The sequence below is a fragment of the uncultured Neglectibacter sp. genome, assembly GCA_937958185.1.
In the GTDB taxonomy this organism is placed as follows: Bacteria; Bacillota; Clostridia; order Oscillospirales; family Acutalibacteraceae; genus Acutalibacter.
Genome location: CALFFN010000005.1, coordinates 115,344 through 164,764 on the forward strand (window position 1 = coordinate 115,344; position 49,421 = coordinate 164,764).

The following is a 49,421-nucleotide window of genomic DNA, read 5'->3' on the forward strand; positions in this document are numbered from 1 at the left end:
GCAGAATCTGGCGATGCTTATTTTAATGGTGTGATACAGGCTGAAGATTATTTGGATAAAAACGGGAAGAGCATGGTGAAAAAACTGGAAGACGAAGACCATTACAGGTTTCAGCCGGAATACTTGAACCTTAAGGGCCTTACCATCAAGGACAAGTCCGGAACCACTACCTTTCAAATCGATGAAAACGGTCACGTTACCATGCAGGGGGATATCACCATAAACAACGGCGCGCCCAACGGCACTTTCATCAGTGGCACCAGCATTTACGCTCCCACCATTGAGTCTCCAACTATCAAGTGGTATGACGATAAAGGAGAATTTTTAGGGTCGGTTGGACAAGGGGGCGGTAAAAATGACGGTTCTCCTACCGTCCTTTTGGAGATGAAGTCAATGCAAGGCATTAGTTTAAATGCAGAACATGGTGGAATCAGCTTTATTGCAAATAACGGCGGTGTTTGGTTTAATAGCCGGGCAGGGGCACTAAATGGACTAGACGTAAGAGAATCCTTCCGAATCGCAGCGAAATGTTATTCGCCAGAATATAAAGACGGATGGACAAATGTCATAGAGGCCTTTAAGGGTATAGAAAGCCGGTTGAACAAAGCGGAAAGCGATATAAAAGGTTTAGCTGCCCGGATATCTGTATTGGAGGTTTAATAGTACATATCTAGTCTTGATTTGAAGAAATTAAATCTCGCAGGCTCATAAATCTCAAATTCAGGTCTGCTAAACGGTGCAGTATATATTAAACGAATTTCTTCTCCTCCTAACCCGCTTACATAAAAAGTAAGGCTAAGGGTTTTATCAGTGTCTCCTATCAGCCCCAATTCCTTCATCATGGCTAACATATATTCGTCGAGCACGTCAAAGGGAATAAGGTCTACCGCCCGGACATAGACAGGATCATAGTCTATATTCCCGATGGCATGTATTTTTGTAATAACTCCTTTTATTTCTACTTTTCCGGAGAAAATCTCCCGGAACTCCCGGTAGGTGCAAGCCCCCTCGGGCAGATCGTCAGGGGTGGGGTCAACAAAGGTGGGGTCAAAATTGGGGTCGGCTTCCACGGTGGTGTTTTCCAGAACAGGGTCGGCGTTCACCGCTACCTGGGCTACCTCACAGCGCTGGGCGTTATTTTGGGGGTTCAGCTTCCCGTTGCTGCCGTTCACCACCTTGTGGGTCACCGCCCACTGCATGGCTTCCTTCGCCCAGCTGGAAACAGAGCCGCCATCGGGGAACTGGGAAAGGATATCGCTGTCAAAGCTGGCGTCGTTGCCCGTTTTCTTGGCGTAGTTGTACATGATAACCGCCATCTGCTCTCTTGTCACGTTCTTTTCCGGGGCGAATTTCCCATCGCCCACGCCGGAGATCAGCTCCGCCCGGTAAGCCCATTCCACGGCGGGGGCGTACCATTTATCTTTATTTACATCGGAAAAGCTGCTTTTCCCCGTCCAGGTGGATTTGTCAAAGTTGGAGGTTTTATTGGAAAGCACCTGCACGAACATGCCCCTTGTCATGGGCGCGTTGGGGGAAAAGGTGCTGCCGTCGCCGGTGCCGTTGAACAGGCCGTGCTCATATACATATGTCACCGCGTCCTGATACCAGATATTCTCCGGCACGTCGGTAAAAGGCAGCCCCGCCGCGGAAGCGGGCAAAGTCAAGGTTCCCAATAAAAGTACAGCGGCTAATAACAAAGAGATGAGCTTACGATGCAGTTTCATAGAGGCAGCCTCCTTCAATTTCATTTCTGTAACACCGATAAGTTCTGTTTCAATTATATAGGTCTCTATTGCCGAATGCAAGCCCTTTTTGTGATTTTCATCTGAGTTTTTCTCAGGTTTTATATAGATTTGCAGGTTAATTTTCAAATTTGCAGGGTAATTCTGCACAGGTTCGGAGAGCTTTTCTCCGGGAAAGGAGAGACATGACGAACAAAGAGATCAAAATCAGGCTGGTTCAGGTCCTGCAGGCGCTGAATACCATTCCGGTCAGCGGCAAGGTCAGCCTGACAAACCTTGCGGGAAGCATTGGGGTGCTGGAAGACATCGTTCAGCAGCTTCCCGATGAAGAAGAAAAAGAAGAATAGATCACAGAAGCATGAAAGGAAAGAAGGTGATGCAATGGCTTTTGAAGGCTGCGGCTTTGCGTTTGACGGCGTTCCCTCCTCGGAATTTGGGCTGGAAATCTATGAATTCGGCTCCAATACTCAGGAGGATTCCCCCATCGCCTCCACCGGGGAGGTCCTTTCCCAGCAGGTGGAGGGGAAGCCCCGCTCTTATTTATACGGGGTGGCGCAGAACAAGCCGCTGGAATTTAAGCTGGTGTTCGGCGTGAACCGAAAGTCCATTTCTGCCCACAAGCCGCTGGACAGGTGGGATATCCAGACGGTCACGGCATGGCTCACCGGGCATGACGACGGCAAGTGGAAGTGGCTGGAAATTGAGCAGGACGATATGGAAACAGTGCGTTACCGCTGCCTGATCTCCGAGCTTACCCCCATTTCCGAGGGGCTGGAAACCTGGGCGTTTTCCTGCCGGGTGACCTGCGATTCCCCCTTTGGGTACACCTACCCGGAGCGGTACGTTTACCGCCTGGCGGGGGCGCCGAAGCAGGTGCTGCTTTTTAACCGCAGCACCTTCCACGGACCGTACTATCCCCGGCTGGAGCTTTCCCTGAAAAGCGGGGACGGCGTTTCCATCGTCAACGAAAGCGACGGCGGCAGGAAATTCCAGTTCTCCGGGCTTGCGGGCTTTGTTCCCCTGATCCTCACGGTCGATAACGAGAACCAGGTGATCCGGGCGGACAAGCAGCTGCCGAAATCCGTTTATTCCTATTTCAATATGAATTTCTTCCGGCTGGTGCGGGGGGATAATTCGCTGGTGATAAACGGGCAGGGCACAGTCAAGTTCATTTGCGAGTATCCCATGAATGTTGGGGGGTGAGACAGATGATTAACGAAATCTACAGTATGCCGGAGGTGAAGTTTGTAGCCGGGGAAACGCAGACCTTTGTGTTCCACCTCTATTTTGAGGCGACCCGGGACGCGTTCAATGCCAACGGCTGCAAGGTGAACTTTGCCGTGATCGACTACACCAACAAAAGCGGGAAGCCCCTGCTTTGCAAAAAGTGTAAAATACGGCTGAACAGCGACGGCGTTCCCAATATCGCGGAAGCATACCTCACGCCGGAGGACACGGCGGGGCTGTACGGCAAGTACGTCTATCAGCTTCAGATCCGGGATATCGACGACGAAGTGGAAATCCCCGGGCAGGGGCTGCTTGTCATCAGCAAGAACATTCACAAAGGCTTTATCTATCACACAGGCACGGAAACCGTGTCTCAGTAACCACATTTTTGAAAGGATGATTTTTTTATGAACACTACTTACTTTTTGAACCAGATCATGGGCAACGTTTTCGGCTCCAGGAAAGACCCCGCCCTGCCTGCCAGGTATTACCTGGGTCTCAGCACCACCGCCCCCAATGTGGACGGCACCGGCGTGTCTGAGCCCAGCACCCCCGGCGACGCATACGCCCGCGTACTGATCGATTGCTTCTCCGAGCCGGTAAACGGCGTGATCAAGAATACGGCGTCTCTCACCTTCCCGGAAAGCATGTATCCCTGGAGCACAGCCGCCGCCCCCATCACCCATTATGTGATCTATGACGCCCCGGAGGGCGGAAATCTGCTGGTGTACGATGTGCTGTCCCTGAGCCGCATCGTGGAAACTAATACCGTGGTGGCGATCAAGCGGGAAAGCCTGACCATCACCCTGAGCAATCCCACAGAGCCGGCGGGGGAATGAAATACTCCGCCCCAAGGAAGGACGGTGGGGTAATTGAAGCACTTTGACGTTTTTCTGCGCCGGAAGGTCACAGAAACCGACCTGTATATTCAGGAGCTGGTGCAGCGAAAAGATTTGGCAGGCAAGGACTATCTGGTTCTTTTTTCGGAGGAGGCCCTTGCCCACCTGGAGAAATATATCGCACCGCAGGCGGTAATGGAGCTGGTGGAGCAGATTCTTCCCATGCTGAAAACAGCGTATACAACCGGGAAGGACAAGCTGCTCCTGACAGCGGCGGGCAAGCTCTTTTCCACGGCGTTCGCAGGGGAGATATCTGATGAACTGATTCTTGATACGACCAGCGCCGCTGCACGGGATATAAAATACGCAAATGCGGAGGATTCGGCACGCCTTTCCTCCGCTCCCGTAAGGGAAACGGATACGGTAAAGTACCTGTCTTCCGAAAGCGTTTCCGTCCTCACAGCCGCAATGGACTGCGCGCTGTGGCTGGTTCGCAGGTATGCTTCCGCGCAAAGCGCCAGCTTTTTGAGCAGCGGTCTGTCAGCGGGAAGTACGGCTTATTCCGGCGGTTTGGACAGAATGAAGCTGTTTACAGAAAATCCAACAAGCCGATTGGTGCGGTTCAGAAATCTGGGGGAAACCTTCCCCTTGACGCTGGAATCCATGCAGGACAGAACGCTGGAAGACCTGATTCTGGAAGTTATTGACTAAAGGGGGGACGGAGAAAATGAGCGAGCATTCGCCAAATTTGAATTTGAACCTGTACAGCGAAGCGGACGTAAAGGAAAAATTCCTCACGTTTTTGGAACAGCTGGCAGGCTCCGGAGCAGAATCCAACATGATGCTGCTGGATGCGGCAATCAAGGCCGTGCGGGACGCGCTGCCCCAAAAAGCCGATTTGGTTGATGGGAAAATCCCTGCCAGTCAGCTTCCGTCCTTTGTGGACGATGTGGTGGAATACAACACAAAGGCGTACTTTCCCATTTTGGGAGAAGCCGGGAAAATCTATGTGGACACCTCTACTAACCTGACGTACCGTTGGAGCGGTTCTACCTATGCGGAAATATCCCCCTCACTGGCTCTGGGGGAAACGCAGTCCACGGCTTTTCGAGGCGATTTGGGAAAAGAAGCCTTTGAACATTCTCAGGAAACGGGGAATCCACATGGCGCTACCGCCGCTGATATCGGCGCGCGGCCCAGCACATGGACACCAACCGCGGCAGAGGTGGGGGCGCGGCCGGATGACTGGATGCCAACCGCCTCAGATGTAGGCGCGGATCCTTATGGTTCCGCATCTGCCGTACAGAGTAATTTGAATAATCATACCGGCAATTCCGCAATCCATATCACAGCATCAGAACGAAGCAGCTGGAACGGGAAGCTGGATGCATCAAAAATTGTAGCCTCTACTACTGACTTAACGGCTGGCTCTTCAGCATTGGCCACCGGAACGCTCTATCTTGTCTATGAATGATGAGGAGGGCGATCTATGGCAACGAGATACAACTACACAGGAGCGGAGCAGACCTTTACAGTAACGCAATCAGGGTATTATACCATTGATGCAGTTGCCGCGGGAGGAAGCGGAGGCAACAAGTATGGGACATCTTATGCCGCTGCCGGTGGAAAAGGCGCTCGCCTGGTTGGCACCTATGCTCTGAGGAAAGGAGAAATCATCCACATTGTTGTAGGCGGTACAGGCACTTGCGTACAAGCCACTGCCACGGATGGTTCTTCTGGTGGCGGAGGAGGGTATACCATGGTGATTCGGGAGATTCCCGAAGTGGTTGACAGCCGTTTCCAGTTTACTAAAAACGGACAGGCCTTTGAGGTGCTGCTTCTTGTTGCAGGCGGAGGCGGCAGTCACGACTGTGCCTATCGAGGCAGTGCTGATACAGGAACAAACGGAAATGCCAGCGCATACTGGCATCCGGATAACTATATTGCGCCCTCTAACTCAACCTGTGCGGCGACTGGTCACACTTCGGAAGTGCTGTCGGTTCAGCAATATATTTCTCAAAACGCTGTTGGCGCAAAGTACACCAGAAACGGCGGGATTGCACAGGGCGGATATGGCGGTGGAGGAGCGGCAGACGATAACCGCTCTTTTGGTGGAGGTTGGGCTTCTTACACATCTTATACAGCGGGAAGCTGGTCGATAAACCCCTCTGCCACAGGAACTGACGGTTACAACTCTGGAAACGGGTACTGCACTTTTACCTTTTTGAGCGCCTTTCATGGAGCTGTTTACTACGGAATATCCTCAAAAGCTCAGAAGGTTAAAAAAGTGTATATCGGTGTTTCAGGGAAAGCAAGAAAAGTAAAAAAGGTCTACTACGGAGTAGACGGAATTGCACGATGCGTCTATCAAGATGAGTCGTGACGAAATAGGAAGGAGGTTATTGTGTGAGTGAAAAATCTCCGAATATAGATTTGACATTGTATACCAATGCGGACGCGCCAAAGAAATTCGGCGTATGGCTGGAAGAGATGGCAGGGGCGGCTCCCACTTCAAATATGATGAAAATTGACGCTGCTTTTTCCCAAATAGAATCTGATCTTTCTCTGAAAGCAGATCTTGAGGACGGGAAAATCCCGGCGGGGCAGCTTCCTGCTTTTGTGGATGATGTTTTGGAGTTTGATTCCGCCGCTCAATTTCCCAACAAGGGAGAATCCGGAAAGATCTATGTAGCCACTTCTACAAACCTGACTTATCGGTGGAGCGGAAGTTCCTATGTGGAGATCTCACCCTCGCTCGCGCTGGGAGAGACGTCTGCGACGGCTTATCGCGGCGACAGGGGAAAAATTGCCTATGCCCATTCGCAAACAAGTGGAAATCCCCACGGCACGACTGCCGCTCAGGTTGGCGCGCGCCCGGATACTTGGGTGCCAACGCCGGAAGAGGTAGGCGCTGATCCTGAGGGAAGCGCGGACGCAGTGCAAAGCAATCTGAACACGCACAAGGGAAATTCAACAATACATATCACTTCATCAGAACGCAATGCGTGGAATGGTAAGTTGAATGCTTCCGAGCGCGGTTTGTCCGGGGGAGTAGCGCCTCTCGATGAGAATGGAAAGGTGCCGAAGCAGTATCTGTACCAGCAGAGCGGCTTTGTGGCACAGGAGACAGAACCGGACAATACTGGGCTTCTCTGGATCGACACCTCGGTAGCGAACGGGGTGATCAAGTATTTTAACGGCACGGATTGGGTCGCGGTATCCGGTGTGTGGTCATAAGTGTAATTTTTTGACGCAGAAGCGATAGCTTTTCGATTTTGCGGGAAAGGAAAGAACCATGAAACAGATGACAGCAAAATTTACATTGGCAGACGGCTCTGTACTTGAGATTGGAAGCCAGAAGGTGGAAAACCTTCAGATAAACTACACTGAGGGGGAAGGAATGCAATCTCTCTCTTTGATGAATTACCCCAAAGACGGAAATGGTTTTGTATTGAAGGATATGGCGGGACGGCTGATTTTGGCAAATGAGCAGGTCCTCAGAGTTCAGCTTCTGCTGGAGGATTCCCTGGTGTCGGAAATCACTGAGCTCCCCCTCAGCGTTCAGTATAATGTAAACTATGGCCCTTCCTCCTTGATGGAAACGATCCGTGTCATGACGGTGGAGAAAGGCGATAGCGAATCATGAGCACAGAGAGAGAGCCATACAGGGCTTCCGACATAAACGGACTGTACAGTGAGCTGAACGAGGTGCGCTCCTCTCATGGCTTGGCGGTTTTTTCAGCTCTGACCGCAGCAGGAGAACTTGCCGCTTCTTCTACAGCACAGGAGTTGAAGTCTAAGCTGGAGCAAACCTCCTTGGAATCCAATTTTCTTTCCACATCTGACTTTCCGTTGGGAGAGATCGATCCTGGAGATGTTATGAAGCAGACGGTCGTGTCACTTGCCGCGCAAGCCATTGAAACGATGAAAGCGGCCTGTACGAACTATGCCAATAAAACTTCGGACCGCCTTTCTCACAACACGGATCGCAGCGGAAACAATGCAAATTATTCCACAAACAAGAGCAGTGTTTCCACCAGCTATGCCAATTACTCCGGAGATAATTCCAACTATGCCAATAAATCCTCCAACCGCACCTCCTACAACGGGAACAACTACAGTCCGGGCGGAAATTCGGGAGTAAACAGCAATTATGCCAACAATTCCGGTTCTGTTTGCGGTCATAATACCTGCAATGCCAACTATATGAACTATGCGGCCAACAAAAGCGGTAACAACGGCAATTATGCCAATTACAGCGACAAGACTTCTCACAATGGAAATCAGGTAAACTGCAGTGGAAATTGCTCCTCCAATTATTCCGGTAACCGGGGGAACAAGGCCAATTACACAGATTGCAGTAACTATACAAACAAATCGGACGTGCCAGGCGTTATAAAATAGAAAGGGGGTAACACCTTATGAAGTTAAACCACGGCTGCTCTGTCTGCAAGCCGCCGGACCAGCTGGAGCCGTTGCAGGAAATCACTCTTTTTACAACGGCGCTGTGCAACTTGAAATGCACCTATTGCTATATCTGCAAGGACAATTCCAATGCTCTGAAAAAAATTGACGAAGATATCCGGCAGGATTGGGAAGCACACAATTACGTTTCCCGGCTGAGAACAGAGATGCGCCAGGAGGATTTGGATTCCATTCGAAATATCAGCTTATGGGGAGGCGAGCCTCTGATTGGCATACGGAGGTTTTCCGGACAGTTTGAGGAGTTTTATAAACTGCTCCCCGCTCTGGAACGAATCGACTTCTCTACGAATCTCACACTGCCCAACGCCGTTCCCCTCATACAGGAGCTGGCAGATACCATCGGCGCGGTGAGCAAAAAGGAAAAATTTTACATCGATGTTCAGATTTCCATTGACGGTCCGGAAGAAATCAACGATCCGAACCGGGGCGAGGGAACTACCGGAAAAATTCTGGAAAATTATCAAAAGCTGTTGCGGGTAAAATTGCCTCGGAATGTCGGGATCAGAGTTACCACAAAGCCAACGCTTTCCGTAGATACCATGGATTGGTTTTTGGAGGAAAGCAATGTCAGAAGCTATTTTGCTTTCTTCGATGAAAGCTTTCGGCTGCCCTTTACAGAGGCTGATCCCGCGATCGAATCTGTCTTTTTGGGAATTCCCAATTATGCCGAACCCTACGGCTATACACAGGCTGACGGAAGGAAGTTCGCCGAGGTTTGCAGAGTTTTTCAGAAAGTGTCCCACGATCATGATTTTCCTGCCTTTCGCGGCAGGTCGCTGGTGCCTTATGTGGACCGTTACAGTATGGGGGGACAACAGGCGAATTTCCGTGAATTCTACTGCGGCGGCGGATGTGGTAAGCTGGTATACAGTGCGACATTGACGCCTCACGGGCGGTATTCTGTCTGCCACAGAACGCTTTTTGATTCTTACGTGGAATACCACAATTCCGCAAGGACGGAAAAGCTGAGCGCCAAGCAGGACTATGTGGATGACGGCTGTAATTTTGGTCTGGAGGACTTCCGCAGACACCGAAAATCCATGAATCTGATTTACTTCAATCCAAGCAAGTTGATTTATTCAGACGCAAAAACCATGATAAAGCTGGCTGCCAATTCTGGCGTTATCGCTTCAAAGTACGGAAACGAGGAGCAGGCTGCCGAAGTGATGGACTTTATGTGCAGACCCGGCATGTGCCTTGCGTCCAACATGGAGCTCTGCCATTCCCTCTTTGTGCAGCCCTATTGGTGGATCAGGCTGTTTTTGAACGGGGCAATGGACACCATGTTGGAGGAATTAAAGGAGTATGAACATGAATAGCACAGACCGGTTGGAGCGAAATCGAATGCTCTATACCTTGTTTGACCGGCAGTTTTTTCGTAAATGGAACCCGGAGAATAAGCTGGGAACGATAGAACTTATTGTCACGGCGGATTGCGATATGCAGTGCGAATACTGCTATATTCACCGTTATGGGGACAGGCTTTATCCCAGAGAACTCAGAAACAGCGAGACGATCCTCGATAATCTGGAAATTCTTTTGAACTGGATTGAAGACAAGCAATATTACATTGAAACACTGGACATTTTCTCGGGGGAATTCTTCGCGGGAGAGCTGGGCTTTCAGGTGTTGGAAAAAATCTATCAGCATGCGCTGCGCCGGCGGTTTTGCGGCGCCATTGTGATACCCTCAAATTTTTCGTTTGTTGGCAGCGAAAAACGAACAAGCAGGGTGGAGGAGTATTTCTCCAAATTTGAAAAAATCGGGATATCTATGTTTCTTTCCTGCTCTATTGACGGCAAGGGCGTGGACGACACTGCCAGACAAAGCCTGAAGGACTACCGTACCGACGAGTATTACGACAAGGTGTTTTCCTTTTCTAAAAAGCACCGGTGCGGTTTTCATCCTATGGTGAGTAAGGAATTTGTAGCAAACTACAAGGAAAGCTTCGACTGGTGGGTCGAAATGCTGCTGAAGCATTTTGGGGAAGAGGCAAAGTTTTATGTTCCCATGCTGCTGGAGGTACGCAACGATACGTGGGATACCGCTTCCCTAAGCGATTATTCCGATATGCTGTGGTATATTGCAGAAAGCTCGCTGAAGCATTTCCACAAGGGGGATGTCAAGGATTTTATTCATCGCATCTTTCATGTTCCCGGGAAATACGAACATGTGACTATGGGCGATATACTGAAGCTTCCGTTTACCAGTAACCGCTGCACCTGCTCGATCCAATCCGGCCCGGTAGTGAGGCTGGGCGATTTGGCATTGGTGCCCTGCCACCGAACCATGTACCCGGAATATCATTACGGTCGGCTGGCGGTAGAAAATGGTAAAATCGTGGGGGTAGAAGAAAAAAATGTCAGCTTGGCAGCCAAAATCTATGCCATGAATCCCAATGTCACACATCCGAAATGCTCTGGGTGCGCAATCAAGTCGATTTGCCTCAGGGGCTGTCTTGGTTCTCAGCTGGAGGTCAACCGGGAACTGTTCGCGCCTGTGGAAAGCGTGTGCGACCTGATGTATACCAAATTTAAGACGCTTCATGAAATCTACGGTTTTTACCATGCTTATCAGATGATTGAAGCGGACCCGGAAATCCCGGCAGAATATAAAAGGCAGGTAAAATACATAAAAGGAGTGCTGGAACGCATATGAACAGGAGCTTTGAAGAGCTGCAGGCTCAGCTGGCGAACGACTTGTGCAGCGTGATCAATAACAACCGTGCAGAGCCGGGGTTGTTTTCTGACCTGTTGGAAACTATGAGGGCCATCTACTATCTTGACGGTCAGGACTCAATGAATCTATCTGTGGTGCTGATGCTGGAATATGTGTATCATGAGCTGATCGCTCCCTCACAGATCGCACAGATCTATAAAGATATCGCCCGCGCTCTGGTGGTCTACCATATTTCCCGGCTGGCAGACGGAAAAGACCATCAGGACGATGCTGGCTATATAGAAAGCGATGTGCAGGAGGGCTTTGATATCGGTTGAGGCCAACAAAGGAACACGGCAGAGTAAGGAAGTGATCGATATGAACGAATGGACCGTAGTTACCGTGATCATCGGCTTGGCGGGTCTGATTGTTACCGTTATGGCGCCAATCCTGAAGTTCAACAACACGGTTTCCAGATTATCCACCCTGATTGAAGGCATTTTTGAGAATATCAAAAGACTGGAGGAGGAAAACGCAGCATTTCGAGAGCACGCGTCCGAATCTCACCAGAGGCTTCATGAGCGAATCGACGGAAATGAACAGAGGCTGCAAAATCACGAAATCAGGATTGTGAAACTGGAAACTCGAGATGAGAAAGAGATGACAGCGGAAAAGTAGATTTTCATAAACGGAACGGAGGAAAGCGCCTATGAATATCAATTGGAAGGTCAGATTCCGGAACAAGAGCTTTTGGCTTGCCCTCATTCCGGCTGTATTGCTGCTGATTCAGACCGTAGCGGCTGTTTTTGGGTATTCGCTGGACTTGGGTGAAACGGGAAACCGCCTGCTTGCGGTAGTTAACGCTGCCTTTGCGGTGTTGTCCGTTCTCGGGGTGGTGGTGGATCCAACTACTGAAGGAACAGGCGACAGCAAGCAGGCTTTAGAATACAGCCACCCCAAGAAAAGGGGGGAATGAGCAATGGCTGCAAAAGGCGTTGACATTAGTGAAAATAACGGCAAAGTGGATTTTGCACAGTTAAAGATTGCTGGAATTGGATTTGTGCTTCTTCGCTGTGGTTATGGAAGCGATTATGAGAACCAGGACGATGGAAGGTTCTTGGAAAATGTCTCAAAGGCGCAAAAGACAGGAATGCCTTACGGCGTCTATCTCTATTCGTATGCCCTGAATGCTATTCAGGCAGAAAGTGAAGCTAACCACGCACTTCGATTATTAAGCCAAGTTCCTAAGCCTGCATACGGCGTGTGGTTTGACATGGAAGACGCCGACCACTACAAGGCAAATCACGGTATGCCTGCAAATTCTGTTCTGGTAGATATTTGTGACATTTTTTGCAAAAGAATTTCAGAAGAGGGGTATCACGCGGGAATATATGCCTCATTATCGTGGTTGGAAAACGAGCTGAACGATCCCCGCTTGGATCGGTATGACAAGTGGGTAGCTCAATGGAATAGCGTATGCGAATATAAGAAGGAGTACGGCATCTGGCAGTTCACTGACCAGCTGTACATTGGCGGAAAGCGCTTCGATGGCAACTGGGCCTATCGCGATTACCCCAGTCTTTCGCAAAAAAAGGAGGAACAAGCTTTGAACGAAACGCAAATTAGAAAAATCGTTCAGGAAGAAATTGCAAGCTACTTTGTACAGCAGGCAAAAAAGCCTGCCAGTAGCTGGGCGCAGCCGGCTGTGGCTTATTGCAAGGAGAACGGGATCATGAACGGAGATAAGGACGGGACATTTCGACCGCAAAGCTTTATTACACGGCAGGAATCTGCGCAGGTTGCTATGGAACTGCACAAACAGATGAAGCAGCCGTAAGTTTTATCCGAAAAAAGCGCTATGGGAGTATTTGATCCCATAGCGCTTTTTTTGAGAAAGAATCCCGCGTAAAAATTAACCTTCAAGTTTCCCTTCTTTTTTGCAAAGCTTCTATTTTGCCAACAATATTCTTCCTTATTTTCAAGGATTAAGTAGAATACTGGGGTGTAATGAACTATGAAGATATCATTGCGCCTAAATTTGTAAAAAGTGCAAAAGCGATCCGCAAAGACAAATACACGGGCATAACTATCCGTCCCCCATAATCTCCATATCACCTTTATTTCAACATAATTTGAAAGGAAAGTATGATATGGTAGAGCCTAACGAGAAAGAAAGAGAAAGCAGTCTGCAGAATCGGTTTTCAGCTTATCTCAAACTGGCAGTTAACAGAGAACGCAGACGGTATCTTCAAAAGAAATGGAACACAGAGAACAGGGAAGCGCTGCAAAGTGCAGTTGAAAAAGAAGATCAACTGTACGAGCCCGATTTCCTTTCGCACCTTCCTCTTGCGGATCAAATCGAAAATGAAGCTTTGTCAAAGGCGATACGAAGCTTAAAGCCAAAGGACTTAGAGATACTGGAACTGTGCGGCATCCAGGGTTTAACGTATCGTGAGGCATCGGAGCAGCTTCATCGGAACTTCTGGACAGTAAAGGCTTCTTATTTGCGAATGATCCATATGTTCCGAAAAATTTTAGAAGGCGAGTAAGTACATGAATTTTTCTGACTTGATAGAAAGAGCAAAGACAGGCGACAATAATGCGGCTGAAGAAATCCTAAAGAAATACGAACCCCTGCTGCGGAAAAATGCTGTTGTACAGGGAGAATACGATGAAGACCTGTATCAGAGGCTTTGCAGTGTGACTTTGAGTTGTATCCAGCATTTTAAAGCCGAGTTGGATTTGTTCTGATTACTAAGCAGAAATCTGATTACTAAGCAGAAAATAGAAAGGCCGATAAGATAGGAAAATACCTATTTTATCGGCCTTTTCTTATAGGACTTGATGGATTTTGGGGAGTGTGGTACAATGTAACTTACAGAGGAGGAACTTTTATGCCAGTATATTATTGCAAGAACTGCGGTTTTATTTTCAAACGGGAGAAAGAAACGGACACCTGCCCGGACTGCGGAAAGCGGGATATCCGTCCTGCATTGGAGCCGGAGATCATGGAATTGAAAGCTAGGCAGGAAAAATGGGAATAGGAATCTCATGCAGACGACGGGACTTCCAGCCAGTTATTACTGAACCAAGCTCTCTTGTGCCAATAATCAAAATTTATTTTGCCAGCGCCGGTCATTTCTTTTCGGCGCTGGTTTTTCATTTTAGAAAAGGTGAACCTCTATCCACACCTCTCCTCCAACGCTGCGGTTGTCTCCCGATCTGTATGCTCCCACAGCAAGCTGCTCAAGATCTCAATGGCATCCCAGCGCTTACGGTAGTAGGTCCACCAGGAAACGTCTTTCATGTGCGTACGCAGGGATTCTACGATATCATCTATGCTGCCGACATAATAAAAGGCTTATCAAGATCACAATTTCATCGAAAAATCAGACGGAAGAAAATTCTTCCTCTGGTTTCCTGTCTTTTTATTAGCTCTTTTGCCATATCCTGGCGAACGATTTTTTAAAAACTTTGCACTGATTCTGACACATTACCGCTCTTTATATAGCAGAAGGTGGTTAAATTCACTTTTTCTTGAACCTTGAAAACAGCATAGCGATCTGCCGGAGGGAATACCCCTGGCTTTGCCATGACGCATCTGCTGAGCGAAGCAAGGGAGAAAACGCAGGACCGAACACGGCTGCAGGAAGCGAGCCGACAGATTGTTACAGAATGGAACAACTTTTTTTATTTTTCAAATGGGATGCTGCCTGATTGTGGTGTATAATAATTTTGCTAAATCTCAGCCATTTATCAAAACTACAGGAAAGGAGGCATCTTCGAGAAAGGAGGCGCAAGTTGGGTGAAAGAAAGTCAACCCCAAAGTCCAGCTAAAAAGGTATACCTGGTTTCTGAAGTAGCCGAAATCTTGAACATGACAGAACGCAGTGCGTATAGCTTTTGCAGTACAACAAAGGAATTTGTTGTCAAACGCTGCGGACCAAAACTGCTTCGGATTAACAAAGAATCCTTTGACTGCTGGCTGAATCATCAGGAGGTAGGATAAATGGCTTCTATTGTTCATCGGTATCAAACATACTACGTTAGTTACACAATTCCGAAAGGTCTAAGCAAGGAGTTCTACGAAAAGAATGGTCTCCCATATGACGAACACAAAAGTAAACGTCAGATGTGGGAACCGTTCAATAATTTGGATGCAGCAGAAGAAAGAAAAAAGAAGGTGGAAATTCAGTTAGAGGAAATACGGCAGTCAAACGGCGAGATAAATCACCTTTCTGTGATCCGTCCCATAAAGTTATGGGATTTTGTGATGAAAGAATTTATTCCAAGTCGGGCTAAGAGCTGGCAACCGAAAACCTATACCATGAATGTTGGTCTTCTTACCAATCATGTAAAACCTCATCTGGGTGAAAAGACCATCCAGGCAGTTACTGAGGGGGACATTCGTGAGCTCTATGAAACCCTGCAGCATACACCTAAAGGCGCATACAAAGGCGGTATATGTTTGCTATCTGAAGTAGAGATGGAAAAGCCACATGAAGAAAGTGAGTGTTTAGGTCCCACGACTATTCATGATGTAGCTCTGCTTTTAGGAGGGATTTTTAAGCTGGCGCTCCGAAGGAATCTCATTACAGAAGATCCATTACCGGAATACATACCCCCGCGCAACGGCAACATTCAATTCAAGATATGGGATGACATGCTGATGAAAAAAGCACTGACTGCTATGTCGGATCAACCGCTGCTGCGGCTTGCTGTGCATCTGGCATATGTAGGTGCCCTAAGAAACGGGGAAACGGTTGGAATTACTTTAGAGGAACTGGATCTTAGAAATAGTCGCATCCATATCACAAAAATACTGCAAAGAGTTTCAAAAGAATCTCTGAAAATGGCAAAAACCTCAGATGTGTTGTTTGTCTTTCCAACGATAGAGATAGAAAAAAATTCTTGCCTTGTACTGAAAAGGCCAAAGACATCTTCCAGCATTAGAGAGTTGCTGGCAACTGAGCCACTCAAAAATGAGATAGAGGCGCGGTTGAAGCAGATCCAGCGCAACAAGGAAAAGCTCGGTGATCAATATCATGATTACGGACTTCTGATCTGCTTAGAAAACGGTAATCCCATAGAACCCAAGCTGATGATGACATGGTTCAAAAAATGGCAAAAACAACAGAAAGAAGAATTTGAGGAAGAGTATCCGCCACTTAGTTTCCATGGAATCCGCCACTCATCAACTACTTACTATGTGGAGCACTGTGATGGGGACTTCAAAAGTGTACAGGCAATAACTGGTCACAAATCGTTGGAGGTTCTGCTAAATATCTACTCTCATGCCACAAGTTCAGCCCGGTTAAAGCTTGTAGAAACTTTTCAGGACAAATTTTATTCCGGGAGGAAGGAACAGAGCTTGAGCGCAATATTTTCACCAGAAAATGCGCAGGAGAAAGACGTGGTTTCCACATTGGCTTTTCTTGCGAAAGATAGCCCGGAGATCAAAGAACTGCTTCTCAAGATGTGCAAGCAAAGCCCCGCTTTGCAGGAAACCGTCTTAACTGCACTGCTTGCAGGATAGACCGCCGTTTGACGGTCGCTTTTGACGGTTTGTATATCAGCTGTATATTTATGTAAGAATGGATTTTTAGAGCGAAAAGCACGGATGAAGTAAAAAAAGATGCGGATTATTTGCAAAAATACAAAAAATCCGCATCAAACCTGAAAATCTGGCGCGCCGGAGAAGATTCGAACTCCCGACCTCTTGATCCGTAGTCAAGCGCTCTATCCAGCTGAGCTACCGGCGCACAGGAACTTGTATTCAATTTTCATCCAACTTGCTTGCATATGCAGAGGAAAAACCCCTTGGTCCGTAGTCAAGCGCTCTATCCAGCTGAGCTACCGGCGCATATCGCTGCGAAAACAGCATGCTGTCTTCACAGCCCTATTATTATAAGCTCAGTTTTTGGAAATGTCAAGAGCATTTTCACGGTTTTTCTTCCGTGGGGTCTTTCGGCTGTTCCAGCGGCTGGTGGAATTTCAGCAGGGAAAAGCCAAAGGGGGAAACCGTACGGCTTTCCATTGTGTTTTCTCCCAGCAGGACCACGGCGGCTTTAGGAAAAAGAGATTCCGGCACGCCTTGCGGCTCACCGCTGCGGTTTACCAGCACGATCAGGCTGTCGTGCCCGGTCTCCGTGACGGTGGAACGGCGGAACGCCAGCAAATTATCCTCTGCCAGCAGGGTCTCGTATTTGCCCTGCGCCAAAACGGATTTCTGCTCGGTCCGCATTTTTCCCAGCGATTCGTACCATGCAAGCAGCTCCTTATCCTCGCCGCCCCAGGGGTAGCAGGCGCGGTTAAAGGGATCGCGATAGCCCTCCATGCCCGCCTCGTCCCCATAATACAGGCAGGGAATGCCCGGCAGCAGATATTGCAGCAGGGACGCCAGCTTCAGCCGCTTTTTGCCCAGCTCCCGCTGCTCCGGGGAGAGGACTTGGGCGCTTTGCCAGTCCCGTCCGCGCCCGTTTGCCGGCTCGCCGCCCAGCACTGTCAGCGCCCGTTCCGTATCGTGGGTGCCGATGTGGTTCATCAGCAGGTTCAGGCTTTGGGCAGGATAATTCTCCACGATGCTTTCCACCGCTTCGGCAAACGCGCGGGGGTCCTGCCCCAGCAGGAAGCCGAAAATCGCGTCGCGGAAGGGGTAGTTCATCACGGTGTCAAGCTGCCCGCCCAGCAGGTAACGGCGGCGCACGCCGTAGGCGGATTTGTTGGAGGCGTCCTCCCACACCTCGCCCAGGATCAGTGCGTCGGGCTTTTCCGATTTTGCGGCGGCAGCCAGGTGGTCGATAAATTCGTCCGGCAGCTCGTCGGCAACGTCCAGCCGCCAGCCGGAAGCCCCGGCGCGGAGCCATTTTCGGACGATCCCGTTTTCCCCGTTGATATAGTTGTCATAGGAGGGGTCGGTTTCCCGGACATTGGGCAGCGTGTCAAAATTCCACCAGCAGTCATACTCGTTGTTCCACTGGCGGAAGGAATACCAGGAGGAGTAGGGGGAGCTTTGGGACTGGTACGCTCCCGGCTCAGGATATCTGCCCTCCCGGTTGAAGTATAGGCTGTCGCTGCCGGTGTGGCTGAACACGCCGTCAATGAGAATACGGATCCCCTGCGCCTTTGCGGCTTCGCAAAGCTCGGTAAAGTCCTGCTCCGTTCCCAGCAATGGGTCGATCTTGGAATAGTCTGCCGTATCGTAGCGGTGATTGGAATGGGATTCAAAAATGGGGTTGAAATAAATGCAGGTCACGCCTAATTTTTTAAGGTAGGGCAGCTTTTCCTGCACGCCCTTCAGGTCGCCGCCGAAGAAATCGGAATTTGTCACCCTGCCCTGCTCGTTGGGGCGCCATTCCGGGCTTTCCTGCCAGTTTTCGTGTAGCGTGCGCCCTGCGGGGACATTTTCCTTGGGCGTGCCGGAGCTGGCGAAGCGGTCGGGGAAAATCTGGTACATGATGCCGCCGGCAAGCCAATCCGGCACGGAGAGGGTCTCCGAGTACACCGTCATCTGCCAGCGGTTCATGCCGCCGCTGACGGCTTCCCCGCCAAACCCTCTGGACAGCCGCAGGCTGCCCCGGCAGGTGCGGGCTTCAAAATGGTAGAAATATAAGCCGGATGCGGCAGGGGTGTAGTGGCATTCCCACCATTCCTTGTCATTGCCGTTCATGCCGCACCAGAACATATCCAGCACCTGCGTGTCCACGCCCTCCCGCTCCATGACCAGCATGGCGGCGGAAACGGCAAGCTCCCGGGGCAGGGTAATACGGAAATGGACAGCCGTGCCCTCCTTCACCGCCCCGGTGGGGTCCTTGAAAACAGTGCTTCTGGAATGGAACATTGTCGAATCCTCCTCACAAACGAGGGTCGCTGCTGCCAGCGACCCTCGTGGGTACTTCCTGAATCTATTCTATGAGAAAAATGGGACGAAGGGCTCACTTTTTCCCGGTATTTTTTATCGGAGGCACGGGGGAAGCGTGCCAGATGTTCCCGGCGTAGTCCCGAATGGCGCGGTCGGCTGCAAAGCGCCCGGCGCTGGCGGTATTGATCAGGGACATCTTGTTCCAGACCTTTTGGTCGGCGTAAAGCTGCTCCGCCTTCTGCTGGGCTGCCCGGTAGGACTCGAAATCCGCAAGCGCCATGTAACGATCCTGATTCAGCAGGGTGTTGTAAATATCGTTGAACTGCTGCCCCTCGAAGCCGCCCAGCAGTTCGTCCATTGCCCGGTGGATAATGGGGTCGTTCTGATACTGGAACAGCGGATTGTAGCCGGAGCGCTTCAGCTCCTCCACCTGAGAGGCGGTCATGCCGAACAGAATGATGTTGTCGTCGCCCACGGCTTCGTGGATCTCCACATTGGCGCCGTCCAGCGTGCCCAGAGTGACGGCTCCGTTTATCATGAACTTCATGTTGCTGGTGCCGGACGCCTCCGTGCCGGCAAGGGAGATCTGCTCGCTGATCTCCGCGGCGGGGGTCAAAAGCTCCGCCCAGGTCACGCAGTAATTTTCCACGAAGACGATCTTCAGCTTCTTGTTCACCCGCTCGTCGGAATTGATCTTTTTGGCGAGCGCGGCGATGAACTGAATGATCTGCTTGGCAAAATAGTAGCCCGGCGCGGCCTTTGCCCCAAAGAAATAGGTGTGGGGGGTGAAGTCCGCATTGGGGTTTTCCCGCAGCCACTGATAGGTGGCGAGAATGTTCAGGGCGTTCATGTGCTGGCGCTTATACTCGTGGAGACGCTTGACCTGCACGTCAAAGATGGAATCGGGATCCACGGTATCGCCCTGCGTCTTTTTCAGGTGCTGGGCGAGCCGCTCCTTGTTGGAACGCTTGATCTTCTGCCATTTGTCCAGCACAGCTGCGTCGTCCTGGTATTTCAGCAGCCCGGAAAGCTTGTCGGCGTCGTAAATATAGTCCCTGCCGATGAGCTCCGTGGTCAGGGCGGCAAGCTCGGGGTTGGACTGGTTCAGCCAGCGGCGGTGGGCAATGCCGTTGGTGACGTTTGTAAATTTATGGGGGGTCTCCTCATAGAAATCATGGAACACGCTGTCCTTCAAAATCTCGCTGTGCAGGGCGGAAACGCCGTTGACATTGTGAGAGCCGATCACAGCCAGGTTCGCCATTTTCACATAGCCGTCGCTGATGGGCGCCATGCGGTAGATCTTTGCCTCGTCCACGCCCTTGGCGCGCATTTCCTCCCAGAAGCGGCGGTCGATCTCCTCCACGATCTGGTAAATGCGGGGCAGGCGCATTTTGAACTGTTCGCAGTTCCAGGATTCCAGCGCCTCGCTCATAACGGTGTGGTTGGTGTACGCCACCGTGCGGGTGACGATATCCCACGCGGCGTCCCAGCCATAGCCGCATTCGTCCAGCATGACCCGCATCATTTCCGGGATCGCCAGCACCGGGTGGGTATCGTTCAGGTGGATGGCGGCCAGCTTCGGCAGGTCGTCCAGATTGCTGTGGGCAAAGAGGTGGCGGCGAATGATGTCCTGAATGGAGGCGGACACCAGGAAATACTGCTGGGAAAGCCGCAGCAGCTTGCCGTCGGTATGATTATCCTCGGGATAAAGCACCTTGGTAATGGCTTCCGCCATTGCCTGCTGCTCCATAGCGCGGAGGTAGTTGCCGCTGTTGAACAGGCTCATGTCAAATTTATTGTTTTCCGCTTTCCAGATACGCAGCAGGCTGATCCCCTTGCCGTCCATGCCTGCCACGCACATATCGTAGGGCACGGCGGTGACGGAGGTGTAATCTCTGTGGCGCACAGCGTGGTACTGCTCGTGCCACTGCTCTTCAATATGCCCGTCGAAGCGAACCTCGATGGAGTTGTCCGGCACCTCCTGCAGCCAGACGGAACCGCCGGGCAACCAGAAATCGGGCAGCTCGGTCTGCCAGCCGTCCACCAGCTTCTGGCGGAAAATGCCGTATTCATACCGCAGGGAGTAACCCATGGCGGGATAGCCCTGGGTGGCGAGACCGTCCAGGAAGCAGGCGGCAAGGCGGCCCAAGCCCCCGTTGCCCAGCCCGGCGTCGGGCTCCTGCTCGTAGAGATGATCCAGCTTGATGCCGAAATCAGCCAGCGCCTTGCGGAAATTTTCCTCTAGCCCCAGGTTGAACAGGTTATTGCGCAGGGAGCGCCCCAGCAGGAATTCCATGCAGAGGTAGTACACCTGCTTTGTTTCGGTTTTTTCCGCGTTGGTGACAAATTCCGTGCGTCCCTTTGTCAGAAGCTCCCGCACGATCAGCACCACAGATTTGTAGTATTCTTCATTGGTGGCGTTTTCCAGGGAAACGCCGAAGGCGTGCGCCAGCTTATCCTGCACAGCTTCTTTGATTTGCGAAACGGACATTTTGTAGTTCATGAAAAGCCCTCCATAATTGTGTAAAGATTCCGAAAGAACTGGGGAAATAGATGGTTTTTCTCGTATAATATAGGCATTATACACTAAAATCTTCCAAAAATCAATCATAAAGAAGCGACTGAATCCGGAAAACAGGGCATAATTTCAATGCTATTATACCATAAGCACGGAACGTGCGTTGGTATAATGTGCCGATTGCCCGTTGCGCCGAGGGCGCAAACTGGGCAAGGCAAATAAAAATCTATAATATCCGCGCCCTTTGCGGATATTATACCACACCTGCGGTGGGCAATCGTGAAGCCTCCTTGCACAAGTCACAGGTAAATCACCCGACCACAGCTTTGCGGATATTATACCACACCTGCGGTGAGCGCTCGTGAAGCTTCCTTGTGCAAAGAAAAAACCGTGCGACCCGACCGCGAGCTTTTGCCCTTTCCAGCATCTAGAATCCAGCATCTGTGATATCAGAAACCCGTTTTCATGATGGTTTGCGATTATTATACCACAGGTGTGGAATGGGGACAATACAAAAATCAGGATTTTTAGGGATTTCGCCGCTTTTTCGGGAAAAATCCCAAAAAACTTTTTGAAAATTTCCCGGAAACGGGAAAAGGGACTTCCCGAAAACGTTTTTTTGCTTTATAATGGATAAAATGACAGACGGGAAAGGAAGGGTCTGCGGTGGAAAAAAGACGGATCAGGCTGGAAATCAACGGCGTGGTGTGCGGGCTGATCACCCAGGAAAGCGAAGAATACATGCAGTCTCTGGCGGGAGAAGTCGGAGAGCTGATGGGAAACATTCTGGAAGCTTCTCCCTATATCACCCGGGAAGCGGCTGCGCTGACCGCCGCCCTGAGCTACTGTGACGACGCGAAAAAGAACGGCGAAAAGGCGTTCGCCCTGCAGGAGCGGGTGGACGAGCTGGAAGTGGAAGCCGAAATATGGCAGGAAGAAAAGGCGGAGATGGTGAAATCCGGCGCTGCCGGGTCGGCTGCCTCCCCGGACGCAGCCCTGCTGGAAAAGCTGGAAAAGCTGGAACGGGAGAACACCGCCTTGACGGAGACAGCCGGACGGGTAAAGGAGCTGGAAGAAAAGGCTGCCCGCCTGACAGACGAAAACGCCGCGCTTCGGGAAGCGAGTCCCCAGCCCATAGCGGGCGGGGAAACCGCCGCGCTGGAAACGGATAACGCAGCCCTGCGCCAAAAGGCGGAGGAGCAGGCAGCCCGGGCGGAACAGGCGGAACAGGAAAAGCAAAGCGCCATCGCCGCCGCAAAGCGGGCAGTGGAAGAAGCCAAAAAGATGGTGGACGGGCTCCGGGCAGAGCTGGCGGAAACCAGGGAGGAAGCCAGAAAAGCCAGGGAGCGCGCTTCTTCCCCGGCGCTGGACCTGCTGGAAAAAGAAGTGCTGGAGCAGGGAAGCGAAGCTGCCCGCGCCAAAGGGCAGGAGCATTCCGTGCCCCCGGCAGGCGAGCAGAAGCCTGCCGGGGGCAGGAAGCGGAGGAACCCCATGCGGTACGAGGAAGAATACGAGCAGGAGGGCTTTGTCAGCTTTTTTGAAAAATCATGAAAAAAACCATGGAAGTATTAGCCCCCGCGGGCGGTCCTGAAGCGCTGCGAGCCGCGGTGTTCTCTGGGGCGGACGCCGTCTACCTGGGCGGACCCGCCTTTGGCGCCCGTGCCCATGCGAAGAATTTTTCGCTGGAGGAGCTTGGGGAAGCGGTGCGGTTCTGTCATGGGCGGGACGTGCGCGTCCACGTGACGGTGAACACGCTCTTAAAGGACACCGAGCTGCCGGAAGCGCTGGCACTGGTCTCCCGGCTGTGCCAAATAGGCGTGGACGCCGTGCTGGTGCAGGATATGGGGCTTTTCGCCGCGCTGCGGGACAGGGCGCCGGAGCTGCCCCTGCACGCTTCTACACAAATGAGCCTGCACACGCCAGGCGGCGCAAGGCTGCTGTATGAGCTGGGCGCGGAACGGGTGGTGCTGGCACGGGAGCTGAGCTTAGCAGAAATTCGGGAAATTTCCGCCGCCTGCCCGGTGGAGCTGGAAGCCTTTGTCCACGGGGCGCTGTGCATGTCCCTGTCGGGGCAGTGCTATTTCAGCGCCATGCTGGGCGGGCGCAGCGGGAACCGCGGTATGTGTGCCCAGCCCTGCCGGCTGCCCTTTGCCGCGCCGGGCGGCACGGGACACGACCTTTCCCTGAAAGACCTTTCCTTTTTCCGGGAGCTGGAACAGCTGCGGGAAGCGGGGGTGTGCTCCGCCAAGATCGAGGGCAGAATGAAGCGCCCGGAATACGTGGCGGCGGCGGTTTCCGCCTGCCGCCGGGCAGCGGACGGCGAGCCGGTGCCGGAAGCCCTGACAAAAAACCTGGAAGCGGTGTTTTCCCGCTCCGGCTTTACCGACGGCTATCTCACCGGGCGGCGGGGACGGGAAATGTTCGGGGTGCGCACCAAGGAGGACGTGACCGACGCCACCGGGCAGGTGTTTTCCCAGCTGAAACAGCTGTACCGGGGCGAGCGGCAGAGCGTTCCCCTCTCCCTCACCCTGCGGGAGGAAAACGGAAAGCTGACCCTGACGGCGCTGGACGGCGCCGGGAACGAAGTGGCAGCGGAGCTTGCCCTGCCGGAGGGGGAATATCCCCGGCTGCCTGCGGAGCGCTGTGAAGCCCAGCTCCGCAAGACCGGCGGCACCCCTTTCCGCGTGGACAAACTCTCCCTGCCTGAGCAGGGCGTTCCGGCGGGGATCGCCCCCTTGAACGCGCTGCGCCGGCAGGCTTTGGCAGAGCTGCTGGACAAGCGTTCCCGGCGGGCGCCCATTCCGTTCCGGCAACAGGAATATGTGGTCTCTCCCCGGGAAATCTCCTTAAAGGGAACGGCGGGAAAGCTCCCCCTGCGGGCATATTTCCGCAGTGCGGGGCAGGTTTGCCGGGAAGCGCTTTCCTGTGAAAGCATCGCGCTGCCCCTGGATACGGCGGCGGAGGAACTGCGCCGGCTGCGGGAACAGGGCTTTTCCCGGATCCTACTGGAACAGCCCCGGGCGTTTTTCGGCGGGGAAAATGGGGTGCGGGAGCTGATGGCTGCCCGCATGGAAGACGGCTTCCGGGAATTTGTAGTGGGAAACCTGGGCGGGCTTTGGCTGGGCAGGCAGCTGGGCGCAAAGATTCACGGCGGGTTTTCCCTGAATATCTTCAACACTGCCGCGCTGGATCATTTTGAGGAGCTTGGGCTTTCCACAGCGGAGCTTTCCTTTGAGCTCAGCGGGCGGGAGGCTGCCGCGCTGGGCGGGAAGCTGCCCCGGGGCATGATGGTGTATGGCAGGCAGGCGCTGATGCTGACGAGGAACTGCCCCCTGGCAAATTCGCCGAAAGGCTGCCTGCACTGCAAGGCTCCCGGCTGCCTGACGGACAGAATACACAAGAAGTTCCCGGTAATTTGTACAGGGACAGGGGCGGCAAGGTATTCCGAGGTACTGAACAGCGTGCCCCTCTGGCTGGGGGAGCAGGAGCTTTCCGCCATGGATTTCGGCGTGCTGCGGTTCACTGTGGAAAACTCTGTGGAATGCGGCGAAATATTACAGCGCTTTTTTCGACAGGAAACTGCCGAATGCGACTATACTCGCAGGCTGTTTTCCAAGGGCGTGGAATAACTGTGGAAAACTCTGTGGAAAATGTGAATACTCGGGGAAGACAAGCTGGATTTTACAGGGGTTGGCATGGTTTTCCCATTGTGGAAAATTTTGGAAAGGATGTTTTTTATGAACAAGACAGGAAAGCTGCGGATCAAAAAGCTGCGGGAGGAAGCCGTCCTGCCGGAGCGGAAAACGCCGGGCAGCGCCGGGTATGACCTGTGCGCCTGTGTTGCGGCGGATTTCACCATCGAACCGGGCGAGCTGGCGATTTTCCCCACCGGGCTGGCGGCGGAGGTGCCGGAGGGCTGTGCGGGGCTTATCTTCACCCGCAGCGGCCTGGGCGTGAAGCACGGGATCACCGTGGCGAACGGCGTGGGCGTCATCGACAGCGACTACCGGGGAGAGATCCATGTGGGGCTGCGCAATTCCAGCAAAACTGCCTATACGGTCAGCCCCGGCGAACGCATTGCCCAAATGATCATCATGCCCGTCTGCCTGCCGGAGGTGCAGGAGATCGAGGAGCTTTCCGAGACCCAGCGGGGCGCCGGCGGCTTTGGCAGCACAGGAATGTGAAAAAACCTGAGCCGGAACGGGGGGACAGTGTTTCCCCAAAATGTTGTGCCGCATTTTGTAAAATTCGGCACATATGCGGCATTTTGCAATTTTATGAGTTTATGTAAACTTTGTTGTTGAGAAATGGAAGAAAATACGATATAATATGTAGCGGATTGGGTTGATTTTTGGCATTCCAGTTTTCTCAAAAGGAAGCCGGGAATTTTTCCCGAAATTGGGAAACGATAAGAAAGCAACACGCAAATGCCGGGGTGAGACCGGGCATCTGAATCTCAATACAGGAAAGGTAGAATTTTTCATGGCAGGACTTTCAGGACTTTTTTCCATGTTTTCCATGTTCTCCAAGGATATCGGCATCGACCTGGGAACAGCCAATACATTGGTCTTCATGCGGGGCAAGGGCATCGTCATGCGGGAACCTTCCGTGGTGGCGGTAGACGTGCGCACCGATGAAGTGCTGGCGGTGGGCAAGCAGGCAAAGGAAATGCTGGGCAGGACCCCCGGCTCCATCGTGGCGGTGCGCCCCTTAAAGGACGGCGTGATCGCCGACTTTGACGTGACGGCGGCAATGCTGAAGTATTTTATTAAGAAAGCGCTGAAATCCGGCACATTCAGCCGCCCCAGGATCGTCATCTGCATTCCCTCCGGCGTCACCGAGGTGGAACGCCGCGCCGTGGAGGACGCTGCCCGTCAGGCAGGCTCCAACAACGTGGATCTGATCGAGGAACCCATGGCGGCTGCTATCGGCGCAGGCCTGCCCGTAGGAGAAGCCACCGGCAGCATGGTGGTGGATATCGGCGGCGGCACCTCCGAGGTCGCTGTGATCTCTCTGGGCGATATCGTCACGGCGGTTTCCGTCCGTATGGCGGGAGATAAGTTCGACGAAGCCATCGTGACCTATGTAAAAAAGAAATACAACCTGCTCATCGGGGAACGCACCGCCGAAGAGATCAAGGTAAAGATAGGCTCCGCCTTCCCCACAGAGGATACCATCAATTCCTTTGTGGAGATCAAGGGCAGGAACCTGATAGACGGCTTGCCCAAAAACGTGACCATTCACGCCGACGAGGTGCGGGAAGCGCTGATGGACAGCGTGATGATCGTGGTAGACGCCATCAAGGACACGCTGGAAAAGACGCCCCCAGAGCTGGCGGCGGATATCATTGACCGGGGCATTATGCTTACCGGCGGCGGCGCGCTGCTCCGCGGGCTGGACAAGCTGGTCAGCCAGGAAACGGGCATTCCCGTCCATGTGGCGGAGCGCCCGCTGGACTGCGTGGTAGAGGGCACGGGCAAGAGCCTGGAGGTGGACCTGCCCAAGTCCTATTACCGTTCCAGGAAAAAGTGAGGAAAAGCTGGTAAGACCGGCAAAAGGGTTTTATGTGGAGGACTGCTGTGAGGAGATGTTCTGCTCTGCGGCAGTCCGCCTTTTGACTTATTTCAGGGACTGCATTTTTTGGAAGGGAGGCGAAAGGCTTGAAGGATTTTTTCAAAAGCAGCTCCTTTAAGGTGCTGATCATCACTGTAGTAGTGCTGCTGGGTCTGATCATTTTCACCGCCTCGGCGGGCGGTTCTTTCCTGGCAAGCCTTTTGGGCTTTGTCTCCTCTCCCATGCAGGGCGTTGCCACCACGGTGACGGAAAACGTCACGGAGTTCCTCGATTTGGACGGCCTGACAAAGGACGAGCTGAAAAACATGGTGACGGGTCTGCAGGATAAAAACGCCCAGCTGCAGCAGAAGCTGGCGGATTACGAGGAGATCAAGCAGGAAAATGAGCAGCTGAAGCAGCAGCTGGAGATCACCTCCCAGCGCCCGGAGAATAAATCCCTGGCGGCTTCCGTCATCGGCAGGGACCCAAACGATGTGTTTTCCGGCTTTTCTATTGATAAGGGCACGCTGGAAGGGATCAGCGTCGGCGACCCGGTCATTACGAACCGGGGTCTGGTGGGCATCGTCACACAGGCGTACGCCACCACCAGCAAGGTGTCCTGCCTGCTTTCCGAAGACGTGAAGGTGGCGGCGGTGTGCATTGAACGGCAGGAAAGCGGCGTGGTGACCAGCAATATCATGACCGCCAGCACGGGGCTGCTGCGCTTCAACTACCTTTCCGGGGACACAAAGCTTCAGGAGGGGGATATCATTACCACCTCCGGCGCGGGCAGGAATTACCCCGAGGGCATTTTGATCGGCGAAGTAAAAAGCGTGGAAAAATCGGAAAACGACATTTCCAAATATGCCGTTGTACAGCCCTGTGAGGACATTTCCGCGGTGAAGGACGTGTTCGTCATCGTCAGCTTCCCCGGCAAGGGAGAGGAAATCCCCGATGTGGACGTGACCTCGAACCCCCAGGGCGGGGAGGACGCGGAATGAAAGACTTCAACCGTGTGATCCGTTACCTTGCCTATGTGCTGGAGCTGCTGGTGCTGTTTATGCTGCAGGAGACCCCCGGTCTGCTGCCGGCGATTTTCGGCGTGCGCCCGGTGCTGATTTTCCCGGCGGTCATCACCATGGCAATGTTTGAGGAAGAGGTGCCCGCCATGGCGTTCGGCGTTGTGGGCGGGCTGTTCTGCGATTTTGGTCTGTCCGGCATTATGGGCTTCCACGGGCTGGTGCTGGCTGTCATCTGTTTCCTGGTCAGCATTCTGAGCCGCACTTATCTGCAGGTCAACACCGTGACCGCCATTATTACCGGCATATGGACCATCGGGCTGACCGTCTGCGCCCAGTGGTTTTTCCTGTACTATTTTTCGTATTCCATGCCGGAGTACGCCTTTCTCCATCACTATCTGCCCAAGTATTTTTACACGATGATCTTCGTTCCTCTGGTGTACCTGCTGAACCGGGGCTTGTCCCAGGCGGTGCGGGCGCAGGAGAACTGACCTTTTCGAGAGGGATTTCTGACTTATGAAACTGCCGAAGCTGAAAAAACCGGGACGATACGCGTTCTGCATTCTGCTGCTGCTGGCGGTCTGCCTGCTGTATGTGGGTCGCCTGTTCCAGTGGCAGGTGATAAATGGGGAATACTACCGCCAGGAGGCTCTGAACGACCGCACCGACACCATCGAGCTGGACGCTGCCCGGGGGCAGATTTTGGATAGGAACGGCAAGGTGCTGGCGGGGAACAGGGTCTCTTATGATATCGTATACAATGCCCTGAACATGGTCTATGAAGAGCGCAACGCCACCATCATCAAGGTCGTGGAGCTGCTGGAAGAGCGGAACGAAAAATGGCGGGACAGGCTGCCCATTATCCTGAACGAGGAAAATGAGTACCAGTTTGCCGAGGGCAGGGAAAGCGAGATCGAGACCCTCAAGGGGCAGGATATGCTGAACATGGCGGAATACGCCACCGCCGAGGAATGTATGGGCGAGCTTGCCAGGCGTTACGGTTGCGAGGGCTTTTCCAAAAAGGATATCCGCGACGTTGCCTCCGTCCGCTATTCCATGGAGCGGGACGGCTATTCCCGCACCAACGCCTATGTGATCGCGGCGGACGTTTCCTCGGAGACGGTGGGCGTCATCAGCCAGAGAGCCGGGGAACTGAAGGGCGTTGAGCCGCGGGTCTCCGTTGCCCGGTACTATGGGGAGGACGGCTCCCTCGCGCCCCATGTGGTGGGGCATGTCGGCTCCATTTCCGGCGAGGAATATGATGAAGCTGTAAAAAACGGCACAGCATACGATTATAAGGACAATATCTCCGGCTATAAGTGGACGGATTCTTTGGGCAGGGGCGGCATTGAGAGCGCCTTTGAAGACGACCTGCGTGGCAGCCGGGGAGAGGAGACCATTTTTGTAGACGATACCGGCGAGGTGAAGAACACCGCCGTCACCGTTCCGCCGAAGGAAGGGAACACGGTTTATACCACGCTGGATACCGACCTGCAGCGGGTGGCGAATCTTTCCCTGAAAAAGAATATCGAGGGCAACAAAAACGCCAAGGACTGCACCGCCGGCGCTGCGGTAGTGCTGGACGTAAAGAACTTCGGCGTGCTGGTCAATTCCTCCTATCCCACCTTTGACATGAACCTGTACACCTCCGATGACAATTACGTGCGGCAGAAGGAGGGCGACACCGACGGGCAGCCCATGCTGAACCGGGCGCTGGACGGCGTTTACACTCCCGGTTCGGTCTTCAAGCCCATGGTGGCGCTGGCAGCTTTGCAGGAGGGGGTCATCACCGCCGACACCACTTATTTCTGCGATAAGCTTTACACCCTGGGCGACGATCCCCTCACCGCCCTGCATCTGAAATGTACGGACTATCACGGGAACACCAACGTCTACAGCGGTCTCGCGGGGTCCTGCAACGTGTTTTTCTGCAACGTGGGGCTGAATTTGACCATTAAAAAGATGGACGCTTACGCCCAGTATTTCGGACTGGGAGAAGAGACCGGCGTGGAGCTGGGGGAAGCTACGGGAACCATGTCAAATCCCCAGGAATTTAAGGAAAACCATGGCGGCGAGGAGTGGGTGGACGGCAACACCGCTCAGACAGCGATCGGGCAGATGGACAATATGTTCACCCCCATTCAGCTTGCAACATACTGCGCCACCATTGCCAACGGCGGCAAGCGGCTGGAAACCCACTTTCTGGATAAGGTCACCGATTACAGCGGGGAGGAGACTGTTCGGACGCACCAGAAAAAAGAGCTGTTCGACGCGGACCTTTCCTCCGACGTGCTGGGCGTGGTGAAGGAGGGAATGCGCATGGTGGCGACCTCCGGCACGGCGTCCGACGTATTTGGGGACTACCCGGTGTCCATTGCCTGCAAGACAGGCACGGCGGAAACCTCCATGGACGACAGCACTGGCACGGAGCCGAATATCAGCTTTATCTGCTACGCCCCGGCGGACGACCCGCAGATCGCCATTGCGGTGATGCTGGAGTACGGCAACAAGGGACCCTATGCCCAGAATGTGGCGAAGGATATTTTAGACCAGTATTTTGGCTTCTATACCTGGGACGAGGACGGCAACCGCTACGACAGCAGCGGGAACCTGGTAGACGACGAGGGCAAGGTGCTGAAAACCAAGGAACAGCTGGACGCGGAAAAGGCACAGCAGGAAGAGCAGGAAAAAGAAGATTTCCTTTCCTCCGCCCTGGAAAACGGCGCTGACGATACCGCCAGCTCCGGCACGGATATGACCTCCTCACAGCCGGCTGCCGATGACGGCGGCAATGACCGCAGGGAAGATATCCCCAACACCCCCTTTACGGGAGAGACCTCCTCTGCGCCGGAGAGCAGCCCTTCTTCCGCCGGGGAAGACACTTCCTCTTCTTCTGGCACCGCTTCCTCCGGAAGCGGCAGGAAGCCCGATTCTCCTTACTATACAGGAAGCAAAATGGTCGGAAAAAAGCTTCGGTCACGCTGTGACCGATTTTGCAGAGCAAAACCGCTTTTTTCGTAGTCTCTAGGGTACACTGCCATCATGAGGGGAAAAACTTTTACTTTCGGTCGGGCGGCAGAATAGATATTAGTTGTTAGATGTTAGAAAGGGCATAGGACATAAATTTGTTGTAGTCGGGCGGCAGAGATGGAACCCGTACAAAGCAGCTTCCCGATTGCCCACCGCAGGTGCGGAATGGACAGAAAAATATCTGAATAAGCAAGTTGGAAAAAGCGGTTTTCGCATAGAAAATCGGCTGCGATGCAGCCGAAGCCTTTTCCAGGAAGAAAGGCGCAGCCTTTCTTTTGCTTCGCAAAACCATCTTTTTTCGGTGGCTTTTGGGTACACTGCCATCATGAGGGAAAAATTCTTACTTTCGGTCGGGTCACAGAGAGGGAATCCGCACAAAGCGGCTTCCCGATTGCCCACCGCAGGTGCGCTCACCGTAGGTGTCAAAGAAAACAATAGATTTTTGTGTGTTTCTTACAAAATTTCATGAAAGAAATATTTGTTTTTGACAAAACATCTTTTGTGTGCTAAGATGAGAAACGAGGTAGTTTCCATGGGACTTTCCACTGTGATCACATCCGGCAAGGGCGGCGTGGGAAAATCCACGGTGTCTGTTGGGCTGGGCAGGGCGCTGGCGCAGCGCGGGCGGCGGGTGCTGCTCATCGACTGTGACGCCGGTCTGCGCAGCCTGGACCGCATGACGGGCACGGAAGAGAATCTGGTTTTCGATATTTCCGACGTGGTGTACGGCAGATGCGCCCCGGCGGAGGCGATCTATCCCTGTGCCGACGCGGACGGGCTGTTTTTGCTGCCTGCCCCGTCTTCCGGGGAGAACATGATCCGCCCCGGCGTCATGCGGAAGCTGGTCCCCTTGCTGAAGCGGTACTACGACCACGTGCTGCTGGATTCTCCCGCAGGCGTGGGCGGCGGCTTCCGTTCGGCAGCCTGTGCGGCAGACAGGGCGCTGATCGTGTGCAGCCCCGACCCGGTATGCGTCCGGGGCGCGAACGCGGTGGGCGGTCTGCTGAAAAAGCTTTCCGTGGAGGACCAGCGGCTCATTATCAACCGCTTCAACGGAGAGTTTTTTGATGAGACCGGCGTGTACGGAGATTTGGACGGCGTGATAGACGCCGCGGGTATCCGCCTGTTCGGCGTGGTGCCGGAGGACTTTTCTCTGGCAGCGTCGTTTTTGAAGGGGAAGAGGGCAAAGGAAAGCTCAAAGGGAATGATGGCTCTGTGCCGGATCGCCGGGCGGCTGGAAGGGGAAATGATCCCTATTCCCGCCCTGCTGTAAGGAACGGGGGATCATTTTGACGGGCAGCCGGGTCCTGGCGTGCTGCAAACGGGACAGAGCCGGTTCACGGCTGCTTTCAGGCTTTTTTACATCTGATTCTTTTGGGAAAACTTGAAAATCATTTGTGGTATGAAGGAGGAGTTTTGTATATGAATATTGCCTTGACGGCACATGACGCGAAAAAGGAGCTGATGGTGCAGTTCTGTATTGCCTATTGCGGTATTCTCAGCCGCCATACGCTGTGCGGTACGGGCACCACCGGCAAAATGATCTCGGAAGCCACCGGGCTGAAGCTCCAGCGGTTCCTCAGCGGACCCCAGGGCGGCGACCAGCAGATCGCGGCGCGCATTGCCTGCAATGAAATAGATCTGCTGCTGTTTTTCCGGGACCCGCTGAACCAGAAGCCGCAGGAGTCCAACGACATGAACCTGCTGCGCCTGTGCGATATGCACAATATCCCGGTGGCGACCAATATCGCCACCGCCGAGGTGCTGATCCACGGCTTGGAGCGTGGAGACCTTGACTGGCGCGATATCGTCAGAGAGCCGGTGTGAAAAGCAGATCTGCCCGAAAGCATTTTCCGGGCAGATTTTTTATCGAAAATCACGCTTGCAAAATGACGCGGTCTGTTTTATAATGAGACCAGCAAATCGGCGATGACTTGGGATGAGTACCCCGGAAAGTCCGGCAGAGAGAGGCGGAGGAAAAGCGGGACGCTTCGGCAAAACGGCTTTTCAGCTGTGAGCCGCCTTCGGAACGGAACGGGAGAAAGACGCCCAACAGCCGGAAACTGAATGACATTTATAAGGAAAGCGGCGCTTTGCGAAGAAAAGCGCACTGCTTTTGAATTAGGGTGGCACCACGGAGATACCTTCGTCCCTGATCCGGCTTTGCCGGGGGGAGAGGGTTTTTCTTTTATGGCGCGGAAAGGAGCACGGCAGTGGGAGAAATGCAGCAGACAGCGGCGGCGTTTGCCAAAAGCCACGGAATGAGCCGGGAGCCCTGGGTGAGGTTCCTGGATTTCAGCTCCGAGGCGGGAGAGCTTTCCAAGGAGCTTTTGAAGGCTTCCCATTACGGCGAAACGCCGGTAGAGCCTGCGCCCGGCATGGAAGAAGAGCTGGGGGACTGTATGTTTTCCCTGCTCTGCCTGGCGGACGCTTTGGGTCTGGACGCGGAAAAGGCGCTGGAAGGCTCTTTGGAAAAATATGACCGCCGTTTCCGAACCACGGGAAAAATAGGAAGCGGGAACTAGAAAGCCGGGGAAACCGGCGGGAGAAAAGGAGAAAAAGCGATGGAACTCATCACAAAAGCGCCCAAGGGTACAGTAGACCTTGTTCCCGGCGCAAAGGACGGCAGCGGGACAGCTTCGGAGAAGTGGCGGCTCGTAGAGGACGTGTTCCGCAGCGAAGCGGAATTAAACGGCTTTGGGGAAATACGCACCCCGGTGTTCGAGCACACCGAGCTGTTCTTACGGGGTGTGGGCGACACTACCGACGTGGTGGAAAAGCAGATGTACACCTTTGAGGATAAGGGAGGGCGCTCCATTACCCTGCGCCCGGAGGGCACGGCAGGGGCGGTCCGGGCGATGCTGGAAAACGGTCTTTCCAATGCCGGGCTTCCCGTGAAGCTCTATTACGACATTTCCTGCTACCGCTATGAAAAGCCCCAGAAGGGACGTATGCGGGAGCTGCACCAGTTCGGCGTGGAGATGTTCGGCGCGGCGGAGCCTGTGGCGGACGCGCAGGTCATTGCCATGGGGCTTTCCGCCCTTCAGCGGCTGGGGCTGAAGGACGTGGGGCTGCAATTGAACTCCATCGGCTGCCCTGCCTGCCGGGCGGAGTACCGTAAGGCGCTGACGGAATATTTCAGCCGGTACAAGGACAGGCTCTGCGAGACCTGCCTGTCCAGGCTGGACCGCAACCCCATGCGCATTCTGGACTGCAAAAGCCCGAAATGCCAGGAAATCGGAAAGGACGCGCCCAAGATCACGGATTATCTCTGCGGGGGCTGCCGCGCCCACTTTGAAAAGGTGCAGGGGTACCTGACGGCGCTGGGCATTTCATACGAGCTGGACCCCCGGCTGGTGCGGGGGCTGGATTATTACACCCGCACGGTGTTTGAGTTCCCCTCCAAAAGCCTGGGCTTTGCCCTGGGCGGCGGCGGGCGGTATGACGGCCTGGTGGAGGAGCTGGGCGGCAAGCCCACGCCGGGTCTCGGCTTCGGCATGGGGCTGGACCGCATTATGCTGGCGCTGGAAGCGCAGCAGACGGAGTTCCCGGAGCCGGACCGCTGTGAGGTCTATGTGGCGTCCATGGGGGAGCAGGCGTTGGAAAAAGCCCTGCTGCTGGTGAACGCCCTGCATGAGTGCGGGATTTCCGCCGACTGCGACCTGTGCGCCAGAGGGCTGAAGGCACAGATGAAATACGCCGACCGTATCGGCGCGAAATACACCATCGTCATCGGTGACGACGAACTGCAAAGCGGCAAAGCGGAGCTGAAAAACATGAAGACCGGGGAGAAGCGGAACATTTCCCTGGGCGATGATTTTACGGACGAATACCTTACCGTATGCACCAGCCAGGAGGATCTAACGTTCTAGATACTGGACGCTGGATACTGGATAAGGGCAGGGCGGTAAATAGTAGTTTAGTACGCATGAAATGGGCAATGAGAAATGAGCAATGGGCAATTATTTACTCCCGCTGGGAAAACCACAGGCTATTTGCCTTTTCTCAGAGGGGGGAGGAGGGGGCGCTGGTCTCCGGTGGAGACCGTTCAGCGCTGACCGAGCCAAAGGCGAGACCGAAGTCCCCCGCCGAAGAAAGAAAAAATCGCACACGGCAGCATGATCGAAAAGGCAGGAACCTAAATGTGCGAAAGCAGGAGCTTTGGAAAACGGTTTCTCCGGCAACTGCTAAACTACAATTTATCCAAACAGCTCACAGCGAGCGATTCGTTGAAAGGAACAGAAAATCAATAAATAAAGGAAAGGGAAAAAGATGAACTCAGCAAAGTACAGAACACACAACTGCGGAGAGCTGCGGCTTGAAAATGCAGGGGAAAGCGTCACTCTCAGCGGGTGGCTGGAAAATCTGCGGGAGGTGGGCGGCAATATCGGCTTCCTGGTCCTGCGGGATTTTTACGGCACCACCCAGATCGTGCTGGAAACGGCAGAGCTGCTGCAGCAGGTAAAGGCGCTTAACAAGGAGACCACCATTCAGGTAGTTGGAACCGTCCGGGAGCGGGAGAGCAAGAACCCCAAAATGCCCACCGGGGACATTGAGGTGCTGCCCACTGAGATCAGGGTGCTGGGGCGCTGCCAATACAACGAGCTGCCCTTTGAGGTGAATTTCTCCCGGGACGCGGACGAAGCGCAGAGATTGAAGTACCGCTACCTCGACCTGCGCAACCCCCAGGTCAAGGGGAACATCGTGCTGCGCTCCCAGGTGGTCGCCGCCCTGCGCCACGCCATGGAGGAGCAGGGCTTTCTGGAGATCACCACGCCTATCTTGACCGCCTCCTCTCCCGAAGGGGCGAGAGACTTTCTGGTGCCTGCCAGAAAGCATCCGGGCAAGTTCTATGCCCTGCCCCAGGCGCCCCAGCAGTTCAAGCAGCTGCTGATGGCTTCCGGCTTTGACAAATATTTCCAGATCGCCCCCTGCTTCCGGGACGAGGACGCCCGGGGCGACCGTTCCCCCGGGGAATTCTACCAGCTGGACATGGAGATGGCGTTTGCGGGGCAGGAGGACGTTCTGGCGGTCCTGGAAGCCGTGCTGCCCCCGATTTTTGAGAAATTCGGCGTTTATCAGACCATTTCTCCCGCGCCTTTTCGGCGCATTCCCTATCTGACCGCGTTGGAGGACTACGGCACGGACAAGCCCGACCTGCGCATCGACCTGCTCATTTCCGACATGACGGAGCTTTTGCAGGGCTGCGGCTTTGGTCCCTTTGAAAACGCTGTGGTCAAGGCTGTGCCGGTGTCAAACTGCGCGCTGACCCGCAAGCAGATCGACAAGCTCTGTGCCGATGTGGAGGTGCAGACCGCCCAGAAATCCTATTGGTTCAAGCTGGACGAAAACGGGGAGGTCGCCGGCGGTATCGCGAAATTTATCAATGCCGACCCCGCTCTGGCGCAAAAGGTGGTCGAGACCCTGAAGCTCACCCCCAACAGCCTGGTCATGCTGGCTGCCGGGAAAAAGGCGGACGCGCAGAAAACCGCCGGCGTTGCCCGGAAGTTTCTGGGCGAGCTGTGCCCGGAGCACATGGACAGAGAAAAGTACGAATTCTGCTGGATCGTGGATTTCCCCATGTACGAGATCGGCGAGGAAAGTGGGAAGCTGGAATTCTGCCACAATCCCTTCTCCATGCCGGCGGGGGGGAAAGAAATCCTGGAGCAGGCGGAGCGCGGGGAGGTAGACCCCCTGACGATCCTTGCCGACCAGTACGACCTGGTCATCAACGGCTATGAAAGCGCCTCCGGCGCGGTGCGGAACCATGACCCGGAGATCATGGTCAAGGCATTTGAGCTGGTAGGGCTGGGCGAGGACGATGTGAAAAAGAAATTCCCCGCCATGTACAACGCGTTCTGCTACGGTGCGCCGCCCCACGCGGGCGCGGCCCCCGGCGTGGACCGTCTGGTCATGCTGCTCACCGGCGAAAGCTTTATCCGGGAGGTCATTGCCTTCCCCATGAACCAGAACGCCCAGGACGTGATGATGAGCGCTCCCAGCGAGGTGACGCAGGCGCAGCTTAATGAGCTGCACATCGCCGTGACAGAGCGGGAAGAGGAATAAATTTCCGCCAGGGCGCCGTTCCCCGGTCACCACAAGATATAGAAAAAAGTTTTGCCGCTGTGGAACATTTTTTACAGGCAGCAGAAATCCAGAATATACCTGAAACCGCCGCCCTCGAGAGAGTCGTGAAACACTCCCGTGGGCGGAATATTTTGGGTAAAAACAGGAAATTTTTTCAAAAAACCACCATATCTTGTATTGACATAAGTCTCTCAGGTGCGTATAATAGGAGACGTTCTCCCGAAACGGGCGCCGGGTGCGGCAGGCTTTCGGGAAGCCGAAAATACGATCCGATATCTTGTGGCAGCGCCGCTGCGTCGAGTGAACGGAAATAGAGAAGAAGGGTTGATCTGGGAATGTTGAAGTCCATTGTCAAGAGAAGCGGGGAGAAAGTGTCTTTTGACGCAGCCAAGATCCGGGCTGCTATTTTTAAGGCAAACGTGCGCAACGCCACGGAGAAGTTCAGCGATGAGGAGCTGGACAGGCTCACAAACAACGTGGTGGAAAAGCTGAACAAAATGAAGAAGGTCCCCACCGTAGAGCAGATCCAGGACCTGGTGGAGGAGGAGCTGATCGCTGCCGATTACCCCAAAACCGCCAAGGCGTACATTCTGTACCGTGCCGAGCACCAGAAGATCCGCGAAATGGACGATGAGCTGGTCAAGGTCTATTCGGCGCTGACCTTCGTTTCCGCCGAGGATTCCGACCTGAAGCGGGAAAATGCCAACATCAATGCGGATACCGCTATGGGCACCATGCTGAAATACGGCTCCGAGGGTTCCAAGAGCTTCTACGAGAAGTACGTCATTCCGCCGGAGATCGCCAAGGCGGACATTGACGGCGATATCCACATTCACGACAAGGATTTCTACACCCTGACGGAGACCTGCTGCCAGATCGATTTGATCAAGCTGTTCCACGGCGGCTTCTCCACCGGGCACGGCTACCTCCGGGAGCCCAACGATATCCGCAGCTATGCCGCCCTTGCCTGTATCGCTATTCAGGCGAACCAGAACGAAATGCACGGCGGGCAGAGCGTGCCCATTTTTGATTACGCTATGGCTCAGGGCGTGGACAAGACCTATTGCAAGGAATATTTCAAGGCAATGGTCAGCTTCCTGCAGGTGCATAACGGGCTTTCCTATGACGACGCCAAAGCTTTGGTGGAAGCGGCAAAGGAAGAGCTGGGCGCCTGGGTGCCCATGGACAAGGCGCAGGAATACGGCGAGAGGTTCACCGAGTATCTGCCCCGCCACCAGAAAGAAAACGGCTTTGAGGAGATCACCACGGAGGAAGCCTTTGACGCCGCCCAGTACGCCAGGGACACCGCATGGCGGGAAACCGACCACGCCACCTTCCAGGCAATGGAGGCTTTGGTGCATAACCTGAACACCATGAATTCCAGAGCCGGCGCGCAGGTGCCTTTCTCCTCTCTGAACTATGGCACAGACACCTCTGAGCAGGGCAGAATGGTGATCCGCAATCTGCTGCTGGCAACGGAGGACGGTCTGGGCGATGGAGAGACCCCCATCTTCCCGGTGCAGATCTTCAAGGTCAAGGAGGGCGTCAACTACAACGAGGGCGACCCCAACTACGATCTGTTCAAGCTGGCAATGCGGGTCTCCGCCAAGCGGCTGTTCCCCAATTTCAGCTTTATCGACGCTCCCTTCAATCTCCAGTATTACAAGCCCGGCGACTATGACACCGAGATCGCCTACATGGGCTGCCGCACCAGAGTGATGGGCAATGTATATGACAAAAAGCGGGAAACCACCTGCGGCAGGGGGAACCTGAGCTTTACCTCTGTGAACCTGCCCCGCATCGGCATCGAGGCCAAGGGCGATATCAAGAAATTCTACGAGATCCTGGACGAGCGCATTGACCTGTGCATCGAGCAGCTGCTGCACCGCTTCAAGATCCAGTGCAGCAAAAAGGCTTACAACTATCCTTTCCTGATGGGACAGGGCGTGTGGATCGACTCCGACAAACTGGACCGTTACGACTCCGTGGCGGAGGTCCTGAAGCACGGCACGCTGTCCGTGGGCTTTATCGGGCTGGCGGAGACCCTGAAGGCTCTGACCGGCAAGCACCACGGCGAAAGCGAGGAAAGCTACAAGCTGGGTCTGGAGATCGTCACCTATATGCGCAAGCGCATGGACAAAAAGTCCAAGGAGACCGGGCTGAACTTTACCCTGCTCGCCACCCCCGCGGAGGGGCTTTCCGGCACATTTGTCCGCATCGACCAGAAGAAATTCGGCAAAATTCCCGGCGTGACCGACCGCGATTACTATACCAACTCTTTCCATATCCCAGTATATTATCCCATCAACGCCTTTGAGAAGATCAAAAAGGAAGCCCCCTTCCATGCGCTGACCAACGCCGGGCATATCAGCTATGTGGAGCTGGACGGCGACGTGTGCAAGAACATCGACGCCTTTGAAAGCGTCATTCGCTGCATGAAAGAGGCGGGGATCGGCTACGGCTCCGTCAACCACCCGGTGGACAGGGACCCTGTCTGCGGCTACAACGGCATTATCGACGATGTTTGTCCGCGCTGCGGCAGACACGCCGGCGAGGGCGTGCCCGTCTCCAAGCTGGAGGAACTGCGGAAGAAGTACCACGATGTGCCCGATTACTCCTGCCTGATCCATTAAGACGTGCCATTGAAAAATTTTTGAAGAAATTTTTCAATTTCACTGGACAAACGGCAGCACAGCGGGTATAATAAAAACAAGAATGATTCTTATTTTAACAGGAGGATTTTAGTATGGCAACGAAAAAGACTGCGAAGACAAAGGAAGTTCTGGTAGGCGAGGGTCGGGATTTTGAGCGTATCCGCAGGATCACCGGCTATCTGGTAGGCACCATGGACCGCTGGAACAATGCTAAGCGCGCCGAGGAAAAGGACAGAGTAAAGCACACCATGTCCGCCAGATAAAATTTTATGAATATTCTGTTGGTAAATGACGACGGTATCGGCGCTCCCGGGTTCCGCCTGCTGGCGGAGGGACTGGGCAGGCGCCACCGGGTCACGGTCTGCGCGCCGGACGGCAACCGCAGCGCCGTGGGGCACGGAATTACCCTCCATTCGCCCCTGCTGGTACAAAAGCATGAGCTGCCCGGCACAGCGGCGGCTTACGGGGTTTCCGGCACTCCGGCGGACTGTGTCCGTCTGGGGCTGGGCGGTCTCATAGAAGAGCCTGTCGATCTGGTAGTTTCAGGACCCAATGTGGGGCTGAACGTGGGCATGGACCTGCACTATTCCGGCACGGTTTCTGCCGCGCTGGAAGCCGCCATGCAGGGGAAAAAGTCCATTGCCGTATCCGCGCCGCCGCAGGCTGACCAGAAGTCGGTGGTGGAGCTGTTCCTGCACCTGTTTGAGCAGTTGAATATGGAAACGGATATCCGGCACGCCCTGAATATCAATTTCCCGGCATTGCCCCGGGAGGAGATCAAAGGCGTGAAATGGGTGCCCCAGTGGCTGTCCTTTCCGTGGGAAGACGCTTATGAGCGCCGCACTTCCCCCATGGGGCAGGATTATTACTGGGTGCGGGGAAGGGAAATACCCGTTCCCGGGGATTGCGCCGCCGATGTTTCGGCAGTGCTGAACGGCTATGTGGCGCTGACACCAATTACCTTCCGCTTTACCGACGACGAGGGTTTTTCTCTCAAGGAATTTTCTCTGTGAATACATACAAAGGGCGGGGTTCCCGCCCTTTTTCATCTATAGAACAGAAAAGAGGGCGTATTATGAAATTGCAGGTTTCCGGCATTATAAAGGAATCCATTGTGGACGGAAAGGGGATCCGCTACACGGTGTTCACCCAGGGCTGTCCCCATCACTGTCCCGGCTGTCACAATCCTCAGACCCACCCCTTTGAGGGAGGGACGGAAATGGAGATTTCCGAGATTTTTGAAGACTTTCGCCAGAACCCCATGCTGAAGGGGGTCACCTTCAGCGGCGGGGAGCCTTTCTGTCAGCCTGAACCCCTGACGGAGCTTGCCGCGCTGGTGCACGGCATTGGAAAAGACGTGACCGTCTACACCGGCTACACCTACGAGCAGCTTCTGGAAAAAAATGATCCTGCCGTCACCGCTTTGCTGGACAGCACCGATGTGCTCATTGACGGACCCTTCCTGCTGGAGCAGCGCAATCTGGAGCTTGTGTTCCGCGGCAGCGAGAACCAGCGGGTCATCAATATGAAAAAAACCAGAGAAAGCGGCAGCGTGGTGCTGGAGGAAGTGTAAGCCGCGCACCACTGCTGTTTTCGCCTGAAATAAAGCAGAAGAAAAGCCCCTGCCGGAACGGCAGGGGCTTTTCTTACGGAAGTACCAAGATTTAACAAATTCTTCATTGATTATTCCCCTGACCTGTGTTAGAATAAAAACTGGGTTACGAGGACCCAAAAGATATTTGTATTGATTTGCCTGCGGGCGAAAGGAGAAATAAAAATGACCAACAACAAGTCCGTTTTAAGCTGGATCGAGGAGATGAAGGCGCTGGTCACTCCCGACCAGGTCGTCTGGATCGACGGCTCTGAGGAACAGCTGGAGGCTCTGCGCAAGGAAGCCTGCCAGACCGGCGAAATGATCAAGCTGAATGAGGAAAAGCTTCCCGGCTGCTATTATCACAGGACCGCCCCCAACGATGTGGCGCGCGTGGAGGACAGGACCCTGATCTGCTCCCGTAAGGAGGAGGACGCCGGTCCTACCAACCACTGGAAGGACCCTCAGGAAGCTTACAAAATGCTGTACGATATTGCCCGCGGCACCTATAAGGGACGCACCATGTACGTGATCCCCTATTCCATGGGTCCTGTAGGCTCCCCTCTCGCCAAGATCGGCGTGGAGCTGACCGACTCCATCTATGTTGTACTGAATATGTCCATCATGACCCGCGTGGGTCAGAAGGTGCTGGACGTTCTGGGCGACAGCGAAGACTGGGTCAAGGGTCTCCATGCCAAGTGTGATGTGGACCCCGAGAAGCGCTGGATCTGCCAGTTCCCCGAGGACAACACCATCATCTCCGTGAACTCCGCTTACGGCGGCAACGTGCTGCTGGGCAAGAAGTGTTTCGCCCTGCGCATCGCCTCCTATCAGGCAAAGAACGAGGGCTGGATGGCTGAGCATATGCTGATTTTGGGCATTGAGAATCCCCAGGGCGAGGTAAAGTATGTCTGCGCCGCGTTCCCCTCCGCCTGCGGCAAGACCAACCTGGCAATGATGATCCCGCCCGAGGGCTACAAGAAGAAGGGCTACAAGGTGTGGACGGTCGGCGACGACATTGCCTGGATGCGTCCCGGCGAGGACGGCAGGCTGTATGCCATCAACCCCGAGAACGGCTTCTTCGGCGTTGCCCCCGGCACCAATATGAAGTCCAACCCCAACGCGCTGATCTCCACCCAGAAGGGCACCATCTTCACCAACGTTGCCCGGAACCTGGACGACAACACCGTGTGGTGGGAGTCTCTGGACAAGAATCCTCCCGTCAATGCGGAGGAGTGGAAGGGCGAGCACGTGAACGGACCGGAGTACATTGCGGACGGCAACAAGCTGGCTCACCCCAACAGCCGTTTCACCGCTCCTACCGCGAACTGCCCCTGCCTGTCCAGCGAGTTTGAAAATCCCAAGGGCGTGCCGGTTTCCGCCATTATCTTCGGCGGCCGCCGTCCCGATACTGTGCCGCTGGTCTATCAGTCCCGCAGCTGGAACAACGGCGTGTTCATCGGCTCCATCACCGGCTCTGAGACCACTGCCGCCGCTGCCGGCGCAGTAGGCGTTGTCCGCCGCGACCCCATGGCAATGCTGCCCTTCTGCGGCTACCATATGGGCGACTACTTCCAGCACTGGATCGACATGGGCAAGGTTTTGGGCGACAAGGCTCCCAAGATCTTCAACGTCAACTGGTTCCGCGTAGACGAGGACGGTCACTTCATTTGGCCCGGCTTCGGCGACAACCTCCGCGTGCTGGAATGGATCCTCAAGCGCTGCGAGGGCACGGTAGACGCGGTGGAGACTCCCATCGGCTATGTGCCCCATGCAGAGGACATCAATCTGGAGGGTCTCAATGACTTCTCCATTGATACGCTGAAGTCCATTCTGGAAGTCGACAAGGCAAAATGGGCAAAGGAAGCCGCCGGTGTAGAGGAATTCTACAAGCAGTTTGGCGATAAGCTTCCCGCCGCTCTCCGCGCCGAGCTGGATACCCTGAAGAAGAACTGCCAGTAAAAGGCATCCCATATTCGGCGACCCAGCCGAAGGAAATTTCAACCTCTTAGAAATAGAAAAAAGGTGACAGCCGCACCCCGGCTGTCACCTTTTTGCCGTTTTGATACTCTGATATGGGGCAGAAAAGCGGAAAAGACGGGCGGAAAGCCCCCGTTTTCCGTGCTTTTGGGCGCGCCGTGTCCCGGTTTCTTAAAAATCTCATAAAAAACAGAGAAAGCTGTGACAAATGGAAAAAATAGTGATAAAATAAAAACAATCGTCTGGGCGGAAAAGCTCTGCTTCCTGCCCGGAACGGATATTTTTTTGTGTTTTTGAGGAAGTATAAAATTGATGATAAAGGAGAAACGGTGAGAGATGGCAAAGCTTTTTTCAAAATTGGGATATGTGAGCAGGGTGCTGAGCGGGGTCCGGCTGGAGGAGCTGAACAAATCGCTGGAAAAGGCAAAGGAGCGTTCCGGCAGGAATAAGGCGTCGCTGTTTCTGGACATGCTCTGGTGCTCTGTGCGGTACGGCGCGGGATACCACGATTATGTGATGTTCGGCTTTTACGATATGGACGGCAAGCACCGGGACACCTATGTGACCCGCCTGCGGAACAAAAAGCTCATCACCACGGTAAACGACCCGGAAACAGCGGAAATATTTGACCATAAGGTGAAATTCAACCCCAGGTTCCGGGAATATCTGGGGAGAGACTTTCTGGTGGTCGAGGACATGACGCTGGAACAGTTCAAGGAATTTGTCAGCGACAAGGAAAAGATATTCTGTAAGCCCGATGTGGGCGAAAGCGGCAAGGGCATTGCGCGGCTGGCAAAAGCCGATTTTGAAAGTGAAGAAGCCATGTTCCGCTACATCAAGGAGGGCGGCTTCGGGGTGATCGGCGAAATGCTGGTCCAGCATGACGCCATGAACAAGCTGTATCCCGGCGCTGTAAATTCCATGCGCATCGTGACCCTGCTTGTCGGCGCGCCGGGGCACTATACGCCCCAGCTGATCTACGCCGTGGTGAAGATCGGCGCAGGCGGAAAATATGTGGACAATCTGGAAAACGGCGGAATGTTCTGCCCCATTGATTACGAGACCGGGAAGATCACCGGGGTGGGGCATACCTCTGCCCTGACCACTTTGGACAAGCACCCGGACACGGGCGTTCCCCTGATCGGCTATCAGATCCCCTACGTGAAGGAAGCCATCGAATTGTGCAAAAAGGCGGCGCTGGAAGAGCCGGGTATGCGCCTTGTGGGCTGGGACTGCGCCATCACTCCGAACGGACCCGCCATTATCGAGGGAAACGACTACCCCGGCTATGATTTCTGGCAGCAGCCGGAGCACACCCCGGACAGGATCGGTCTTTGGCACGTGTACAAGGAGCTGGTCCCGGAGCTGAAATAAGCCGGGAACCGCCCTGCAAACGCTGCTGTTTTGGTACTTTTCATGGGACAACCAAACTGCCGCCGGAGCATTCCGGCGGCAGTTTTTGAAATTTTTTTAGAAAAATGAGATTTTTTTGACCTCTGAAAGGTACTATAGGTGAAATGCATTTCAGGAGACAGGGGGTGGACGCCGCGGAAAATGAAAAATTTGCGGAATGCGTGGAAAAATATACGGACTCCGTGTACCGTGTAGCGTTCCATTCCTGTAAAAACCCGGCGGATTCTGAGGACATCGTTCAAAATGTGTTCTTAAAGCTGTACCGGGAAACCAAGGAGTTTGAAAGTGAGGAACACCTGCGCCGGTGGCTCTTGCGGGTAGCGGTGAACGAATCGAAAAAGCTCCTGGGCTCCGCGTGGTTTCGGAGAAGCGCGCCGCTGGAGGAATATGCGGAAACGCTGGAATTTGAGACCCCGGAGGAAAGCGAGCTGTTTTTCGCGGTGATGGCGCTGCCCAAAAAGTACCGGGTGCCGGTGTACCTGTTCTACTACGAGGATTACCCCGTCAAGGAAGTAGCGGTCATGTGCGGCTTAAAGGAATCCACTGTTCAGACCCGTCTGCAGCGGGCGAGAGAAAAATTGCGGCAGACCCTGCAAAAGCAGGAGCGGAAAGGAGAGAGCAGACATGAAGCCCAGTAAAGAACTGTATCAGAGGACTTTTTCCCGGCTGAAACCCTCTCCGGAATTAGGAAAGGAGATTTTAGCCATGACGGAAAAAGTGAAAAGACCCAAGAAATTTGTGGCGCGCAGGCTCATTGCCATCGCCGCTGTGCTGGCGCTGGTATTCGCGCTGGCAATGGGCGCAAATGCCGCTACCGGCGGCGAGCTGTATGAAGCCACTATCGGTAGGCTGGTGTATACCCTCAAAATGGATGACGGAAGCGTTGCCCGCGTTTATCAGGGCGAGACCGATGAGGGCGGCAAAGTGAGCTTTATCATTGAAGGAGACAGAGTAGAGGGCGGATATAAGCTCAAAGCTCAGCCCGATCCCTCTGCGGAGTATGAAAAGAGCGTCGAGGTGGAAACCGACGAAAACGGCAATATCGTCTCCGTTCAGGAGGGCGAAGGACAGCCCAACGTTGCCTACAACACGCAGGACTAAACTCTCATTCCCCAAACTATGTTGTAGAAAAAGGACCCTCCCCGGGGTCCTTTTTCTCTGTCATATTCTGAGAAAAAGCGCAGCGCCGGAAAAAAGGCTTTACGAACGCGGGATTTTGTGGTATAATGATCGCAAAGCAATCATCACGGAGAACCCCTGAACCGCAATGCGGTTCCCTTTTGCTCTACAAAAGTACCGGGCTTCTCCAAGCAGTGGGCGCATTCTGCGCCTATGGTATAATATCCGCAAAGGACAGCGGATATTATAGATTTGAAATTGCCTCGGTCAGTTCTTCGCTTTGCTCAGACGACCGATCGGCACATTATACCAACGCACGTTCCGTGCTTATGGTACACTGAATGCAGAAGCGCGGGAAAGCCGCAGGAGGATTTGTGATGAAGCAGGTAGAAACTCCACTTGCCAGGAGGTAAGCTCTGTACAATCGTTACCGATGAAACATTGTACAGGGCATAGCAGGGTTCGCAATTTTCAGTCATCGGAAAGCCTGCGGAGGTGAGAACACTGTCCGCTTGTTTTCCTGTGTCTTTTGATGCGGAGGGCTATTGCCTTCCGCTTTTTTGTTTGCAGAAAGCGGGAATACTCGCTTTCTGCTTTTTGCTTTTTGGAAACAGAGATCTGGCGGGTGGTTTTTCGTGCCGCGCTGCCGGAAAGGACAGATTTTTATGAGTTATTTGGAAATAAAGGGGCTTTCCCATTCCTTTGGAGACACCGTGCTGTTCCGCGGCGCGGATATGGTGCTGCAAAAGGGCGAACATATCGGCGTGGTAGGGCAGAACGGCGTGGGAAAAAGCACCCTGATCAAATTTTGCACCGGGCAGCTGATCCCCGATGAGGGCAGCGTCAGCTGGCAGCCCGGGGTGCGCGTGGGATATCTGGATCAATACGCGAGGACCGATTCCGAGATCACCCTGGAGGATTTTTTACGTTCGGCGTTCCAGCCGCTGTTTGAGCTGGAGCAGGAGATGGAAGCCTGCTATGAGAGCTTCGGACAGGGGGATACCGCCGCCTTTGACCGGGCGGCAGAGCTGCAAAGCCGCCTGGAAACGGCGGGGTTCTATCAAATCGACGTGGAGATCAACCGGGTGCTGTTCGGGCTGGGGCTGGAAGATTTGGGGCTTTCCCGCCCCCTGGGGCAGATGAGCGGCGGACAGCGGGCAAAGGTCATTTTGGGCAAGCTCCTGCTGGAAAAGCCGGACGTGCTTTTGCTGGACGAACCCACCAATTTCCTGGACAAGGAACAGGTGGCATGGCTGGGGGAATATCTGGCGAACCTGGAAAACGCCTTTCTGCTGGTGACCCACGACCACGAATTTCTGGAACGGACTGCCACCGCCATCTGCGATATCAGCGAGGGGAAAATCACGAAATACCGGGGAAATTATACGGAGTTTCTGAAAAAGCGGGAAGCCCGCCAGGAGGAATACCTTCGCCGTTACACCGCCCAGCAGCGGGAGATCAAGCGGACGGAGGAGTTCATTCGCCGGAACCTTGCCGGGCAGCGCACCAAAATGGCGCAGGGCAGGCGGAAGCACCTGGAACGCATGGAGCGGCTGGAAGCCCCGGAGCTGGCGTATAGTAAGCCAGTGTTCCGATTCGCCTCCCTCCCTGTGACAGACGCGGAGCAGCTGCAGGTCCGGCGGCTTCAGGTGGGGTACGATTTTCCGCTGCTCCCGGCGCTGAGCTTTGTCATTCGGGGCGGGGAAAAGGTAGTAATGTCCGGCTTCAATGGGATCGGCAAGACCACCCTGCTGAAAACACTGCTGGGAGAGCTTCCCGCCTTGGGTGGCGGATTCACGTTTTCGCCCAATACCACCGTGGGCTATTTTGAGCAGGAGCTTTTCTGGGAAACGCCCGAGGAAACCCCGCTGCAGCTGCTGTCGTCCCGCTATCCTGATAAAACCCAGAAGGAGCTGCGCCAGCGGCTGGCGCGCAATGGGATTTCCCGAAAGCACGCCCAGCAGTCCTTATGCACCCTCAGCGGCGGTGAGCAGGGCAAGGTAAAGCTCTGCCTGCTCACCCACAGCCCTGCCAATTTCCTGATCCTGGACGAACCCACCAACCATTTGGACGCAAACGCCAAGGAAGCGCTGGGGCAGGCGATCCGGGACTTTCCCGGTACCGTGCTGCTGGTCTCCCACGAGGGAGCCTTTTACCGCGATTGGGCGGACCGGGTGATCCATATCGGGAGGTAAATTTTTTCTTTTGCAGCGAGCGCTTTCTTGACCGATAGTTCAAAGGGGAGTATACTGTCTGCGAAAGCAGTGAGCGGCTCAGAAAAGTCAATTTGAAAGTGCCGCGGAAAGGAATGTAAGATGGACATTGCATATCGTCTCATGGAAGAAAAGGACATAGAGCAGGTCATTCCACTGTATCTGGAGCAATACAACGTATATGACGACGGCTGCTGGACGGAGGAAACAGCGTACCGGCGCATTCATCAGGTGTGGAGCACAGAGGATTCCTACTGTCTTCTGGCAGAGGAGGATCAGGTGCTGCGCGGCTTTGTCATGGGCTTTTTGAAGCAGTTTGACGACCTGCGTTCGTACCATCTGGAGGAGATCGTGATTGCCCACGGTCAGCAGGGAAAGGGCATGGGGACAAGGCTGATGCAGGAGCTGGAGCGCCGGGTCAGGGAGCTGGGCGCGGCGATGATTTCGCTGGACGCGGTAAACGATGAAATGCACGAGCACTTTTATGGGAAGCTGGGCTATGGAAATGTGAAAAATTTTGTGCCGAAAACGAAAACGCTGTAAAATCAGACACTCAGGGAGAGAGCGCGCCCGGGAAAACCTTGACGAGCAGCCTCCTTTCAGGGTATAATGATTGTAAAGCAATCATTACGGAGAACCCCTGAAACGCGAAGCGTTTCTCTTTTGCTTCGCAAGAAGCATATGTCTTTCCTTCGGAAAGACCGGGCTTCTCCAATCAGTGGGCGCTTTCAGCGCCTATGGTGGAATAAAGGGGAAAGCTCTGAAAATGAAAAAACAGGAGAGATCAGTATGAACAAAGTGATCCAAACCGAAAAAGCCCCGGCAGCCATCGGACCTTATTCCCAGGCGATCCAGGCGGGAGATTTTCTCTATACCTCCGGGCAGCTGCCCGTTGACCCTGCCACAGGAGAGCTTGCGGGCGATGATATCACCGCCCAGGCGGAGCAGTCCATCAAAAATGTGGGCGCGATTTTGGAAGAAGCGGGCTATCAGTATACCGACGCTGTGAAAACGCTGTGCTTTTTGGCGGATATGGCGGATTTTGCCGCGTTTAACGCCGTGTATGAGAAGTATTTTACCGGCAAGCCCGCCCGCAGCTGCGTAGCGGTAAAGCAGCTGCCGAAAAACGCCCTGTGCGAGGTAGAGGTCGTCTGCTGCAAGCAGCGGTAAGCTGAAAAAAGCAGCAAAAGAAAACTCCCCGGCTGGACCCAGCCGGGGAGTTTTTGCCCATTGACACGGAACGATCAATTGGGATATAATAAGCGGGTAATACAGATATCCGGGTGTTGCGCAGCTGGTAGCGCGCTTGCTTTGGGAGCAAGAGGTCGCACGTTCGAGTCGTGTCACCCGGACCACGTCGCGGCGAATCCTTGTGGTTCGCCGCATTTTTCTGCGCAAAATTCGGCTTCACCGTTCGGATTGCCGCTCCTCT

The 49,421-nt window shown here is 54.0% G+C and carries 48 protein-coding genes and 2 tRNA genes (1 of these 50 only partly in view); 46 read left to right on the forward strand and 4 right to left on the reverse strand.

The features are described 5' to 3' along the window. On the forward strand, window positions 1-660 hold the 3' end of the coding sequence (locus AB8996_RS01350) for a hypothetical protein (protein ID WP_369297174.1). The gene continues 2,661 nt to the left of window position 1, outside the view; only the last 660 of its 3,321 coding nucleotides appear in the window; its start codon lies beyond the left edge, outside the window; it ends in the stop codon at window positions 658-660. On the opposite strand, the gene AB8996_RS01355 is transcribed toward AB8996_RS01350, so the two are convergent. Beyond that, window positions 657-1,724 (reverse strand): S-layer homology domain-containing protein, encoded by a 1,068-nt coding sequence (locus AB8996_RS01355; protein WP_369297175.1) that lies wholly within the window; start codon window positions 1,722-1,724, stop codon window positions 657-659. The genes AB8996_RS01350 and AB8996_RS01355 overlap by 4 nt on opposite strands. 203 nt (window positions 1,725-1,927) lie before the next feature. Between AB8996_RS01355 and AB8996_RS01360 the strand changes: the two genes are divergently transcribed. From AB8996_RS01360 to xerC, 20 genes are all read left to right on the forward strand, one after another. After that, on the forward strand, window positions 1,928-2,089 hold the full coding sequence (locus AB8996_RS01360; protein ID WP_369297176.1) for a hypothetical protein: 162 nt from the start codon (window positions 1,928-1,930) through the stop codon (window positions 2,087-2,089). 34 nt (window positions 2,090-2,123) lie between these two features. Then, window positions 2,124-2,945 (forward strand): phage tail domain-containing protein, encoded by an 822-nt coding sequence (locus tag AB8996_RS01365; RefSeq protein ID WP_369297177.1) that lies wholly within the window; start codon window positions 2,124-2,126, stop codon window positions 2,943-2,945. Window positions 2,946-2,950: 5 nt separating this feature from the next. Then, window positions 2,951-3,349, forward strand: a complete 399-nt coding sequence (locus AB8996_RS01370) for a hypothetical protein (RefSeq protein ID WP_369297178.1) — start codon at window positions 2,951-2,953, stop codon at window positions 3,347-3,349. 27 nt (window positions 3,350-3,376) lie between these two features. Beyond that, window positions 3,377-3,808 carry a hypothetical protein gene (locus AB8996_RS01375; RefSeq protein ID WP_369297179.1) on the forward strand — a complete coding sequence of 144 codons (432 nt, stop codon included), beginning with the start codon at window positions 3,377-3,379 and terminating at the stop codon, window positions 3,806-3,808. Window positions 3,809-3,841: 33 nt separating this feature from the next. Then, the gene (locus AB8996_RS01380; protein WP_369297180.1) at window positions 3,842-4,519 is read left to right on the forward strand and encodes a hypothetical protein; all 678 of its coding nucleotides are present in this window, start codon (window positions 3,842-3,844) and stop codon (window positions 4,517-4,519) included. Window positions 4,520-4,556: 37 nt separating this feature from the next. Next, window positions 4,557-5,282: a hypothetical protein gene (locus AB8996_RS01385; RefSeq protein ID WP_369297181.1), complete on the forward strand. Its 726-nt coding sequence runs from the start codon at window positions 4,557-4,559 to the stop codon at window positions 5,280-5,282. A gap of 15 nt (window positions 5,283-5,297) precedes the next feature. After that, window positions 5,298-6,191, forward strand: coding sequence for a glycine-rich protein (locus AB8996_RS01390; protein ID WP_369297182.1), 894 nt, complete (start codon window positions 5,298-5,300; stop codon window positions 6,189-6,191). 23 nt (window positions 6,192-6,214) lie between these two features. After that, window positions 6,215-7,045 (forward strand): hypothetical protein, encoded by an 831-nt coding sequence (locus AB8996_RS01395; RefSeq protein ID WP_369297183.1) that lies wholly within the window; start codon window positions 6,215-6,217, stop codon window positions 7,043-7,045. A gap of 58 nt (window positions 7,046-7,103) precedes the next feature. Next, entirely contained in the window at window positions 7,104-7,454 is a 351-nt protein-coding gene (locus tag AB8996_RS01400; protein ID WP_369297184.1) for a hypothetical protein, read from the forward strand. After that, entirely contained in the window at window positions 7,451-8,212 is a 762-nt protein-coding gene (locus AB8996_RS01405; RefSeq protein ID WP_369297185.1) for a hypothetical protein, read from the forward strand. Before AB8996_RS01400 ends, AB8996_RS01405 begins: the two co-directional genes overlap by 4 nt. A gap of 17 nt (window positions 8,213-8,229) precedes the next feature. Further along, the gene (locus tag AB8996_RS01410) at window positions 8,230-9,612 is read left to right on the forward strand and encodes a radical SAM protein (protein ID WP_369297186.1); all 1,383 of its coding nucleotides are present in this window, start codon (window positions 8,230-8,232) and stop codon (window positions 9,610-9,612) included. Next, the gene (locus AB8996_RS01415; RefSeq protein ID WP_369297187.1) at window positions 9,605-10,951 is read left to right on the forward strand and encodes a hypothetical protein; all 1,347 of its coding nucleotides are present in this window, start codon (window positions 9,605-9,607) and stop codon (window positions 10,949-10,951) included. The genes AB8996_RS01410 and AB8996_RS01415 overlap by 8 nt, the downstream gene beginning before the upstream one ends. Further along, complete coding sequence (locus AB8996_RS01420; protein WP_369297188.1) at window positions 10,948-11,289, forward strand: hypothetical protein; 342 nt, start codon at window positions 10,948-10,950, stop codon at window positions 11,287-11,289. The genes AB8996_RS01415 and AB8996_RS01420 overlap by 4 nt, the downstream gene beginning before the upstream one ends. A gap of 40 nt (window positions 11,290-11,329) precedes the next feature. Beyond that, the gene (locus AB8996_RS01425; protein ID WP_369297189.1) at window positions 11,330-11,629 is read left to right on the forward strand and encodes a hypothetical protein; all 300 of its coding nucleotides are present in this window, start codon (window positions 11,330-11,332) and stop codon (window positions 11,627-11,629) included. A gap of 31 nt (window positions 11,630-11,660) precedes the next feature. Beyond that, window positions 11,661-11,927: a phage holin gene (locus tag AB8996_RS01430; RefSeq protein ID WP_369297190.1), complete on the forward strand. Its 267-nt coding sequence runs from the start codon at window positions 11,661-11,663 to the stop codon at window positions 11,925-11,927. A gap of 3 nt (window positions 11,928-11,930) precedes the next feature. Beyond that, a complete protein-coding gene (locus AB8996_RS01435) occupies window positions 11,931-12,788 on the forward strand; it encodes a GH25 family lysozyme (protein WP_369297191.1) in 858 nt (285 codons plus the stop codon). 313 nt (window positions 12,789-13,101) lie between these two features. Beyond that, window positions 13,102-13,500: a sigma factor-like helix-turn-helix DNA-binding protein gene (locus AB8996_RS01440; RefSeq protein WP_369297192.1), complete on the forward strand. Its 399-nt coding sequence runs from the start codon at window positions 13,102-13,104 to the stop codon at window positions 13,498-13,500. 4 nt (window positions 13,501-13,504) lie between these two features. Then, window positions 13,505-13,702 carry a helix-turn-helix domain-containing protein gene (locus tag AB8996_RS01445; protein ID WP_369297193.1) on the forward strand — a complete coding sequence of 66 codons (198 nt, stop codon included), beginning with the start codon at window positions 13,505-13,507 and terminating at the stop codon, window positions 13,700-13,702. 143 nt (window positions 13,703-13,845) lie between these two features. Then, window positions 13,846-13,995: a rubredoxin-like domain-containing protein gene (locus AB8996_RS01450; protein ID WP_369297194.1), complete on the forward strand. Its 150-nt coding sequence runs from the start codon at window positions 13,846-13,848 to the stop codon at window positions 13,993-13,995. 965 nt (window positions 13,996-14,960) lie between these two features. Then, window positions 14,961-16,487 carry a tyrosine recombinase XerC gene (gene xerC, locus AB8996_RS01455; RefSeq protein WP_369297195.1) on the forward strand — a complete coding sequence of 509 codons (1,527 nt, stop codon included), beginning with the start codon at window positions 14,961-14,963 and terminating at the stop codon, window positions 16,485-16,487. 149 nt (window positions 16,488-16,636) lie between these two features. Here xerC and AB8996_RS01460 read toward each other — a convergent pair. From AB8996_RS01460 to AB8996_RS01470, 3 genes are all read right to left on the reverse strand, one after another. Then, a tRNA-Arg gene (locus AB8996_RS01460) sits at window positions 16,637-16,713 on the reverse strand. A 179-nt stretch (window positions 16,714-16,892) separates the two neighbouring features. Next, window positions 16,893-18,791, reverse strand: a complete 1,899-nt coding sequence (locus tag AB8996_RS01465) for a glycoside hydrolase family 13 protein (protein ID WP_369297196.1) — start codon at window positions 18,789-18,791, stop codon at window positions 16,893-16,895. 94 nt (window positions 18,792-18,885) lie between these two features. After that, window positions 18,886-21,315, reverse strand: coding sequence for a glycogen/starch/alpha-glucan phosphorylase (locus tag AB8996_RS01470; protein WP_369297197.1), 2,430 nt, complete (start codon window positions 21,313-21,315; stop codon window positions 18,886-18,888). Window positions 21,316-21,996: 681 nt separating this feature from the next. Between AB8996_RS01470 and zapA the strand changes: the two genes are divergently transcribed. The 25 genes from zapA (at window position 21,997) to AB8996_RS01595 (ending at window position 49,344) form a co-directional block, all read left to right on the forward strand. Next, a complete protein-coding gene (gene zapA, locus AB8996_RS01475) occupies window positions 21,997-22,881 on the forward strand; it encodes a cell division protein ZapA (RefSeq protein WP_369297198.1) in 885 nt (294 codons plus the stop codon). Window positions 22,882-22,889: 8 nt separating this feature from the next. Next, the gene (locus AB8996_RS01480) at window positions 22,890-24,959 is read left to right on the forward strand and encodes a U32 family peptidase (protein ID WP_369297199.1); all 2,070 of its coding nucleotides are present in this window, start codon (window positions 22,890-22,892) and stop codon (window positions 24,957-24,959) included. Window positions 24,960-25,067: 108 nt separating this feature from the next. Continuing rightward, window positions 25,068-25,514, forward strand: coding sequence for a dUTP diphosphatase (dut, locus tag AB8996_RS01485; RefSeq protein ID WP_369297200.1), 447 nt, complete (start codon window positions 25,068-25,070; stop codon window positions 25,512-25,514). Window positions 25,515-25,848: 334 nt separating this feature from the next. Further along, window positions 25,849-26,862, forward strand: coding sequence for a rod shape-determining protein (locus AB8996_RS01490; RefSeq protein WP_367575425.1), 1,014 nt, complete (start codon window positions 25,849-25,851; stop codon window positions 26,860-26,862). A 128-nt stretch (window positions 26,863-26,990) separates the two neighbouring features. Beyond that, window positions 26,991-27,884, forward strand: coding sequence for a rod shape-determining protein MreC (gene mreC, locus AB8996_RS01495; protein WP_369297201.1), 894 nt, complete (start codon window positions 26,991-26,993; stop codon window positions 27,882-27,884). Then, window positions 27,881-28,393 carry a rod shape-determining protein MreD gene (gene mreD, locus AB8996_RS01500; protein ID WP_369297202.1) on the forward strand — a complete coding sequence of 171 codons (513 nt, stop codon included), beginning with the start codon at window positions 27,881-27,883 and terminating at the stop codon, window positions 28,391-28,393. Before mreC ends, mreD begins: the two co-directional genes overlap by 4 nt. 25 nt (window positions 28,394-28,418) lie before the next feature. Beyond that, window positions 28,419-30,923: a penicillin-binding transpeptidase domain-containing protein gene (locus AB8996_RS01505; RefSeq protein WP_369297203.1), complete on the forward strand. Its 2,505-nt coding sequence runs from the start codon at window positions 28,419-28,421 to the stop codon at window positions 30,921-30,923. A 541-nt stretch (window positions 30,924-31,464) separates the two neighbouring features. Next, complete coding sequence (locus tag AB8996_RS01510) at window positions 31,465-32,205, forward strand: AAA family ATPase (protein ID WP_369297204.1); 741 nt, start codon at window positions 31,465-31,467, stop codon at window positions 32,203-32,205. A gap of 149 nt (window positions 32,206-32,354) precedes the next feature. Beyond that, window positions 32,355-32,759 (forward strand): methylglyoxal synthase, encoded by a 405-nt coding sequence (locus tag AB8996_RS01515; protein WP_369297205.1) that lies wholly within the window; start codon window positions 32,355-32,357, stop codon window positions 32,757-32,759. 395 nt (window positions 32,760-33,154) lie between these two features. Next, window positions 33,155-33,457, forward strand: a complete 303-nt coding sequence (locus AB8996_RS01520) for a MazG nucleotide pyrophosphohydrolase domain-containing protein (protein WP_369297223.1) — start codon at window positions 33,155-33,157, stop codon at window positions 33,455-33,457. 39 nt (window positions 33,458-33,496) lie between these two features. Then, window positions 33,497-34,804, forward strand: coding sequence for a histidine--tRNA ligase (gene hisS, locus AB8996_RS01525; protein ID WP_369297206.1), 1,308 nt, complete (start codon window positions 33,497-33,499; stop codon window positions 34,802-34,804). Window positions 34,805-34,860: 56 nt separating this feature from the next. Then, window positions 34,861-35,208 (forward strand): hypothetical protein, encoded by a 348-nt coding sequence (locus AB8996_RS01530; protein ID WP_369297207.1) that lies wholly within the window; start codon window positions 34,861-34,863, stop codon window positions 35,206-35,208. Further along, entirely contained in the window at window positions 35,205-36,998 is a 1,794-nt protein-coding gene (gene aspS, locus AB8996_RS01535; RefSeq protein ID WP_369297208.1) for an aspartate--tRNA ligase, read from the forward strand. The genes AB8996_RS01530 and aspS overlap by 4 nt, the downstream gene beginning before the upstream one ends. Before the next feature lie 356 nt (window positions 36,999-37,354). Further along, on the forward strand, window positions 37,355-39,652 hold the full coding sequence (locus AB8996_RS01540; RefSeq protein ID WP_369297209.1) for an anaerobic ribonucleoside triphosphate reductase: 2,298 nt from the start codon (window positions 37,355-37,357) through the stop codon (window positions 39,650-39,652). Between the two features lie 113 nt (window positions 39,653-39,765). Further along, entirely contained in the window at window positions 39,766-39,936 is a 171-nt protein-coding gene (gene nrdD, locus AB8996_RS01545; RefSeq protein WP_369297210.1) for an anaerobic ribonucleoside-triphosphate reductase, read from the forward strand. Between the two features lie 6 nt (window positions 39,937-39,942). Continuing rightward, window positions 39,943-40,686 (forward strand): 5'/3'-nucleotidase SurE, encoded by a 744-nt coding sequence (gene surE / locus AB8996_RS01550; RefSeq protein ID WP_369297211.1) that lies wholly within the window; start codon window positions 39,943-39,945, stop codon window positions 40,684-40,686. A gap of 62 nt (window positions 40,687-40,748) precedes the next feature. Next, complete coding sequence (nrdG, locus tag AB8996_RS01555) at window positions 40,749-41,246, forward strand: anaerobic ribonucleoside-triphosphate reductase activating protein (RefSeq protein WP_369297212.1); 498 nt, start codon at window positions 40,749-40,751, stop codon at window positions 41,244-41,246. 204 nt (window positions 41,247-41,450) lie between these two features. Next, on the forward strand, window positions 41,451-43,226 hold the full coding sequence (locus AB8996_RS01560) for a phosphoenolpyruvate carboxykinase (GTP) (RefSeq protein WP_369297213.1): 1,776 nt from the start codon (window positions 41,451-41,453) through the stop codon (window positions 43,224-43,226). 354 nt (window positions 43,227-43,580) lie between these two features. After that, on the forward strand, window positions 43,581-44,618 hold the full coding sequence (locus tag AB8996_RS01565) for a sugar-transfer associated ATP-grasp domain-containing protein (RefSeq protein ID WP_369297214.1): 1,038 nt from the start codon (window positions 43,581-43,583) through the stop codon (window positions 44,616-44,618). A gap of 143 nt (window positions 44,619-44,761) precedes the next feature. Then, window positions 44,762-45,295: a sigma-70 family RNA polymerase sigma factor gene (locus AB8996_RS01570; RefSeq protein WP_369297215.1), complete on the forward strand. Its 534-nt coding sequence runs from the start codon at window positions 44,762-44,764 to the stop codon at window positions 45,293-45,295. Between the two features lie 67 nt (window positions 45,296-45,362). After that, window positions 45,363-45,758 (forward strand): hypothetical protein, encoded by a 396-nt coding sequence (locus tag AB8996_RS01575; RefSeq protein ID WP_369297216.1) that lies wholly within the window; start codon window positions 45,363-45,365, stop codon window positions 45,756-45,758. A 683-nt stretch (window positions 45,759-46,441) separates the two neighbouring features. After that, a complete protein-coding gene (gene abc-f, locus AB8996_RS01580) occupies window positions 46,442-47,971 on the forward strand; it encodes a ribosomal protection-like ABC-F family protein (RefSeq protein WP_369297217.1) in 1,530 nt (509 codons plus the stop codon). 141 nt (window positions 47,972-48,112) lie between these two features. Continuing rightward, entirely contained in the window at window positions 48,113-48,532 is a 420-nt protein-coding gene (locus AB8996_RS01585; protein ID WP_369297218.1) for a GNAT family N-acetyltransferase, read from the forward strand. A 246-nt stretch (window positions 48,533-48,778) separates the two neighbouring features. Next, complete coding sequence (locus tag AB8996_RS01590; RefSeq protein WP_369297219.1) at window positions 48,779-49,159, forward strand: RidA family protein; 381 nt, start codon at window positions 48,779-48,781, stop codon at window positions 49,157-49,159. 109 nt (window positions 49,160-49,268) lie between these two features. Next, window positions 49,269-49,344, forward strand: a tRNA-Pro gene (locus tag AB8996_RS01595). Window positions 49,345-49,421 lie beyond the last annotated feature (77 nt).

Coding starts and splice junctions, on each gene's coding strand:
- AB8996_RS01355 (WP_369297175.1), bottom strand. CDS start 1,724: ATGAAACTGCATCGTAAGCTCATCTCTTTGTTATTAGCCGCTGTACTT.
- AB8996_RS01375 (WP_369297179.1), top strand. CDS start 3,377: ATGAACACTACTTACTTTTTGAACCAGATCATGGGCAACGTTTTCGGC.
- hisS (WP_369297206.1), top strand. CDS start 33,497: ATGGAACTCATCACAAAAGCGCCCAAGGGTACAGTAGACCTTGTTCCC.
- AB8996_RS01470 (WP_369297197.1), bottom strand. CDS start 21,315: ATGAACTACAAAATGTCCGTTTCGCAAATCAAAGAAGCTGTGCAGGAT.
- mreD (WP_369297202.1), top strand. CDS start 27,881: ATGAAAGACTTCAACCGTGTGATCCGTTACCTTGCCTATGTGCTGGAG.
- AB8996_RS01450 (WP_369297194.1), top strand. CDS start 13,846: ATGCCAGTATATTATTGCAAGAACTGCGGTTTTATTTTCAAACGGGAG.
- xerC (WP_369297195.1), top strand. CDS start 14,961: ATGGCTTCTATTGTTCATCGGTATCAAACATACTACGTTAGTTACACA.
- AB8996_RS01435 (WP_369297191.1), top strand. CDS start 11,931: ATGGCTGCAAAAGGCGTTGACATTAGTGAAAATAACGGCAAAGTGGAT.
- AB8996_RS01565 (WP_369297214.1), top strand. CDS start 43,581: ATGGCAAAGCTTTTTTCAAAATTGGGATATGTGAGCAGGGTGCTGAGC.
- AB8996_RS01390 (WP_369297182.1), top strand. CDS start 5,298: ATGGCAACGAGATACAACTACACAGGAGCGGAGCAGACCTTTACAGTA.
- aspS (WP_369297208.1), top strand. CDS start 35,205: ATGAACTCAGCAAAGTACAGAACACACAACTGCGGAGAGCTGCGGCTT.
- AB8996_RS01520 (WP_369297223.1), top strand. CDS start 33,155: ATGCAGCAGACAGCGGCGGCGTTTGCCAAAAGCCACGGAATGAGCCGG.
- AB8996_RS01420 (WP_369297188.1), top strand. CDS start 10,948: ATGAACAGGAGCTTTGAAGAGCTGCAGGCTCAGCTGGCGAACGACTTG.
- AB8996_RS01415 (WP_369297187.1), top strand. CDS start 9,605: ATGAATAGCACAGACCGGTTGGAGCGAAATCGAATGCTCTATACCTTG.
- dut (WP_369297200.1), top strand. CDS start 25,068: ATGAACAAGACAGGAAAGCTGCGGATCAAAAAGCTGCGGGAGGAAGCC.
- AB8996_RS01370 (WP_369297178.1), top strand. CDS start 2,951: ATGATTAACGAAATCTACAGTATGCCGGAGGTGAAGTTTGTAGCCGGG.
- AB8996_RS01510 (WP_369297204.1), top strand. CDS start 31,465: ATGGGACTTTCCACTGTGATCACATCCGGCAAGGGCGGCGTGGGAAAA.
- nrdD (WP_369297210.1), top strand. CDS start 39,766: ATGGCAACGAAAAAGACTGCGAAGACAAAGGAAGTTCTGGTAGGCGAG.
- nrdG (WP_369297212.1), top strand. CDS start 40,749: ATGAAATTGCAGGTTTCCGGCATTATAAAGGAATCCATTGTGGACGGA.
- AB8996_RS01405 (WP_369297185.1), top strand. CDS start 7,451: ATGAGCACAGAGAGAGAGCCATACAGGGCTTCCGACATAAACGGACTG.
- AB8996_RS01400 (WP_369297184.1), top strand. CDS start 7,104: ATGAAACAGATGACAGCAAAATTTACATTGGCAGACGGCTCTGTACTT.
- AB8996_RS01440 (WP_369297192.1), top strand. CDS start 13,102: ATGGTAGAGCCTAACGAGAAAGAAAGAGAAAGCAGTCTGCAGAATCGG.
- AB8996_RS01530 (WP_369297207.1), top strand. CDS start 34,861: ATGAAATGGGCAATGAGAAATGAGCAATGGGCAATTATTTACTCCCGC.
- AB8996_RS01365 (WP_369297177.1), top strand. CDS start 2,124: ATGGCTTTTGAAGGCTGCGGCTTTGCGTTTGACGGCGTTCCCTCCTCG.
- AB8996_RS01425 (WP_369297189.1), top strand. CDS start 11,330: ATGAACGAATGGACCGTAGTTACCGTGATCATCGGCTTGGCGGGTCTG.
- surE (WP_369297211.1), top strand. CDS start 39,943: ATGAATATTCTGTTGGTAAATGACGACGGTATCGGCGCTCCCGGGTTC.
- AB8996_RS01590 (WP_369297219.1), top strand. CDS start 48,779: ATGAACAAAGTGATCCAAACCGAAAAAGCCCCGGCAGCCATCGGACCT.
- AB8996_RS01490 (WP_367575425.1), top strand. CDS start 25,849: ATGTTCTCCAAGGATATCGGCATCGACCTGGGAACAGCCAATACATTG.
- AB8996_RS01360 (WP_369297176.1), top strand. CDS start 1,928: ATGACGAACAAAGAGATCAAAATCAGGCTGGTTCAGGTCCTGCAGGCG.
- AB8996_RS01430 (WP_369297190.1), top strand. CDS start 11,661: ATGAATATCAATTGGAAGGTCAGATTCCGGAACAAGAGCTTTTGGCTT.
- abc-f (WP_369297217.1), top strand. CDS start 46,442: ATGAGTTATTTGGAAATAAAGGGGCTTTCCCATTCCTTTGGAGACACC.
- AB8996_RS01480 (WP_369297199.1), top strand. CDS start 22,890: ATGGAAGTATTAGCCCCCGCGGGCGGTCCTGAAGCGCTGCGAGCCGCG.
- AB8996_RS01410 (WP_369297186.1), top strand. CDS start 8,230: ATGAAGTTAAACCACGGCTGCTCTGTCTGCAAGCCGCCGGACCAGCTG.
- AB8996_RS01560 (WP_369297213.1), top strand. CDS start 41,451: ATGACCAACAACAAGTCCGTTTTAAGCTGGATCGAGGAGATGAAGGCG.
- AB8996_RS01505 (WP_369297203.1), top strand. CDS start 28,419: ATGAAACTGCCGAAGCTGAAAAAACCGGGACGATACGCGTTCTGCATT.
- AB8996_RS01575 (WP_369297216.1), top strand. CDS start 45,363: ATGACGGAAAAAGTGAAAAGACCCAAGAAATTTGTGGCGCGCAGGCTC.
- AB8996_RS01570 (WP_369297215.1), top strand. CDS start 44,762: ATGCATTTCAGGAGACAGGGGGTGGACGCCGCGGAAAATGAAAAATTT.
- AB8996_RS01445 (WP_369297193.1), top strand. CDS start 13,505: ATGAATTTTTCTGACTTGATAGAAAGAGCAAAGACAGGCGACAATAAT.
- AB8996_RS01540 (WP_369297209.1), top strand. CDS start 37,355: ATGTTGAAGTCCATTGTCAAGAGAAGCGGGGAGAAAGTGTCTTTTGAC.
- AB8996_RS01515 (WP_369297205.1), top strand. CDS start 32,355: ATGAATATTGCCTTGACGGCACATGACGCGAAAAAGGAGCTGATGGTG.
- AB8996_RS01585 (WP_369297218.1), top strand. CDS start 48,113: ATGGAAGAAAAGGACATAGAGCAGGTCATTCCACTGTATCTGGAGCAA.
- AB8996_RS01465 (WP_369297196.1), bottom strand. CDS start 18,791: ATGTTCCATTCCAGAAGCACTGTTTTCAAGGACCCCACCGGGGCGGTG.